The sequence below is a fragment of the Sphingomonas faeni genome, from assembly GCF_040407495.1.
Taxonomy (GTDB): domain Bacteria; phylum Pseudomonadota; class Alphaproteobacteria; order Sphingomonadales; family Sphingomonadaceae; genus Sphingomonas; species Sphingomonas faeni_D.
The window spans coordinates 391,126-448,003 of record NZ_JAPZPP010000002.1; the positions used below are offsets into that span (position 1 = coordinate 391,126).

Below are 56,878 nucleotides of genomic sequence, written 5' to 3' on the forward strand. Positions count from 1 at the left end.
GAGGTACATCGCGCGGTCTGCGCCGGCGATGAGGTCGACAATCGGCGTGTCGGGGTCGCCCTCGACGACGCCGATGCTGACCCCGAGCGTTCCATGGGTGCCCATGCGAGGCGCCATGGTCTGCGCGAATTCTGTCGCAATGCGATTGCCGATGATGCTGGCCTGCTCGGCTGGAACGTTGGGGAACACGCAGACGAACTCGTCGCCGCCCCAACGGACCAAGTGGCCTTGCCGACCGACGGCGTCGTGGGCGATCTCTGCAAAGCTGCGGAGTGCGGCGTCGCCGGCGGCGTGGCCGAGCGTGTCGTTGAGCGCCTTGAAGCGATCGAGATCGAGCATCATCACCGTCAGCGTGCGCGGCGCATGGCGGCCGGCGAAGGTCTGCGCGATGCGGTCCAACCCGGCGCGGTTGAACGCGCCGGTGAGCCAGTCGCGCTCCATTCGATCGAGCAGTTGGCTTTGGCCGCGCTCGGCCTGGAGGATCAGCAGCGAGAAAGCACGGAAGATGATGAAGGCGATCTGGCCGGCCGCAAGCCATGCGCCGAAGTCGTCGTGACGACCGGTCAGTTGCGTGCCGATGCGGTCGCCAAACGCCAACCACGCGCGGCCGAGGAACATCGGTATGGTGACGGCGAACAGCGCGGCGACGATCCAGCCGGTCTGGAGCGAGTCACGCCGCGCGAAACGGACGGCGACAACGACCACGACGAGGTCGAACCCGGCGCGGATGACGCTGAGATAGGCGACGCGGAGGTGGAAATGCGCCGGGTCGTGCGTGAACCACAGGGGCAGGCCCAGCACCGCGGCGATCACCAGCAGCAACTTCAGGCGCGCGTCCGGGCGGTCAAATTTCACCGCCGCGCCCGCGATCAGCGCATAGCCCATCACCACTGCGGGGTTGCCGATGCTGGGGGCCCAGGGAAGGCCGATCCAATCGTTCAAAACCGCCATCAGTGCGCCGCACCCGGCGATTAGGTGGCCGGCGCCCCATAGCCCTGCCCATGATCCGAACCGACCGGTCGCGAGGGGAATGAGGTGGATGAACCCGGCGACCAGCATGCCGAGGCCTGCGACGACGTAGAGAGTAGAGAGATCGAGCGCCACGGAGACCTGCTTGTTCGTTCGTTGCGCGGACTAATAGGCTGGCTTTGCTAAGGATTGGTTCCGGTTGGGGCCGGGGGCGGAACTTTGCGGGTTTTGGGTTTGGGGTGGCGCGATGAGGAGCCGGGCGCTGAAGGTGATAGGCGATGCGGAGGGCGGGTGCGGTGGCCGTGCCAAGGATGTTACCCCGCGAAGGCGGGGACCCAGACTGGGCTACCGCCTTCGCGGGAGAACAAGAAGGCGGGCGGTATCGTTTGGGGCGGAGTGGCTCTGGCTTGACGGGCGTTGTCGGGCGTTTCGTGCATGCCACTCCAGATTGCGCCCGTTTGTTGCGCCCCTCCCCCGTCATCCCGGCGAACGCCGGGACCCATGGTCGCGGACTCCGTAATGATGGCGCGATATCGTTGGGTCCGCCGTAACCGTGGGTCCCGGCGTTCGCCGGGATGACGGATGGGGGTGAGTTGGGCGGAATGCGAGGGGTGCGAAGCTTGGACTGTGGAGTGGGTGATGCCGTCAAAGACCTTGCAGATCGTGAGCGTGCGGCGGTTCACGCTGCCACTTGATTGCGCCCCTGCCCCCTAACCTCCTAACATCGCTACCCGCCAACCCCTACCCATCCGTCATCCCGGCGGACGCCGGGACCCATGGTCGCGGACCGGGTAATGATGGGGATATCACTGGGTCCGCCGTAATCGTGGGTCCCGGCGTTCGCCGGGATGACGGATGGGGGGTGTGGGCGGACGGGGCGTGGGGCGAACTGGCGAACTGGCGAACTGGCGAACTGGCGAACTGGCGAACTGCGGCAACATCCATCCCCCCCATCGAACTCAACCTTTGCCACCCCTGCCTCCGCCCTCAACTCTCGCGCTGAAACGCAGAGAGGGCGCCGGTGGATTGCCACCGACGCCCTCTCGAACTTACTTCATTCGCGGAAGCTGCGCCCTGCTTGGCCGGACAGGGGCAAAGCCCCTGTCGTCGGACGCGGCTTCTGGCCGCGCCGGCCGGTCCGACCGCCAAGTGCTCGGCCGTAGCTTGCGCTACGGCCTTCGCGCGGTCGTACTCAGATGTGTATCGGCTTGCCCTGTACCGCCATCGCCGCCTCTTTAATGGCCTCGGCATGCGTCGGATGCGCATGACAGGTGTAGGCGATGTCTTCGCTGGTCGCGCCGAATTCCATTGCGATGGCGGCTTCGGCGATCAGCGTTCCCGCCAGCGACGAGACGATCCAGACGCCGAGGACGCGGTCGGTCTTGGCGTCGGCGATGATCTTCACGAAGCCGTCGGTGTCGCGGTTGGTCTTGGCGCGGCTGTTGGCGGCGAACGGGAACTTGCCGACCTTGATCTCGGTCTTTTCCTTCGCCGCTTCCTCGGTCAGGCCGACGCCGGCGATCTCGGGCATCGTGTAGACGACGCTCGGGATGACGTCCTCGTTGACGATGCCGGTCTGGCCGGCAATGTTTTCCGCGACCGCGACGCCCTCGTCCTCGGCCTTGTGCGCGAGCATCAGGCCGGGGATGCAGTCGCCGATCGCCCAGACGCCGTCGACCTTGGTGCGGAACGAGTGATCGGTCTCGATCTGGCCACGCTTGTTGAGGTCGAGGCCGATGGCTTCGAGGTTGAGGCCGTCGACGTTCGCTTTCCGCCCGATCGAGACGAGCACCGCGTCGGCGGTCAGCGTCTCGGATGCGCCACCCGCGGCGGGCTCGACGGTGACGGTCGCGACGCCGTTATCGACGGTCACGCCGGTGACCTTGGTCGAGAGCTTTAGCTCCATGCCCTGCTTCTTGAAGAGCTTGGCGGTTTCACGACGCACTTCGCCGTCGAAGCCGGGGAGGATCTGGTCGACGAACTCGACGACCGTGACCTTCGCGCCGAGGCGACGCCAGACGGAGCCGAGTTCGAGGCCGATCACGCCGCCGCCGATGACGACCATGTGCTCGGGGACCTTGGGGATCTCAAGCGCGCCGGTGCTGTCGACGACGGTCTTCTGGTCGACCTCGACGCCGGGGAGCGGCATGACCGACGAACCGGTGGCGATGACGATGTTCTTCGCGGTGACCTTCTGGCCGGCGATCTCCACCGTGTGCGCGTCCTGGAACGCGGCCTTGCCCTTGAGCCAGGTCACCTTGTTCTTCTTGAACAGGAATTCGACGCCGCCGGTCAGTTCCTTGACGGCCTTGGCCTTCTCGGCGTGCATCTGGTCGAGGTTGAGCGTGACGTCCTGGAAATCGATGCCGAACTTGGTGAGGTGGCCGCCCTTGGCCTCCTCGTAGATCTCCGACGCATGGAGCAGCGCCTTGGACGGGATGCAGCCGACGTTGAGGCAAGTGCCGCCGAGCGTCTCGCGGGACTCGGCACAAGCGGTGCGCAGGCCGAGCTGCGCGGCACGGATCGCCGCGACATAACCGCCGGGGCCCGCACCGATCACGAGGACGTCATAGTCGTAGTCAGCCATGTTATGCTCCAGCGGGGAACGGCTTACTGCGTTCGCCGTCCTTGGTTATCGTTGTGATGTGGCCTTCGAAGCCACCACCGGCCAACACTGCGATCAGGCGGTCGGCGATGGCATCCGGATGCACGCGGTTCAGTCGATTATATAGTATCGCGCGGGGCGCAGGGTAACCACGGTTGAAGATCAGGTCGCCGAAGTCGCGGTCGTCCGTGACCAGGATCAGCGTCGCGATGTCGTCGCGCGCCAGTATCTCCGGATCCTTGGCGCCGCGCGATGTTTCCCGGATCCATTCGACGGCGTGACCCGCACTGCGCAATCGCGCGACGACAACCGGATGCTGGTTTTCGTCGGCGAGCAGATGCACCCGTCAGGCCGCTTTGCGCTGCGCCGCGACCGTCGAGTCGACCAGCAGGTCTCGCGCGAACGCGATTGCTGCACGGACGTCTTCCTCGGTGATATGATCGAAGGCGGCGAGAACATCGGTGATGCTCGCACCGTCTTCGAAATATTCGAGGATCAGCTCGACCGATATCCGCGTTCCCTTGACCACGGGCTTGCCGCCCAGGATCTCCGGGTCCGAATGGATATGATCGCGCCAGTTCATCGCTACCTCACAGGTCGATCAGGATACGGGTCGGATCCTCGATAGCATTTTTCAGCGCGACCAGGAACGTCACGGCTTCGCGGCCGTCGATCAGGCGGTGGTCGTAGCTGAGCGCGAGGTACATCATCGGGCGGATGACGATCTGGCCGTTGACGACGACCGGGCGTTCCTCGATGCGGTGAAGGCCGAGCACGGCGGACTGTGGCGGGTTGATGATCGGGGTCGACATCAGCGAGCCGAACACGCCGCCGTTCGAGATCGTGAAGGTGCCGCCCTTCATCTCGTCCATCTTGAGCGCGCCTTCCTTGGCGCGCTTGCCGAAGTCGCCGATCGTCTTTTCGATCGTCGCGACCGACATCTGGTCGGCATCGCGGATCACGGGGACGACGAGGCCGCCCGGCGAAGAGACCGCGACCGAGATGTCGGCGTAATCGTGATAGACGATGTCATCGCCGTCGATCGACGCGTTGACCGACGGAATGTCGCGCAGCGCCATCGTCGCGGCCTTCACGAAGAAGCCCATGAAGCCGAGGCGGACACCGTGCTTCTTCTCGAACAGGTCCTTGTACTTGGCGCGCGCCTCGATCACCGCGGTCATGTCGACGTCGTTGAACGTCGTCAGCATGGCCGCCGTGTTCTGCGCTTCCTTGAGGCGCTTGGCGATCGTCTGGCGGAGGCGCGTCATGCGCACGCGCTCCTCGCCGCGACCCGATGCGGCGGCGGGGGCTGCGGCCGGAGCGGGCGCTGCGGCGGGCGCCGGTGCGGGCTTGCTCGACGCGGCGGCGGTCACGTCTTCCTTGGTGATGCGACCATCGCGGCCGGTGCCCTTGACGGTGCCGGGGTCGACGCCGTGCTCGAGCACCGCGCGGCGGACCGACGGGGAGAGTGCTGCGGGGGAGTCGCTGGTGCCGGCGCCGGGCTGGTCGCCGTAACCCGCGCCGGACTCGTCCTTGGCGGGTGTCGAGGGCGTTGCCGTCGCGGCGGGTGCGGGCGCAGGAGCCGACGCGGCGGCGCCGTCACCGGAATCGATCGTGGCGAGCATCGCGCCGACCTGCACGGTGTCGCCGACGGCGACCGCGTGCTGGCCCATGACGCCGGCGACCGGCGACGGGACCTCGACCGAGACCTTGTCGGTCTCGAGGCTGGCGATCGGCTCGTCGACCGCGACGGGGTCGCCGGGCTGCTTCAGCCACTCGCCGAGGGTGGCTTCGGTGATCGATTCACCCAGGACGGGGACGGTGACTTCGGTTGCCATGGTGTCTGCCTACTTCCTTGTGTCCCCGCGAAGGCGGGGACCCAGACTGGGCCCCCGCCTTCGCGGGGGAACAGAGTTGATTACGATGCGCGGGTGCGGCGGATTTCGTCGCGGACGGAGTGGCCGAGCGCGTCGGCGACGAGCGCGCCCTGTTCGGCCTGGTGACGCTTCATCAAGCCGGTCGCGGGCGATGCCGAGGCGTTGCGCCCGGCGTAGCGCGCGCGCTTCACGCGGGAGTCGACCGTTGCCAGCGCCTCCTCGATCAGCGGCTCGACGAAGAACCAATAGCCGTTGTTCTTCGGCTCTTCCTGCGCCCAGACGATCTCTTCCAGGTTCGGCATCCGGGCGACGCGCTCGGCGATAGGGTTGCCGGGGAAGGGATAGAGCTGTTCGACGCGGACGATCTGCGTGTCCGTGTCGCCCGCCGCGTCGCGTGCCTCGATCAGGTCGTACGCGACCTTGCCGGTGCACAGGACCAAACGCTTCGTGTCGACGTCGGCGGCCGGATTGGTATCCGACAACAGGCGGCGGAAGTGGCTGTCGCCCTGGAAATCCTCCGCGTTCGACACCGCCAGCTTGTGCCGCAGCAACGACTTGGGCGTCATCACGATCAACGGCTTGCGGAAGTTGCGGTGCATCTGGCGGCGAAGCAGGTGGAAATAGTTCGCCGGGCTGGTGCAGTTCGCGACCTGGATGTTGTCGTCGGCGCACGATTGCAGGAAGCGCTCGGGACGTGCCGAGCTGTGCTCAGGCCCCTGCCCTTCATAGCCGTGCGGGAGCAGCATCACGAGACCGTTGGCGCGAAGCCACTTCGACTCGCCGGACGTGATGAACTGATCGATCATGATCTGCGCGCCGTTGACGAAATCGCCGAACTGCGCCTCCCAGAGGACGAGCGTCTTCGGGTCGGCGAGCGCATAGCCATACTCGAACCCGAGCACGCCGTATTCGCTGAGCGGGCTGTCGAGCACTTCGAAGCGGCCGTGCTCGATCTCCTGCAACGGCACGTATTTGTGCTCGTCGGTCTGGTCGACCCAGACCGCATGGCGCTGCGAGAAGGTGCCGCGGCCCGAATCCTGGCCGGACAGACGGACGCCGTAGCCTTCCGACAGCAGGCCGCCGAATGCGAGCGCCTCGCCGGTCGCCCAGTCGAAGCCCTTGCCCGACTTGAACATCTCGCGCTTGGCATCGATCACGCGGTTGAGCGTCTTGTGGATCTTCACGCTGTCGGGGATCGTCGTCAGCGTGCGGCCGAGCGAGTCGAACAGCTTCGTGCTGAGGCCGGTCTCGACGTTGCGACGGGCAGAGCCTCCGTCCGTGGGCGCGCTGAGGCCGGTCCAGCGACCGCCGAACCAGTCGGCCTTGTTCGGCTTGTACGAGGACCCGGCTTCGAACTCACCCTCGAGACGGAGCGTGAACTGCTTCACGTTCTCGTCGATCCAGGGCTGGTCGATCACGCCTTCCTTGATCAGGCGATCGCCGTAGACCGAGCTGACGCCGGGGTGCTTGCGGATGATGTCGTACATCAGCGGCTGCGTGAAGGACGGCTCGTCGCCCTCGTTGTGGCCGAAGCGACGATAGCACCACATGTCGATGACGATGTCGCGGTGGAACTTCTGGCGGAATTCCATCGCCATCTTGGTCGCGAAGGTGACCGCCTCGGGATCGTCGCCATTGACGTGGAAGACGGGCGCCTGGACGCCCTTGGCGACGTCCGACGGGTAAGGCGACGAGCGCGCGAACTGCGGCGAGGTCGTGAAGCCGACCTGGTTGTTGATGATGAAGTGGACGCAGCCGCCGGTGTTGTAGCCGCGGATGCCCGAGAAGCCGAGGCACTCCCAGACGATCCCCTGCCCCGCGAACGCCGCGTCGCCGTGGATCAGCACGGGCAGGCTCGCCACGTGATCCTTGAGATCGTTGTTGAGCGTCTGGATCGCGCGCGTCTTGCCGAGCACGACCGGGTCGGCGGCCTCGAGATGCGACGGGTTGGCGACCAGGCTCATATGAACCTTGTGGCCGTCGAACTCGCGATCGGTGCTGGTGCCGAGGTGATACTTCACGTCGCCCGAACCGCCGATGTCGTCGGGATTGGCCGAACCGCCGGCGAATTCGTGGAAGATCACGCGCAACGGCTTGGCCATCACGTTGGCCAGCACGTTGAGGCGACCGCGATGCGCCATGCCGATGACGAGCTCGCGCACGCCCATCTGGCCGCCGTACTTGATGACGGACTCAAGCGCGGGGATCATCGATTCACCGCCGTCGAGCCCGAAGCGCTTCGTGCCGACATATTTCTTGCCGAGGAACTTCTCCCACTGCTCGGCCTGGATCACCTTGTTGAGGATCGCCTTCTTGCCGTCGGTGGAGAATTCGATCGCCTTGTCCTGGCCCTCCATGCGCTCCTGGAGGAAGCGGCGCTCCTCGACGTCGGAGATGTGCATGTATTCGAGGCCGACATTGCCGCAGTAGTTCTTGCGCAACGTGTCGACGAGCTCGCGGATCGTGGCCCATTCATAGCCCATCGTGCCGCCGAGATAGACCTTCCGATCGATGTCGGCGTCGGAGAAGCCGTGATATTCGGTCTTCAGGTCCTCGGGCATCTCGCGCTTCGAGAGGCCGAGCGGATCGAGGTTCGCGGCGAGGTGACCACGGACGCGGTAGGTGCGGACGAGCAGCTGCGCGCGGATCGCGTCGGCGGCGGCCTTGGCGATCTCTTCCTTCGAGACGGGGGCGGGTGCCGCTGCTGCGGGAGCGGGCTTGCCACCCTTTGCGGGCTTGGGCGCGGGCTCCATCTGGGTCGGATCGAGCGCTGCGGTCAGGTCATCCGTGGTGGTGAGCGGCCAGCGGGCGCTCTCCCAGCTCGGGCCCTGCGCGGAACCTTCGAGACCCTCGAAGAACGCGCGCCAACCGGATTCGACCGAGGCCGGGTCCGCGTTGAACTTGGCGTAGAGCGTCTCCACGAACGCCGGGCTGACGCCGGCTGCGATATCGCTGAAATCCTGGCCTTCGTAGCCCATCGTTCTCGTCCTAGCCGCTATGAATTTCGTCATCCCGGGCTCGACCCGGGACCCAGAGTTACGGGCGGCGCGCTGGCAACCCTGGATCCCGGGTCAAGCCCGGGATGACGACATGTTCAGCCCTTCAACACGCTCAGCAGCGTCTCGCCGAGCAGGCTGGGGCTTTCCGAGACCTTGATCCCGGCAGCTTCCATCGCCGCGATCTTGCTCTCCGCGTCGCCCTTGCCGCCCGACACGATCGCGCCGGCATGGCCCATGCGACGGCCCGGAGGCGCCGTACGACCGGCGATGAAGCCTGCCATCGGCTTCGACCGACCGCGCTTGGCTTCGTCGCGGAGGAACTGTGCCGCCTGCTCTTCTGCGTCGCCGCCGATTTCGCCGATCATGATGATCGACTGGGTCTCGTCGTCGGCGAGGAACAGCTCGAGCACGTCGATGAAGTTCGTGCCGTTGACCGGATCGCCACCGATGCCGACCGCGGTCGTCTGACCAAGGCCTGCGTTCGACGTCTGGAACACCGCCTCATAGGTGAGCGTGCCTGAACGGCTGACAACGCCGACCGAACCCTTCTTGAAGATCGAGCCGGGCATGATGCCGATCTTGCACTCGCCGGGGGTCAGCACGCCGGGGCAGTTCGGACCGATGAGCCGCGACTTGGAGCCCGACAGCGCGCGCTTGACCTTGACCATGTCGAGCACAGGAATGCCCTCGGTGATCGCGACGATCAGCTCGATCTCGGCATCGATCGCCTCGAGGATCGAATCGGCGGCGAAGGGGGGCGGCACGTAGATAACCGACGCGGTCGCACCGGTCATCGCCTTGGCCTCGGCGACGGTGTTGTAAACGGGGAGGTCGAGGTGCGTGGTGCCGCCCTTGCCAGGCGTGACGCCGCCGACCATCTGCGTGCCGTATTCCAGCGCCATCTTGGTGTGGAAGCTGCCGGTTTCGCCGGTCATGCCCTGGGTGATGACCTTGGTGTTCTTGTCGACGAGGATGCTCATCTAGTGCTCCTTGTGTCCCCGTTGGGGAACAGGATTAAAACAGTGACTCGAACAGGTCGTTCCAGTCGGGGTTCATTCGTTCGATCTCGGACAGTTTCCACTGCCGGTTCCACTTCTTCATCTGAAGTTCGCGCAGGCGCGCGTTGTCCAGATCGTCATGCACTTCATACCAAACTAGAAGTTTGCAGTGGTGCTTTTTCGTGAAACCGATGATCAGGCCGTTACGATGCTGGTAGGATCGTGCGGCGAGGTCGCTGGTGACACCGAGATAAATCGTTCCGTTGCGCCGGCTCGCCATCATGTAGACGTAGCCGGCTATGTTCACCGTCCGCTTCCTTGTTTCCCCGCGAAGGCGGGGACCCAGTCTGGGCACCCGCCTTCGCGGGTGAACAAGGAAGCAGGGCGGGAGGTCACCTTAGTTCAGCGAACCATCGATACCTTTGCACGCCACGATCAGCTCCTTCACCGCATCGACCGACACCGTGAGGTTCTGCTTGGCTTCGTCGTCCAGCTTGATCTCGACGATCTTCTCGACGCCGCCAGCCCCGATCACCACCGGCACGCCGACGTACAGATCGGTAAGGCCGTACTCGCCCGACACATACGCCGCGGCCGGAAGCACGCGCTTCTGGTCGTACAGATACGCCTCGGCCATCGCGATGCCGCTGGTCGCCGGCGCGTAATAGGCCGAGCCGGTCTTCAGCAGCGCGACGATCTCGCCGCCGCCGCCGCGCGTGCGCTTGACGATCGCGTCGATCTTTTCCTGGCTCGACATGCCCATCGCGATGAGATCGGGAACCGGGATACCCGACACGGTCGAGTAGCTGATGACCGGGACCATCGTGTCGCCGTGGCCGCCGAGCACGAAGCTGGTGACGTCCTTGACCGAGACCTTGAACTCGTCGGCGAGGAAGTGGCTGAAGCGTGCCGAGTCGAGCACGCCGGCCATGCCGACGACCATGTGGTGCGGGAGGCCCGAGAATTCGCGGAGTGCCCACACCATCGCGTCGAGCGGGTTGGTGATGCAGATCACGAACGCGTCGGGGGCGTTGGCCTTAATGCCCTCGCCGACCGCCTTCATGACCTTGAGGTTGATGCCGAGCAGGTCGTCGCGGCTCATGCCGGGTTTGCGGGCTACACCGGCGGTGACGATGATGACGTCCGCGCCGGCGATGTCGGCGTAGTCGTTCGAGCCGGTGATCTGCGAGTCGAAGCCTTCGACCGGGCCGCACTGCGACAGGTCGAGCGCCTTGCCCTGGGGGATGCCCTCGGCGACGTCGAACAGGACGATATCGCCAAGGCCCTTGAGTGCTGCGAGGTGCGCGAGCGTACCGCCGATGTTACCGGCGCCGATCAGCGCGATCTTCTTGCGAGCCATTCCAATCCGTCTCCGTCTGATGTGCGGGGTGATTGGTGACGCCGGTTACGCGCATTATCCCGCTACGGCAACCGCTAAAAGGACAAAAGCGGGTTGTTATTGCAAGTGGTTCGCATGTGCATTAAGCTTACCTCTGCCGTCATCCTGACGAAAGTCAGGACCCAGAGCCGCGAATGGCGCGGTCGGTATCCTGGGTCCTGACTTTCGTCAGGATGACGGAGTGGGTGTGTCAGAGGTGCCCTTCAGCCAAGTATTCCTCGGACCGCATCTCTTCGAGGCGGCTGATCGTACGGTCGAACTCGAACCTGCCATCGCCGCTTTCGTAGAGGTCGCCGGGTTGCGCATCGGCGGCGGCGAGGAGCTTCACCTTGTGCTCGTACAGCGCGTCGATCAACGCGACGAACCGCGCCGCCTCGTTGCGGTTCTCGGGGCCGAGCTTGGGGATGCCGACCAGGATGACGGTGTGGAACTTCCGCGCGATGGCGAGATAGTCGGCCACGCCGCGTGCCTCTCCGCACAGCTTCTTGAAGCTGAACACCGCGACGCCCTTGAGGGATTTCGGCACACGCAGGGTTCGACCCTGTACGATGAGGTCCTCGGCGGGGACGTGCTCGCTATCGTCGGTCGAGAAGTCGGTGAGGCGGAAGAATGCGGCGGAGAGCTGCGCGGTCGCCTCGGGGCCGTTGGGAACGAGCCAGGTGTCCTGGCTGCCGAGACGGTCGCGGCGATAGTCGACCGGGCCGTTGAGCGGGAGCACGTCGAGGCGCTGCTCGATGGTCGCGATGAAGGGCAGGAAATGCTCGCGGTTGAGGCCGTTCTTGTAGAGATCGGCGGGCGGGCGGTTGGACGTAGTGACGATCGTCACGCCGGAATCGAGCAGCGAGGTCACCAGCCGCGACAGGATCATCGCGTCGGGGCTGTTGGTGACCATCATCTCGTCGAACGCGAGCAGCCTCGTCTCGTCGGCGATCGCGGTGGCGACGGGGACGATCGGGTCGCCGACTTCCTTGCGGCGCTCGGCGGCGATGCGCGCGTGGACCTCGAGCATGAACTCGCCGAAATGCACGCGGCGTTTCTTCTCGACGGGCGCGTTGGCGAAGAACAGGTCCATCAGCATGGACTTGCCGCGGCCGACTCCGCCCCACAGGTAGACGCCGCGGGGGTCTGGTTTCTTGGAGAAGCGGGCGAAGAAGCCGGTGGATTTGGGGGCGGCGAGTTCGGTGGCCAGGGTGTTGAGGCGCGCGGCGGCGGCGGCTTGTTCCGGGTCGGGGCGGAGTTCGCCCGAGGCTACGAGCGCCTCATAGGCCTTGAGTACAGTCATTTCCGTTCCCCCGCGCAGGCGGGGGCCCAGGCCCCCAGGCGTTGTGTTTCTGACTCCTGGACTCCCGCGTGCGCGGGAGAACAGTGAGTGCCGGTGCTATCTGGCAGTCGGCTTGCGGATCGTGGCCGAGAAGGCGGCGATCTTCGTTTCGTCGTCCCCTTGCACCACGAGACCCCGCAGGAACAAGAGGCGGCCGGTTTCCTTGAGCACCTCGACCTGCGCCTCGATCGGCTCGCCGATGCGGCCGCCGCCGATGAATTGCGTGTTGAGATCGAGCGTCACCGCGGTGCCGGCGGTGATCAGGCCGAAGCCTCGCGCGGCTGCGAACAGCGCGACGTCGATGAACGCGAGCAGCGCGCCGCCGTGGACGTTGTTCTGGAGGTTCGAATGGCGGTGCTCGGGGGTTATGCGGACGCGGACGGTGTGGCCGTCGACGCGGTAGAGCATCGGGCCGAGCAGCGTGTTGAAGCGGGTGGGGTCGGAGAGCGACCAACTGCGCCAGCCTGGGTTGGCTGGGTCTTCGGCTTCTACGAAATGGGGGGTGGTCAACAGCCTGTCCTTCGGAGGTTTGGAGAGCGCCACCCCCTCCCCGTTCGTCCTGAGCGAAGTCGAAGGATCTTGGGAAGCGTCATCACCCGCCCCGGGCCAGTGCTTCGACTTCGCTCAGCACGAACGGGAGAAGGCACGGCGACGGCGCAGTACCTCCCCCTCGCCAATCGAAGGGATCAGACGATCCGCTCGGCTTCCATCTTCTTGATCTCGGCGATCGCCTTGGCGGGGTTCAGCCCCTTGGGGCAGGCGTTCGCGCAGTTCATGATGGTGTGGCAGCGATACAGGCGGAACGGATCCTCGAGTTCGTCGAGACGCTCGCCGGTCATTTCGTCGCGGCTGTCGGCGAGCCAGCGATAGGCCTGCAACAGGATCGCCGGCCCCAAGAACTTGTCGGCGTTCCACCAGTAGCTCGGGCACGAGGTCGAGCAGCAGGCGCACAGGATGCACTCGTACAGGCCGTCGAGCTTCGAGCGGTCTTCCGGCGACTGGAGGCGCTCCTTGCCCGAGGGCGGCGGGGTGACGGTCTGCAGCCACGGCTTGATCGACGAATATTGCGCGTAGAAATGCGTGAAGTCGGGGACCAGGTCCTTGATCACGTCCATGTGCGGCAGCGGCGTGATCTGGACCTCTCCCTTGCAATCCTCGATCGCGGTGGTGCAGGCCAGGCCGTTCTTGCCGTTGATGTTCATCGAGCACGAGCCGCAAATGCCCTCGCGGCAAGACCGGCGGAAGGTGAGCGAAGAGTCCTGCTCGCTCTTCATCTTGATCAGCGCGTCGAGCACCATCGGGCCGGTGTCGTCGAGGTCGAGCGCGAACGTGTCGTAGCGCGGGTTCTCGCCCGAGTCCGGATCGTAGCGATACACCTTGAACGATTTCAGACGCTTGCTGTCCCCCGAACCCTGGCTGGTCCCCCGATTGATGTGGGCGTGCTTGACGCCCTTCTTGACGACGCTGTTTTTCGGGAGCGAGAATTCGGCCATTGCGAGCGGTCCGTCCGTGGTGTGATTATAGGTTGTCAGAGCCGATACATGACAGGGGCCCTCCCCGCAAATCCTTAGCTTCGCGGGTGCAACATGGGATATCGGCAGATTGTCTGCCCTAAAGACAATGTTCTTGGCGGCGCCAAGTCCTTGATCCGATTACGCGATCGAACTCGCCGGCTGGGTCATGCCCTATTCCGATGATTGATCCGTCGCCGCGCGCGCCCACTTCGAGATCAGCGCTCAAGACGATGGCCTTCGTGCTTCGCCGGCGCCCGGAACCTCGACCATGAGCAATCTCACAGGCAAGAAGGCCCTCGTCACGGGCGGATCGCGTGGCATCGGCGCAGCGATCGCAAAGCGATTGGCGGCGGATGGCGCGGACGTCGCGATCACCTATGCGGGGAACGTGACGGCCGCAGAGGCGGTCGTTGCGGCGATCGAGGCGGATGGTCGCAAGGCGCATGCGTTCCAGGCGGACGGCTCCGATACCGACGCGCAGGCAGCCGTCGTCCAGCGTGCCGCGGCGGCGCTCGGCGGGCTCGACATCCTGGTCCACAATGCCGGTGTCGCGAACTTCGCACCGATCGCAGACGACAGCATCGCGCAGTATCAGCGGCAGTTCGGGCTGAACGTCGACGGCGTGTTCGCGGGAACGCTCGCGGCCGTTCCGTTGCTGTCCGACGGCGGGCGGATCATCATCATCGGCAGCGTCAACGCGCATTCGATGCCGACCGCAGGCGGTGCGGTGTACGGCGCGACCAAGGCTGCGGTCGCGGGCCTCGCGCGCGGTTGGGCACGCGATCTGGGGTCGCGCGGCATCCTGGTGAACGTGGTGCAGCCCGGGCCGGTCGATACCGACCTGAACCCGGCGGATGGCGACTTCGCGAAAATGCTCGTGCCGTTGATCGCGCTCGGGCGCTACGGGCGGGTCGAGGAAGTCGCCGCGCTGACCGCGTTCCTGGCGGGCGACGAGGCGAGCTTCATCACCGGCGCGACGATCGATATCGATGGCGGGTTTTCGATCTAAGCCATCCTGTTGCGTCATCCCGGACCTGTTCGGCGATTATCCCGTTCCGACCTGTAACGCTTCGTCATTGCCGCGGAGGCGGGGGGCAAGATGCTCCAATGGTCGCGATCGAATCGCGACGTTTGCCAGTATGGGTTCCCGCCTGCGCGGGAATGACGGGTAGATGTCTGGCGGTATGATTGCCGACCTGTTCGATGGATGCCGGAACGGGTCCGGGATGACGCGAGACCTCAGATGATGTCGAGGATCAGGCCGAGGTCGCGGGCCTCTTCGGCTTCGATGTACCAGTTGGACGGGGCTTTCGCCTTCAGGTCCTCGATGTCGACCTTCGAGCCCCTGACCAGATCCCGGAAACCTTCTTCCTGGATGTGAATCGAATCCTCAATCTCGTGGAGCTTGGCTTCGAGCGCGTAGCGGAGCGTGTTGAGCGGGCCGTTGAGCTCGATCGTGCTCTGCATCTGGCGCTCGTGGATCATCAGGCGGGTGTGGCGGGTGAAGAACCGGCTGTCGGCGGGAAAGGCGGACATGAACGTCGCACCCGCGGAGTAGACCGCGACTTTGCCGAGGAACAGCGTCTCGCGGCCGGTATATTCGCGAAGCAGGCGGATGGTGTCGCCCATCGCACGCGCCATTTCGGGGTCGCCGCCCAGCGTGGTGATCGAGACGACCAGCGGGCCTTCGGTCGGCGCGGCGACGAGTTGCGACTTGAAGCTGGCGTACATGTCGCCGTCGACCGGGCCGTGGAGCTGGATATGGGGAATGGCCAGCAACGGGTAGTTGCGGGCGTTCGAGGCGGGGGATGTGTCGGTCATGCGCGGCAAACTTTTGCGGACGCGGTGGGTTCCGAGAGGCCCGGAATATGCGCCTTGGCAGTTTGGCGTGACCTGTTCGGCGTGCTATGAAATGGTCATGATCGAAACCATCCATGCCGGCGCGACGGTGAGCATCAGCGACCTGAAGAAGAACCCGTCCGGCGTGATCGAGGCGGCGGGGGGATTTCCCGTGGCGGTGCTCAATCGCAATACGCCGGCCGCGTATCTGGTGCCGGCGGCGGCATGGGAAGAGTTGATGGACCGGCTCGAGGATGTCGAACTGGCCGAACTGGTGCGCGCGCGCGCCGACGAGGTGCCGGTCGTGGTGTCGCTTGGCGACCTATAGCCTCGCATTCCTGCCGAGCGCATTGCGGGAATGGGAGAAGCTTGGTGCCAATGTTCGCGAGCAGTTCAAGGCGAAGCTGACCGAGCGGTTGGGCGCGCCGCATATCGCGAGTGCGCGGCTGAGCGGGATGACCGGGTGCTACAAGATCAAGCTGCGGGCCGCGGGGTACCGGCTGGTGTACCGATTCGATGATGGGCTGGTGACGGTGATCGTCGTGGCGGTCAAGCGGCGGGATCGTAACCTGGTTTACAAGATCGCGGCAGGGCGGATCGATTAGTCGTCGGCGTTGCGCCTGAAGCTTGTTTCCCCGCGAAGGCGGGATCCAGACTGGGCTCCCGCCTTCGTGGGAGAACAGGGAGGGGCAGACGGTGTTACGCGTCTCGCGTCAGGCGCTTGTACTGGAGGATCCAGCCTACCAAGCCGCCTGGCACCCCGCCGACGAGCGAGAAGAGCGCGTAGAAGGTGATCGCTATCTTCTGGGGTTCTTCGCCGACACCGCGGGGTTCGATGCCGAACACATAGATCGCGGTCAGGATCGCGACGACCACCGGCCAGAGGAAGCCGGCAATCATCGGTTGGAAGCGCGTCAGGAGCCCCACCGCGACGGGCACCAGGAACCCGATCGCGATGATGGCCCAGGTCATCGAAATATCCGCTTCATCAGTATACCCGCTTCTTGGGCTTGATGTAGTCGATGTCGTCGGTGAGCGTGTAGTCGTGGACTGGGCGGAAATCGATCTTGGTCTCGCCGCCCTTGCCACCCCAGCCGTTGAAGGTGGTGATGGTGTGCTTCATCCAGTTCGCGTCGTCGCGCTCGGGGAAATCCTCGTGCATGTGCGCGCCGCGCGACTCGGTGCGGTTAGCTGCCGAGTTCATCGTCACGACCGCCTGACCGATCAGATTGTCGAGCTCCATCGTCTCGACCAGATCGGTGTTCCAGATCATGCTGCGATCCTTCACCGCGACGTCGGTCATCCGGCTGTAGATCCCGGCCATCTTCTCGACGCCCTGGTTCAGCAGTTCGGTGTCGCGGAACACCGCGCAATGCTTCTGCATGGTCTGCTGCATGTCGAGACGGATCTGCGCGGTCGGCGAGCCGCCGCTTGCGTTGCGGAAATGGTCGAGACGCGTCAGCGCGAGATCCTCGGAACCCTTGGGAAGCGGCGCGTGCGCCGTACCGGGCTTCAGCGTGTCCTTGATCCGCAGGCCGGTCGCGCGGCCGAACACCACGAGATCGATCAGGCTGTTCGAGCCGAGGCGGTTGGCGCCGTGGACCGAGACGCACGCTGCCTCGCCGACCGCGAACAGGCCGGGGACGACCGCGTCGGGGTTGCCGTCGACGAGGTTGACGACCTCGCCGTGGAAGTTGGTCGGGATGCCGCCCATGTTGTAGTGCACGGTCGGCGTGACCGGCAGCGGCTGGCGCGTGAGATCGACGCCGGCGAAGACTTTCCCAGTCTCGGTGATGCCCGGCAGGCGCTCGGCCAGCACCTTGGGATCGATGTGATCGAGATGCAGGAAGATGTGGTCGCCGTTCTTGCCGACGCCGCGGCCTTCGCGCATTTCGAGCGCCATCGAGCGGCTGACGACGTCGCGCGAGGCGAGGTCCTTCGCCGACGGGGCATAGCGCTCCATGAAGCGCTCGCCCTCGGAGTTGGTCAGATACCCGCCCTCACCGCGTGCGCCCTCGGTGATGAGAACGCCCGCACCGTAGATGCCGGTCGGGTGGAACTGGACGAACTCCATGTCCTGCAGCGGCAGGCCGGCGCGGAGCACCATCGCATTGCCGTCGCCGGTGCAGGTGTGCGCCGAGGTCGCCGAGAAATAGACGCGGCCGTAGCCGCCGGTGGCGAGCACGGTCTGGTGGCTGCGGAAGCGGTGGATCGAGCCGTCTTCCATGCACAGCGCGATGACGCCGCGGCAGACGCCGTTTTCCATGATCAGGTCGAGCGCGAAATACTCGACGAAGAAGTCCGTGTTGTACTTCAGGCTCTGCTGGTACAGCGCGTGGAGCATGGCGTGGCCGGTGCGATCGGCGGCGGCGGCGGTGCGCTGGACCGGAGGCCCCTCGCCCATGTTCTGCATGTGGCCGCCGAACGGACGCTGATAGATCGTGCCGTTCTCGTTACGGCTGAACGGCATGCCGGCATGTTCCAGCTCGTACACCGCCTGCGGGGCCTCGCGGCAGAGATACTCGATCGCGTCCTGGTCGCCTAGCCAGTCGGAACCCTTGACGGTGTCGAACATGTGCCAGGTCCAGTGATCCGGCGAGTTGTTGCCAAGCGACGCGGCGATGCCGCCCTGCGCGGCAACGGTGTGGCTGCGGGTCGGGAAGACCTTGGTGATGCACGCGGTCTTCAGGCCGCTCTCGGCGATGCCCATCGTCGCACGCAGGCCGGACCCGCCGGCACCGACGACGACCGCATCATAGGTATGATCGATGATCTTGTAGGCTGCAGACATTACGCGGGAGCTCCGGAGAAGGCGACCTTCAGGATCGCGAACAGGGCGATGCCGCCCAGCGTGAAGGTGAACAGGTTGAGGAGGATCATCGTCACGACACGGCTCTCGCCATGCTGGTAATCCTCGATCACGACCTGAAGACCGAGACGGAAGTGATAGAACACCGACAGGATCAGCAGCGCCATCGGCACCGCGACCCAGGCCGATTGCAGCCACAGATGGACCGCGGCGTAATCATAGCCGGGCATCCGCGCGACCGAGATCATCAGCCAGAGCATGAGGAACAGGTTCGAGCCCGCCGTCAGACGCTGCTGCCACCAGTGATGCGCGCCGTGCTTGGCGCTGCCCAGGCCGCGGACGCGACCGATTGCCGTACCCGAACCCATTACTTGATCCCCATGTAGAGCCAGAACACGACCGTCAGCGCGACCGAAGCAACCATCGTCGCGATCGCGCCCATCTTGTTCCGCTTCAGTTCGTAGCCGGCGCCGATATCGAGCACCATGTGGCGAATACCGGTCATCATGTGCTGGAACAGCGACAGCGTCAGCCCGACCGCGATGATATAGCCGAGGATGTTGAGCCGGCCGGTGTCGGTGGTGAACACGTCGACGAAGGTCGCATAGGCCTGATCGCCTGCGGCGATCGCGGCGAGCCACCAGACGAGCAGGATGCTGCCGACGGTCGCCATCCCGCTGCCGGTCACGCGGTGCAGGATCGAGACCAGCATGTGCGGGCCCCATTTATAGACCTGCAGATGGGGAGATAGCGGGCGTGCCGGGTTGCGCGATGCCAAGGGCGGAGTCCTCGAACCAGAAGATGACGAACCAAGAACAGCTTGGTCCAGAATATAGAGATCGGGCGACCTATTAGCCACCGCGTGCTGCGATGCAACCCATTGGGGGCGGTCCGATAACCCATGACACCGCTGGTCGGGCCGACTGAAATGATTGCAGGGTGACGATGACGGATCGCCGATCCCTAACCCGGCCTTAAGACATGCGGTGTAGCGGTGGCCCCCACAATCGATCCGGAGTCCACCGTCTTGACCACCACCGACCTGCCGGCCCCTGGCGCGATCGCGGCTTCCATCGACCTGATGGCCCGGTTGCGGGTGTTCGATTTCGACGGATCACTGAACGGCGCGAGCCGCGAAGTCTGGGCGGCGCTCGCCCCCGAGATCACGCATGTGTCCAAGGCGTATTGGGAACAGTGGCTGCGGTGCTTCTCCGATGAACGGATCTGGGCGCCGCACGAGACCGAGCAGATGATCGAGGTCGGCTGCACCTTCCTGCGCAACCGGTTCCTCGACACGAGCGGCCGCGCCTGGATCGAGTCGGTCGAGCGATCCGTTGCCGCCGCCTATGTCGCGGACGTCTCGCCGATGGCGCTGCTGTCGATGATCAGCGCAAGCGATCGTGCCGCGCTCGAAGTGCTGATGCGGCGCGTCGACCGGTCTGATCCCAAGCTGCCGGTCTACATCGATACGCTGATGCGTCTGTCCGCGCTGGAGGGCGAGATCACGGTCGCGATCTACAATGCCTACCGGACGCACTCGGCGCGGGTCGCGCGCGATACGCTGGCGGCGGAGTTCCGCGACGGCATCGCGGCGATGGTCGAGACGGCGACCGACGAAGGACACATGCTGCGCGAACAGGCGATGCGCAGTTCGGCATCCACCCGCGCGGTGCTGGGCAAGGCGAGCGAAGTCGCCGCCGCCGCCGAGCAATCCGCGGTGGCGATGCGCGAGGCCGCACAGACCGCCGCCGGGTTGATCCGCGCCATCGAGGATGCGCGGACCGAAGTGGAGGCTGCGGCCGAGATCGCCAACCGGGCTTCGGTGCAGGCGGGCCAGGCGGTCGGCATGTCCGAGACGCTCAGCGATCATGCCAAGTCGATCGAATCGATCCTCGGCCTGATCCGCGACATTGCCGGCCAGACCAACCTGCTCGCGCTGAACGCGACGATCGAGGCGGCGCGGGCCGGGGATGCAGGCCGTGGTTTCGCGGTGGTCGCGCAGGAGGTGAAGAGCCTCGCCAATCAGACCGCGCGCGCGACCGACGACATCGCCGCGAAGATCGCCGCGATCCAGTCGGCGACGCGGTCCACGGTCGATACCAATGCCTCGATCAAGTCGACGGTGGCCGAGGTGCAGGAGAGCGCCGACCGGATCCGCTATGCGATGGAGGCACAGGCGCAGACGGTGACCGCGATCACCGCGGCGGTCGACGAGACCGCGCTGGCCGCCGATTCGATGTCCACCACGATCGCCGCAATCCGCGAGGATACCGAAACGGTCGCCACCGAGATCGATGGTGTCGGTCGAGGCTTCGACGTGCTCGATACGCGCCTTGGCAACCTCAAGAGCAGCGCAGGCGATTTCGTTGCCAGGGTCGCGGCATAACCACCATTCAGGAGGGGGCGATGATCGAGCATAAGGATGAAGTTTTCCGCCGCCCCGTCCGAGAGGACGGTCGACAGACCGACTCCGACGGCGCTCGTGGCACGCGTAGCGCCCCCCGCAACTGGGGCGGAGACCAACGGTCGCTGCGTCAACGCATCCACGACTACGACTGGGACGGTTTGATCGAACCGTCCTGTGCCACACTCAATGCGCTACTCGAACCCGATGACCGCCGACAGATCGCCGAGACCTTCTGGCGACACTATCTCTCGCGGGAGTCGGCACAGCATATCCAGCGACATTTCACGCCCGCCCTGCTCGAACAGCGTATCACGTTGAGCGCCGACTATGTCCGGCTGAAATACGGCAGCCCTACCGACGATGCCTGGAAGGCGATGGCGATCAGCCATGCCGAGGATTCGCATCGCTCAGGCATCCCCCTGCCCGCGCTGCTCTCATCGCTGGCGTTTTCGCACAGTGTGACGCTGAACCTGGTCGCCGACCGGCTGGGTGCGGACATGTCGGCGATGCGAACGCTGAGCGATGTCGTGCAGCGGCTGGCGCTGCTCGAAGCGGACATCATGGCGTCGCATCTCGGCGCGAGCGATGCGGAGGCGTCACGGGTCGAACGACAAACGCGCGCAACCGAATTTCGCGGCAGCATCGCGGCGTCGATCGAGCATACCGCCGCGCTGGGCGCACGGATCCGGGTGCAAGCGGCGGGCGCATCGGCCTCGGCTCGCGGGATGCTGGGCAAGGCAAGCGAAGTGGCGGCGGCGGCCGAGCAATCCGCCGTGGCGATGCGTGAGGCGGCGCGGACCACCGCCGGACTGATCCGCGCCATCGAGGATGCCCGGACCGAGGTGGAGGCAGCGACCGAAATCGCCGACCGTGCCTGTGCGCAGACCGGCGAGGCGGTCGGCGTATCCGAAGCGCTGAGCGAGCATGCCCAGTCAATCGAATCCATCCTGGGGTTGATCCGCAGCATTGCCGGGCAGACCAACCTGTTGGCGCTGAACGCGACGATCGAAGCGGCGCGGGCGGGCGATGCCGGGCGCGGATTTGCGGTGGTGGCACAGGAGGTGAAATCACTCGCGAGCCAGACCGCGCGGGCGACCGACGATATCGCCGCGAAGATCGCCGCGATCCAATCGGCGACGGCGGCAACGGTCGCGACCAACGCCGGGATCAAGTCCACCGTGACCGAGGTGCGGCATAGCGCCGAGCGGATCCGGCACGCGATGGAGGCGCAGGCGCACACGGTGACCGCGATCACCGCAGCGGTCGACGAGACGGCATTGGCGGCGGACTCGATGTCCACGACGATCGCGACGATCCGCGCGGATACCGACGCCGTAGCGGTGGAGATCGACCAATTGGGCCACGCGTTCGGCGATGTCGACGATCAGTTGAATGTGTTGCGTGGCGCAGCGGATGGGTTTTCCGCCAGCGTGGCTTGAGCCGGGCTCTTCGGTTTTGCGGGCCGGCCTTGGGTGACGAACGCGGGTCGCCGCGTTAAGGCCGGTCCATGACTATTCTTCTTACCGGCTCCAGCCGCGGTATCGGCGCGGCTATTCATGCGGCCCTGACCGACGCGGGCGCTTCCGTCATCGGGCATGGGACCGCTAGCGGTATTCCGGCCGACTTCAGCGATCCTGCGGGGCCGACTGCGTTGTGGAACGCGGCACTGGAGCAAGCTGGCGGTACGATCGATGTGCTGATCAACAATGCGGGCGTTTTCGAGGCGGCGCCGCTCGCCGACGACGACTGGACCGCGCAGTGGGAGCGGACGATGCGGATCAACCTGACCGCTTCGGCCGAGCTTTGTCGGTTGGCGGTGCTGCATTGGCAGGCGCGCGGGGTTGGCGGTCGGATCGTCAATATCGCGAGCCGGGCCGCCTATCGCGGGGATTCGCCGGCGCATTGGCATTATGCCGCGTCGAAAGCGGGGATGGTGGCGATGACCAAGACGATCGCTCGCGGGTATGCTCGGGAGGGGATCCTCGCGTTTGCAGTGTGTCCGGGGTTCACGATGACCGGGATGGCGGAGGATTATCTGTCGAGCCGTGGCGGCGATGCGTTGCTGGCGGACATTCCGCTCGGGCGGGTCGCGGCGCCTGATGAGATCGCGGCGGCGGCGAAATTTCTGGCGTTGGAGGCGCCGGCTTCGATGACGGGGTCGGTGATCGACGTGAACGGGGCGAGCTATGTCCGATAGTTGGAAGCTCACCCTCCCCTGCACGCGCGCGGAGGCGGAGGCGATCGATGCGAGCGACGACCTGACGATCGACGGTGTGTTGATGACCACCGAGGAGATCGAGGACGACGTCGAGTCCTGGCGGCTCGATGCGTATTTCGAACATGAGCCGGCGGCCGACACGGTCGCGGCGGTGCGCGCGCTGGTGCCTAGCGCGGTGGGGGCCGAGATCGCGGTCGAGCGGTTGGGCGATGCAGACTGGGTTACGATGAGCCAGGCTGGGCTGGAGCCTTTGTCGGTTGGGGGGTTCTTCGTGCATACCGGCGCGCATTCGGGCGCGGTGCCGGCGGACAAGCGGGCGTTCCTGATCGAGGCGAGCCGGGCGTTCGGGACGGGGCATCATGAGACGACCAGCGGGTGTCTGGCTATGCTGGACGGGTTGGCAGGGGCCGACTTTGCGAACGTGATCGATATCGGGACGGGGACTGGGTTGCTGGCGTTTGCGGCGGCGCATCTCTGGCCTGCGGCCAGGGTGATGGGGACGGATATCGATCCGGTCTCGATCGATGTGACGGCGGAGAATGCGGCGCTCAATGGTGTCGAGGGGATCGATCTGGTTGTGGCGGATGGTACGCTGGACGAGACGATCGTGGTGCAGGCGCCGTATGATCTGGTGATCGCGAACATTCTGGCGGGGCCGCTGGTGTCTATGGCGCCGGAGATTGCGTCTATTTCGGATGTTGGGGCGACGATCGTGCTGGCCGGGTTGCTGGAGACGCAGCGGGCCGGGGTTGTCGCGGCGTATGAGGGTTGTGGGTGTTTGCTCGAGGCTGTCGACCGGCGGGGGGATTGGAGCGTGCTTCGGTTGCGCGCTGGGGCGGAGAGGTTCGTGGCGGAGGGGCCGTTCGATCCCAAGGGGCGTGATGGGTGGGCGTTGGATATTTGAGGTAGCCGATATCTAGGGGCTGCCCTTCCCCCAAGAAGGATGTTCCCCCGCGAAGGCGGGGGTCCAGTCTGCGCCCCCGCCTTCGCGGGGGAACATGTTTGGAAGCGTTGCACTCACCCCACTTCCGGCACCACCCCGGCGGAGGCCGGGGTGGTGCTTCTGGTTTAAGCGCCGAGTTTCGCGTTCGCGTAATCCTGCGTGCCCTCGGTAATCACCACATCGCCCGGCTCGATCCGCGCGACGGGGATATCCGGGAGCGCCTTCAGTTCCTCGTACAGCGGCGCGAAGTCGGTCTCTACCGTCAGCCTGAGCAACTCCTCGAAGCTCGGAATGACGAAGTAGTTCTGCTGGAAATCGTCGATCCGGTACTCTGTGCGCATCACGCGCGCGAGATCGAGCGCGATCCGGTTGGGGCTTGGGTCGTCCAAGGCAAACCGCGTTTCTGCGTAGCTGGAGACGATGCCCGAGCCGTAGATGCGCAGGCCTTCGGGTTCCGCGATCAGGCCGAACTCGACCGTGTACCAGTAGAGCCGGCCGAGATACTTTAGCGCGTCCAGCCCCAGCGCGCGCTGGCCACCACGGCCATAGGCGGCGAGATAGTCGGCGAAGACCGGGTCGGCGAGCATCGGCACGTGGCCGAACACGTCGTGGAAGACGTCGGGTTCCTGCAGATAGTCGAGCTGGTCCGGACGGCGGATGAAGTTGCCGGCGACGAACCGCCGGTTTGCCATGTGATCGAAGAACACGTCGTCGGGGACGAGGCCGGGGACCGCGACCACCGACCAGCCGGTAAGCTTGGTCAGGCGTTCGGAGAGTTCCTCGAAATCGGGGATGCCGGGCTTCGACAGCTTCAATACATCGAGTCCGCGCAGCCAGGCGTTCGACGCGCGGCCGGGGAGCAGCTTCGACTGGCGCGCGAACAGCGTGTCCCAGGTCGCGTGATCCTCCGCGGTGTAATCCGCCCAGTTCTGCGGGATCGTCCAGTCGGGCGCGCCTTCGGGCGGGGTGCTCAGCACATGTGTGTCATTGGCCATGCGGCTGGTCTAGCATGACGGAATGAAGACGGAAACGCGCTGGGTTAAGTGGATTTTGTGGGCGATCGCGGCGGTGTTCGGGGTGATTGCGAGCTATGCGGTGGCGGGGCTGGTCGGCGGGTCGATCCCCAGCAATCGCGACTGGCGGGCGCCGGCCGAGGGGGTTCATATCTTCGTCGAGAGCAATGGCGTGCATACCTGGATCATCGTGCCGAAGGTCGCCGCGGGGGTGGACTGGCACCGGGTGGCTCGGGCGGAGGATCTTCGCGACCCCCGCTATGGCGCGTTCGATCATGTGGCGTTCGGGTGGGGGGAGAAGACGTTCTATCTGGAGACGCCGACCTGGGCGGACGTGAAGCTGCGGACCGTGGTTGCTTCGGCGGTCGGGAGTGATCGGACGTTGATGCATGTCGATCATCTGCCGAGGCCGCGTGCTGGGGATGGGGCTCGGGAGATCGTTGTGACGCCCGCGCAGTATCGGCGGTTGGCGGCGTATATCCGGGCGAGCTTTCGGAATGGGGGTGCGCGGTATCGGGGGTATGCGGGGTATGATGCGTTTTATGAGGCTAACGGGCGGTATAGCGCGGTGCGGACTTGTAATGCGTGGACGGGGGATGCGCTGCGGTTTGCGGGGGTGAAGGTGGGGGCTTGGACGCCGTTTCCGGTTACTGTGATGGGGTGGTTTTAGGGGGTGTCCTGTCCGCTAGTTTGTTCTCCCGCGAAGGCGGGAGTCCAGACTGGGCTCCCGCCTTCGCGGGAGAACAAGGAAGCAGAAGGAGCAGTTGTTTAGGCCACCACCCCGGCGGAGGCCGGGGCCCAATTGTCAGGCAGCGGTAACCGCGCGCAGTCCATCTTCAGCGACGTCCCCCAATTGGGCCCCGGCCTTCGCCGGGGTGGTAGTAAGGGGGGACGGGTATCAGGCCGCTCAGTTTCCCGCGCGGTAGTCCTGGTACTGGCCGCATTCCGAGCGCTGTGGGTCCTTCTTGCAGCGCTTCGCGAGTTCCTTGCGCTGCTTGCCCTCTGCGGCCTCCTGCTTGCGCATCTTCTTGCCGTAGTTGCGGTCCGATTCTTCCTGGCTGGTGGTGGTCCAGTCGACCGCCTTGCCGGCGACCTGGAACGGTGCCTTCACAATCGAGGTTGCGGTGCTGATGCAGCCACTTACGAGGAACGGCAGGACCGCGAGTACGGGAAGAACCTTACGCATTTACTTTACTCCTGCACGCGCCCGGTCGCGCGCCTGAGCCCCGTATAGCGGAAAGTCGGTGAAGAAACCGTCGATACCTTGTGCAAGCCCTGCGTCGATCTCTGCGGCGATGTCGCCGTGGGCTGCGGGGTCGGTGCCGCGGCGGAAGCGGGTTGGTTCGAAGTAGTTTTCGGCGCGGTAGGTCCAGGGGTGGACTCGCAGGCCGGCCGCGTGCGCGTCGGCGACCAGCGTGGTGGGGGTCGCGTCGGTCCAGAGCATGCTCTTGTTCGGGCCGATGCCGTAGGCGTAGGCGGCGACCGCCTTGAGACCTTCGGACGTGATCATCGCCTTGTAGCTCGGCTGTGCGCCATCGGCGGGACCGCCCTCCCCGTCCATGAGCTGGATCAGGCGGATTTTGGTCATCTTGTGGAGGCGCTGGAGGTTGGCGACCTCGAACGACTGGATGAACACCGGCGCCTTGGCCGAATCCCAGCCGGCCTCGCGCAGTTCGGCGACCAGCTTCGCGTCGGTCGGATGGCCGATCTTGGCGAAATAGGTCGGATGCTTGGTCTCGGGATAGATGCCGATCGTCCGGCCCGTCTCGGTCGTGCGGCGCTTGGCGAGCGCGATGATCTCGGCGAGCGTCGGGATTGCGAATTGGCCGTCATAAGCGGTGTTCGCGGGGCGCAGCTTGGGCAGACGTTCCTTCGCGCGCAGCGTCTTCAGTTCGGCGAGTGTGAAGTCCTCGACGAACCAGCCGGTCATCGTCTGGCCATCGATCGTCTTGGTGGTCTTTCGCGCGGCGAACTCTGAATGGTCGGCGACGTTGGTCGTTTCCGCGATGTTGTTCTCGTGGCGCGCGACGAGGACGTCGTCCTTGGTCGGCACCAGATCGGGCTCGATGAAGTCCGCGCCCTGGTCGATCGCGAGCGAATAAGCCGCCAGCGTATGCTCGGGTCGAAGCCCGCTCGCACCGCGGTGCGCAATGACGATTGGGGGCGACAATCGGGGAGAAGCTGGCGTCATCGCAACAGTTTGCCCGCTCAGCGCTATGAACGCCAGCGTACCAACACGTGAGAGCTTGTCGCAATAGGAAACGATCGGTCGCATCGGCGTTGAGTCCTCGAAATCCGTACATTCCCGGCACATTCAACCAGGGGCATCCCCATGCATTTCACGATCAATGGTCAATCATATGACGCCGAGCCCGATATTCGCACGTCGGTGCTCGACCTTTGCCGCGAGCATCTCGGGCTGACGGGGTCGAAGAAGGGTTGCGATCATGGCCAGTGCGGCGCGTGCACGGTGCTGATCAACGGGCGCCGCGTCAATTCCTGCCTGACGCTCGCGGTGATGCACCAGGACGACGAGATCACGACGATCGAGGGGATCGGCCAGCCGGGCAATCTCCACGCGTTGCAGGACGCGTTCGTTCGGCATGACGGCTATCAGTGCGGATATTGCACGCCGGGGCAGATCTGTTCGGCGGTCGGCATGCTCGACGAGGTCAAGAAGGGCTGGGCCAGCCATGCGTCGGGCGACCTGACCGATCCGAAGTTCGACGATGCCGAGATTTCCGAGCGGATGAGCGGCAATCTGTGCCGCTGCGCCGCCTACCCGAACATCGTCGATGCGATCCGCGAAGTCGGTGGTGCCGAGCCTGCCGGCCGGACCGCGGACGAGAAGGATGCCGCGATGGAAGCCAACGTACGCGGGGAGCTGGTGGCATGAAGACCTTCACGTACGAGAAGCCCGCGACGCCTGAGGCTGCGGTCAAGGATATCGATACCGTTGGTGCCAAGTTCATCGCGGGCGGTACGAACCTGCTCGACCTGATGAAGTTGCAGGTCGAGACGCCGGACAAGCTGGTCGACATCTCGCGGCTCGATCTCGCGAAGATCGAGGAGCGCGAGGATGGCGGGCTGACGATCGGTGCGCTGGTGCCGAACAGCGATCTCGCCGCCGATCGCCGCGTCGTCGCCAAGTACGAGGTGCTGAGTCGCGCGTTGCTCGCCGGTGCCTCGGGGCAGTTGCGCAACAAGGCGTCGACCGGGGGCAATCTGCTCCAGCGGACGCGGTGCTATTATTTCTACGACACCGCGGCGGCGTGCAACAAGCGTGAGCCGGGTAGCGGCTGTTCGGCGATCGGTGGCTTCAACCGCATCCTCGCTGTGCTGGGGACGAGCGAGCATTGCATCGCGACGCACCCGAGCGACATGGCGGTGGCGATGCGTGCGCTCGACGCGACGATCGTGACGCTGAAGGCAGACGGCGATCGTCGGCGGATCTCGATCCACGACTTCTATCGCCTGCCCGGCGACACGCCGCAGATCGAGAACGCGCTCGAAGCGGGTGAACTGATCACGCACATCGAGCTGCCCGCGCCGGTCAAGGGCAAGCAGGAATACCGCAAGGTGCGCGATCGTGCGTCCTATGCGTTCGCGCTCGTCTCGGTGGCGGCGATCGTCGACGTGCAAGACGGCGTGATCGCGTCGGCTTCGCTTGCGTTCGGTGGCCTTGGGCCGATGCCGTGGCGCAATCCGGCGGTCGAGGCGGCGCTGGTCGGCAAGGCGCCGTCCGATGCCGTGTTCGAGGCTGCGGCGACCGCGTTGCTGGCCGATGCCAAGGGCTATGGCTCGAACGACTTCAAGATCCCCCTCGCCCGTCGCACGCTGATCGCGACGCTGCGCAACGTCACGGGAGCATAAGCATGTTTGGTCTTGGCACTACGAACAGCCTGACGATGGACAAGCCGCATCCGGACAGTCTTCTGGATACGGGCGTTCAGGGCGTTATCGGCAAGCCGCTCGACCGGATCGACGGACCGCTGAAGGTCACCGGCACGGCGACCTACGCCGCGGAATACCAGTTCGCCAACATGGCGTTCGGTGTTCTCGTCGGCACGAAGATCTCGGCTGGCAAGGTCGTTTCGATCGACGTGGATGCGGTGAAGAGCATGCCCGGCGTAATCGACGTCGTGACCGATTTCGATCGGTTCATCCGCGTTGCGGCACAGGGCGGTGCGACCGATGCGCCGACGCAGGGCGTGAAGGACATCGCGTTCTTCGGCCAGATCGTCGCGATCGTGCTCGCCGAGAGCTTCGAAGTCGCGCGTGACGCTGCGGCTCGGTTGCCGATCGAGTATCAGGCGAGCGAGGGGCAGTACGACTTCGCCGCGCATCGTGACGAGACTCGCAAGCCGGCGGACGATGCCACGCAGGCGCATTTTGCGCAGGGCGATGTCGACAAGGCGATGGACGACGCGCCGGTGACGATCGACGTTACCTACGTCACGCCGAGTCAGAATTCCGCGGCGATGGAGCCGCATGCCTCGATCGCGGTGTGGGAAGAGGATGGCTCGCTGGCGCTGTACGGCGCGTATCAGATGCCGACGTCGGATGCGCAGCAACTGGCGAAGTCGCTCGGCGTGTCCGAGAAGAAGGTGCGGATCATCGCGCGTTATATCGGCGGCGGGTTCGGATCAAAGCTCGGCATCGCGCCCGAGAGCGTCGCGGCGGCGATCGCGGCGAAACAGCTTGGCCGTCCGGTCAAGGCGGTGATGGCACGCCAGCAGGTGTTCGAGGCGACCGTCCGCCGCTCGAATACCGAGCAGCGCATCCGGCTTGCGGCCGATGCCACCGGCAAGCTCAGCGCGATCGGTCACGAGACGCTCACCTCCAACCAGTCGACCGAGGATTATTTCGAGCCAGCGGGTATCGGCACGCACATGCTGTACGGTGGCGAGAACCGGATCATCACGCACGACATCGTCGATGTGAATTTCGTCGTGTCGGGCTCGATGCGCGCGCCGGGTGAGGCCGTCGGCATGATGGCGCTGGAAGGCGCGATGGACGAACTGGCCGAGAAGCTCGACATGGATCCGATCGAACTGCGCCGGATCAACGACCCGGCGGTCGATCCGGAGAAGGACGTACCGTATTCGTCGCGCAATCTGACGCGTGCACTGGACGAGGGCGCGGCCAAGTTCGGCTGGGACAAGCGCCAGAAGGCCGGGACGCGGCGCGAGGGCGAGTGGCTGATCGGGACGGGCGTGGCTGCGGCGGTGCGCGGGAACATGATGCAGGAATCGTCCGCCAAGGTGGAGATTCACCCGGACGGCTCGGCGACGGTGTCGTCGGCGATGACCGACATCGGTACGGGCAGCTACACGATCCTGGCGCAGATCGCGTCCGAGATCCTGGGTATTCCGGTCGAGAACATCACCATGTCCTTGGGCGATACCAACGATCCTCCTGCCGCCGGTTCGGGCGGTTCGTGGGGCGCGACGTCGTCGGGAACGGCCGTGTATCTTGCGTGCGAGATGCTGCGTGGGAAGCTCGCCAAGGCGATGGACGTCGACGAGGGCGACCTGACGCTGAAGGACGGCAAGGCGATCGGCGACAACCGCTCGACCCCGATCGGCGAGCTGGTCGGGACGGGTCTCGAGGCGACCGGGCATATCAAGCCGGGCAAGCAGGAGAAGGAAACGACCCAGGCATCGTTTGGCGCGCATTTCGCCGAGGTCGCTGTGAACGCGGTAACGGGCGAAGTACGCGTGCGGCGGATGCTCGGGTCGTTCGCGGCGGGGCGCGTGCTCAACGCGAAGACTGCGCGGTCGCAGTGCCTGGGCGGGATGACGTTCGGCATCGGCGCGGCGCTGACCGAGGACCTGATCCACGATCTGCGTACCGGCAAGCTGGTGAACCACGACCTCGCGGAATATCACGTGCCGGTGAACGCCGACATTCCGCAGATGGACGTCCACTTCGTCGACGAGCGCGACATTCATGCGAACCCGATCCACGCGAAAGGGATCGGCGAGCTGGGGATTTCGGGTGCAGGTGCTGCGGTGGCGAACGCAGTGTATAATGCGACGGGGATCCGAGTGCGCGAGTTCCCGATCACGCTCGACAAGCTGCTGGATCAGTTGCCGGCTGTTTGAGGGCGGGCTGAGTACAGCTCGCCTCTTGTAAAAGTTACCCCCCCCCGGCGGAGGCCGGGGCCCAATTGGGAAGGCTTTGATAACGGAGGACTGTCCGCCGTTACTCTCGTTTCCCAATTGGGCCCCGGCCTTCGCCGGGGTGGTAATTGAGGAATGTGTGGCGACCTCGTCAAACACCCCCGCCCTACCCATATCCTCCCTTCCACCCGAGGACCGACGAATGAACGAACACGTGATGGATGCGGCGTTTCGGCCGGGTGGTCTCGACCGCGCTAAGCAGGGCGTTCTCGGGCTGGGGCTCGACCGGATCGAGGGGCCGGCTAAGGTCACCGGCGTTGCGGACTACGCGTATGAGGGCACGCCCGACGGCATCGCCTATGCCGCGATCGTCGGTACGCCGGTGGGCAGCGGGCGCATTCTCGGCATCGACGTGAGTACGGCCGAAGCGTTGCCCGGTGTCATTGCCGTCATCCATGACGACGCGCGCATGCCGGCTGGCGAGTCCAACTCGCGCGCGATGCCGCTGTTCGATACCGACGTCATCCTCCACCTAGGCCAGCCGGTCGCGATCGTCGTCGCGGAGGATCAGGCGATCGCCCGCGATGCGGCGGCGCTGGTCGTGGTCCGCACCGAGGCGGGCGAGGATCGCTTCGACGTCGAGGCGCAGCCGATCGATACCGCGCCCAAGATCGGCTTCCTGCCGCCGATCGACAATGGCGATCTCGACGCGGTGATGGCGGATGCGCCTGTGACGTTCGACCGGACCTACACGACGCCCGTGCATTTCCCCGCCGCGTTGGAGCCGCATGCGACCACCGCATGGTGGGAGGGCGACAAGCTGACCGTGCGGTCGAGCAACCAGGTGATCGGCGGCGCGCGCAAGACGATCGCCAAGGCGCTGAAGATCGATGCGGACAAGGTGCGTGTCCTCGCGCCGTATGTCGGCGGCGGGTTCGGCGGGAAGACCGGTGTCGGTCCCGAGGCGATCCTCGCGGCGATCGCGGCGGAGGTCGTTGGGCGGCCGGTGAAGGTCGCGCTGCCCCGCCGCCAGACTGCGTACATGGTGCATCATCGCTCGCACACGACACAGCGGATCCGCATCGCTGCCGACGCAAACGGCGTGATCCTCGGCATGGGGCATGAGAGCGTCGTCGCGCAGAACGACGATGGCGAGTTTCTCGAGCCGGTGCCGTTCGGGACGTTGCCGCTGTACCGGGGCGACGCGCGGCGGTTCAAGACCGACCTCGTGCGCGTCGACCTGCCCGCGAGCGGTGCGGTGCGGGCGCCGGGCGAGGCAGTGGGCACGTTCGGGGTCGAGTGCGCGATGGACGAACTGGCCGAGCAACTCGGGATCGACCCGATCGAACTGCGGCGGCGCAACGAGCCGGAGACCGATCCGGTAAGCGGCAAACCGTTCTCCACGCGGCGGATGGTCGATTGCTACACCCAGGGCGCCGAGCGGTTCGGCTGGCCGGACACGGTGCCGGCGCCGGGGTCGGTGCGCGACGGCGAATGGCTGGTCGGGATCGGCATGGCGGCGAGCCTGCGCGGCAACTTCACCGTCGAGGCGCAGGCGCGCGTGCGGCTGGAGGCGGATGGCCGCGCGACGGTGGAGTGCGACATGACCGACATCGGCACGGGGACGTACACGATCCTGGCGCAGACCGCGGGCGAGATGCTCGGGCTGCCGGTCGCCGAGGTGAACGTGCGGCTCGGCGATACCGATTTCCCGCCGAGCGCTGGCTCGGGCGGGTCGTTCGGGGCGGGCAGCGCGTGTTCGGCCGTGGTGCTCGCGTGCGAGGATATCCTTGGCGAACTGTCGCTCAGGATGAACGCCGCGCCCGAGGATCTGAGCCTGCACGACGGGTGCGTGAGCGCTGGCGGGCGGTCGGTAAAGCTGGCCGATCTCGTGCGCGGTGAGCCGATCGTGGCGATGGGCAAGACCGGGCCGGGTGTCGAGAGCAAGCGCACCAGCCAGGCGAGCCACGGCGCGCACTTCGTCGAGGTCGCGGTGAACGCAGTGACGGGCGAAACGCGCGTGCGGCGGATGCTGGGCGTGTTCGATGTCGGGCGGGTGCTCAATCGCAAGACCGCGACGAGCCAGATCACCGGCGGAATGGCGTGGGGGATCGCCTATGCGCTGAGCGAGGAGGGCGTGGTGGACACGCGGACGGGGGCGTTCGTGAACCCCGATTTCGGCGAATATCACGTCGCGGTGAATGCCGACATTCCTCAGCTGGAAGTGCATTTTATCGAGGAGATCGACGATTCCGCGAACCCGGTGGGGGCGAAGGGCGTTGGCGAGCTTGGGATTTCCGGCGCGGGGGCTGCGGTGGCGAATGCTATCTATAACGCGACCGGGGTTCGGGTTCGGGATTTTCCGGTAACGCTCGACAAGCTGCTCGAAGGTTTGCCGGCCATCTGATCCTCCCCGGCACGGGGAGGGGGACCGCGCCCCTTGGCGAGGTGGAGGGGGGTGACCCCGAGCGTAACGTTTGCGGCTGGCCCCCTCCACCAGCTGCGCTGGTCCCCCTCCCCGCGTGCGGGGAGGAATAGAAGAGAGACAATATGGCCGAAAACGATAGCGTGCTCGCTGCTGCGAAGACCTGGAAGGGCGAGAAGATGGCGATCGCCACGGTCGTCTCGACCTGGGGATCCGCGCCGCGGCCCAAGGGGAGCCATATGCTCGTCCATGCCGATGGGCGGTTCGAGGGATCGGTGTCCGGCGGGTGCGTCGAGAGCGATATTCTTGCCACCGCCGCCGAGGTGATCGCGGGGGCGCCGTTCCAGGTGCGCAACTACGGCGTGGCGGATGCGGCGGCGTGGGAAGTCGGGTTGCCGTGCGGCGGCGAGATCGCGGTGATGGTGCAGCCTGTGTCCGCCGAAGGGTTCGATCCCGAGCTGTTCGACCGGATCGCAGATGCGCGCGACCACGGCGATGCGCTGACGGTGACGACCGACCTCGCGACCGGGCATAGCGACGCGCGGCCGCTTGAGACCGGCGAGGTGTTCGTCAACCGCTACGATCCGCCGCGCCGGCTGCTGATCGTCGGCGCGGTGCAGATCGCGCAGGCCTTGGCCGGGCTCGCGCGCGAACTCGGGATCGAGACGGTGGTGATCGATCCGCGCGCGCGCTTCCTGACCGAGGAGCGGTTTCCGGGCGTGACGCTCGACGACCGTTGGCCGGACGAGGCGATCGCCGCGCTCCGCCCCGGTCCCTCGACCGCGGTCGTGACGCTGAGCCACGACATCAAGATCGACGACCCCGCGCTGATCGCCGCGCTCGCATCCGATGCCACCTATGTCGGTGCGCTCGGTAGCCGCAAGAGCCATGCGGCGCGGCGCGAGCGGCTTGCCTCGGAAGGCGTTACAGCGGAGAACATCGATCGGATCGATGCGCCGGTCGGGCTCGACATCGGCGCGATCGGACCCTCAGAGATTGCGCTGTCGGTCGCGGCGGCGATGATAGGAGCGTTCAATGATCGCCGCTGAAAACGTCTTCCTCATCCTCCTCGCGGCTGGGCGCTCGGAGCGATTCGGCATTCCGAACAAGCTCGAGGTGCCGTTCCTCAACAAGCCGCTCGGGATGCACGTCGTCACGGCGTTCGAGAACATTCCGTTCAAGCGGCGGCTGGTGGTCACCGACGGCTGCAAGCTCGACTTCATCAGCCATCATTTCGAGGTGGTGCATAACGACGATCCGTCGTCGGGGATGTCGCAGTCGGTGAAGCTCGGCGTACAGTGCGCGAAGGACGAGGGCGCGGAGGCGGTGCTGATCGCGCTGGCGGACATGCCGCGCGTGACCGCGGCGCATATCTACCGGATGCTCGATGCCGCCGACAGCGCGGACGCGGTGGTCGCATCGAGCGATGGCGAGAAGCCGAGCCCCCCTGCCCTGTTCGGGCGCGATCGGTTCGATTTCCTGCTGACGCTGGACGGCGATGCGGGTGCGCGCGACCTGGTGCAGGCCGGGCGGCATGTCGTGACCGCGCCCGCCGAACTGATCGATATCGACACGCCCGAGGATCTGGACCGGCTGCAGGCGCTGGTCCGCGATCCCAAGGCGGCGATCACTCGTGCCTTAACGCGTCGATAGGGTTCATCGCCGCGGCGCGCCGTGCCGGGAAATAACCGAAGACGACGCCGATCACCGCGGAGATCGCGAAGGCGAAGATGTTGATCTCGGGCACGAACAGCCACTGAACCTTGATCAGCGGCGCGATGATCGCGATCGCGGCCTGCGCGACGATCAGACCAATGACGCCGCCGAGGCACGACAAAGCGATCGCCTCGACGAGGAACTGCAACAGCACCTCGCGCGCGACCGCGCCGATCGCGAGGCGTATGCCGATCTCGCGCGTGCGCTCGGTCACCGACACCAGCATGATGTTCATGATGCCGATCCCGCCGACCACGAGGCTGATCCCGGCGACCGCGGCGACGATGCCGGTGAGCAGCGTCGTGGTCCCGGTCAGCGTGTCCGAAATCTGCTTGGTGTCGAAGATGTTGAAGTTGTTGTCCTGTCCGGCGGCGAGGTGGCGACGCTCGCGGAGCAGGTCGGTCAGCGATGCCTGGACCTGTTGCGTGTCGTAGCCCTGATCGACGCCGACGAGGATCGCCGCGACGTTCTGGTTGCCGGTGAAGCGGCGCTGGACGGTCTTGATCGGCATGACCACGACATCGTCCTGGTCGCCGCCGAAACCCGCCTGCCCGCGCGTGCTGAGCGTGCCAATCACGTCGCACGAGATGTCGTTGAGGCGGATCCGCTGGCCGATCGGATCGGCGCCGCGGAACAGGTTCTGGATGACGGTGTTGCCGAGGATGCAGACCGCCTTGCCCGCGGCTTCCTCCTGCGCGGTGAACACGCGACCGCCCGCGAGAGGCCAGGGCTGGACCTCGAAATAGGCGCCGGTGGTGCCGTTGATCGTGGTGCTCCAGTTGGCGCCGTTGTAGATCGCGGTGGCGCTGCGCTGTTCGGTCGGGGCGACCGCGGTGACGCCGGCGATCTGCCGCGCGATCGGGTCGATGTCGTCCATCTTGAGCGGCGGCGGCGGCGGCCCGCCACCACCGCGGCCGAAGCCCTGACCGGGACGGATCTGGAGGATGTTGGTGCCGAGCGACGAGATCGACTGCTGGACGGCGGCGGTGGTCGCCTTGCCGAGCGTGACCATCGTCACGACCGCGCCGACGCCGATGACGATGCCGAGGATGGTGAGGAACGACCGGAGCATGTGCCGGCGGATCGAGCGGAGCGCGAGGACGAGGGTTGTGCCGAACATTAGCGCGTCGCCCCGGTATTGAGAACACTGGTTTGCTGCTCCCCTCCCGCCTGCGGGAGGGGTCGGGGGAGGGGCTGATCAAACAGACCGGACGCCAGTACGTACGTCGCGCCCTCCCCTGACCCCTCCCGCAAGCGGGAGGGGAATGCGTTCAGAGGGGTGCTCACGAGTCCACGCTTTCGCCTTGGCGGTGCTGGCTTTCGATGCGTTCTACCAGGCCGTCCTTGAAGTGGACCACCGTCCTGGCGAAGGCGGCCATGTCGGGCTCATGCGTCACCATCAGGACCGTGATGTTCTTCTCCGCATTCAACCGCGTGAGGAGCTGCATGATCTCGACCGAGCGTTCGCTGTCGAGGTTGCCGGTCGGCTCGTCAGCGAGCAGCACGTCGGGGCTGGTGACCAGCGCGCGGGCGATCGCGACTCGCTGTTGCTGGCCGCCGGACAGTTCGGCGGGGGTGTGGTCCCACCAGTCCGCGAGGCCGACCGTGTCGAGGCTCGCCATCGCCGCATCCCGGCGCGCGCGCTTTTCGTCGCCGCGGTAGAGCAAGGGGAGTTCGACATTCTCCAGCGCGGAGGTGCGCGAGAGGAGGTTGAAGCCCTGGAACACGAAGCCGAGGTGATTGCGGCGGAGCAGCGCACGCTGGTCGCGGTCGAGCGTCTCGACATGGTGGCCCTGGAACGTGAACGTCCCCGCGCTCGGCACGTCGAGGCAGCCGAGGATGTTCATCGTCGTCGACTTGCCCGACCCCGATGGCCCCATCACCGCGACGAAATCGCCCGCCGCGATATCCAGGTCGACGCCCTTGAGCGCCTGGAACATCGTCGCGCCGGTGCCGTACGTCTTGGTGACGCCCCGCAAGGAAATCAGCGGGGGCGGATTACTGGCCACCGCCCGCACCCTTGCTGGCGCCGCCCGACCGGCGCGGAGTCTTGGTCGTGTCGGTGCCGGTGGCGAGTTGGCCGATGATGACCTGCGCGCCGGGCTGGAGATTGCCCGACAGGACTTCGGTCATCGTCCCGTTGGTGTCGCCGGTGGTGATCTGGACAGGCTGTGGCGTACCGTCGGCGCCCTTGATGTAGATCGTCTGCTGCGAGCCGCGATCGAGCTTCGCGGTCCGTGCTGCCGGACCGCCGGCGCCGCGCCGTGGCCGGAAGGTCAGCGAGCCGGCGATGCCGCCGCCCGAATCCTTCGCGCCGTCCGCGCTCGGCTTGAAACGCAACGCGGCGTTGGGGACGAGCATGACGTTGCGCTTGTCCGAGGTGACGATGTCCGCGGTCGCGGTCATGCCCGGGCGCAGCGTCAGCGACGGGTTCGCGACAGTCAGGTCGGCGGCGTAGGACACCACCTGGCCGGTGGAGGTCGTCGTGGTCGTGGTCGACGAGGTGGCCGAGCTGACCGTCAGGTTCGAGCCGAGATCGACGCGCGTGATCGTCGCGGGGAAAGTCTGGCCGGGGAACGCGTCCACCGTGAAGCTGGCCTTCTGGCCGATCTTGACCTCGCCGACATCGGCTTCGTCGATCGCGACCTCGAGCTTCATCTTGGTGAGGTCTTCGGCGATCACGAACAGCGTCGGCGTGTTGAAGGAAGATGCGACGGTCTGGCCGGGATCGATCTGGCGCGCGAGCACGACACCGGTGACGGGCGAGCGGATGATCGCACGCGCCCGCTGCGTCTGGTTCTGCGCGAGAAGCGCGCGGCTGGCGACGACGTTGGCTTCGGCGACCTTCTGCGCCGCGACCGCACGCGCGTAGTCGGCGCGGCCGGTCTGGAGCTCGGTCTTGGACGGCACGCGGCCACCCGAAAGGCGCGAGACCTCTTCGAGGCGGTTCAGCTGCGCGCGCGATTCGGCGACGGTCGCCTGTGCCTGCGCGACCTGCGCCTGGTTCGCAGCGAGCTGAGCGCTGGTTTGGCGGATCTGGTCGTCGAGCTGTTCGGGATCGATCAGCGCGAGCGGCTGGCCGGCGGTCACGCGGTCGTTGACGTCGACGACGACCTTGGTGACGAGGCCCGACAGCTGCGAGCCGACCGTAACCTGCGTGGTCGGGGCGAGCTTGCCGGTTGCCGAGACGCTGACGGTCAGGTTGCCGCGCTGGGCGGCCTGCGTGGAATATTGCGTCTGCTCCTTCGCGCCGAAGCACTTGGCGAGCAGCAGGCACAGTAGGACCACGCCGACCGCGATCACGACCCACTTTACGTAGCGTTTCCAGGGGGCCTGCGGCTTTACGCCGAGAAAGTCGTCGATCGATGCGTCGGCCATCAGCGTGCCTCTGAAGTGTTCTGCGCACGCGGTGGCGCTTCGGGAATGACGGTATAATCCCAGCCGCCGCCGAGCGCCGCGTACAGCGCGATCAGCGCGGTCGCAGCATCGGCGCGCGCTTGCGTGGCGCCGTTGCGGGCGGACAGGAGTGCGGTTTCCTGCTGGTTGAGCGTGGTGAAATCGGTGAGGCCGGTGCGGTATTGGCTGCGGCTGAGGATCGCGGAATTGTTCGATGCGTCGAGCGCGATCGCGAATTGCCGCTCGCGTTCCTGCGCGGTCTGGAGCGCGACGACGGCGTTCTCGACATCCTCCAGCGCGGTCAGGACGGTGGATTTGTAGAGCGCGAGCGCACCGTCGGCGGCGGCTTCGCTGGTGCGGACTTGGCTTCGCAACCGCCCGCCATTGAAGATCGCCTGGGTCAGGCCGGCGAACAGGCTACCGGTGATCGCGTCGCCGATGTTGCCGATCGAGGTCGCGTTGGTGTTCAGATTGCCGGTGATCGCGAGCGCGGGATAAAGCTGTGCCTTGGCGACGCCGATCCGCGCGGTGGCGGCGGCGAGCGCGCGTTCGGCAGAGCGGATGTCGGGGCGCTGGCGCAGCGTGTCGGCGGGGATGCCGACGCCGACCGCGGCGGGGCCGGTCGGGATCGCCTTGGCCGGCGCCATCATCGCCCGGAGCGCGCCGGGGGCCTGGCCGGTCAGCACGCCGATCCGCGCGACGGCGGCGGCATATTGCTGGTCGAGGCTGGGGATCGTCGCGGCGGTCTGCGCGCGCTGGGCGCGCGCCTGTTCGGCATCGACGCTGGAGACGAGCCCGGCCTGGACGCGGAAGCCGGCGATCTCGAGATTGTCGTCCTGGATCGCGAGCGAGGCGCGGGCGTTGGCGAGTTGCTGCTGGTACGAGCGCGCGAGGACGTAATTGCGCGCGACCTCGCTTTCGACAGAGATCAGCACGGTGGCGTAGTCGTAGCCCGACGCGGCATAGTCGGCACGGCTGGCCTCGACGGTGCGGCGGATCTCGCCGAACACGCCGACTTGGTAGCTGGCGCTGGCGCCGAGCGTGAAGCTGTTCGCGCCGCCGCCGCCGGTGTCGACGACCGTGCCGTCGGGCAGCGTGAACGAGCGCCCGCCGCCGCGGACGTTCTCGTTGCGCTGATAGCCGGCCGAGCCGTTGACCGTCGGGAGCAACGATGCGCGGTTCTGGAGCAGGCTTTCGCGGGCCTGTCTGAGGCGGGCGACGGACTGCGCGAGGTCGAGGTTGGCGGCGGCGGCCTGCTCGACGAGCTGGCCGAGGACGGGGTCGTCGAACTTCTGCCACCAGCGGGTGAGATCTTGGGGCTTAGTTTCGGGGGTGACCGAATAGGCGTCGGGGACGCCCAGCTCTGCCGCGGCCTTGGGGTGGTAGTCCGGGCCGACGGTGCAGCCGGCTAGCAGGACGCCCGCGGATACGGGTGCGAAGAGAAGGACGCGGACGCGGGACATGGGCGGCAGGCATGACCACGCGGCTGGGGCTAGTCCAGCGGTTTTGTGTCGCGAGGTGTCGCAGGTGGGGTGGATTGGCGGGGTCTCTGTTTTGGGATCGGTGTCGATACGCGTTTGCCGCGTGGCCATCTCCAGACACTGAAGTGCCCCCCGCATAAACTTTCGTCATCCTCGCGAAGGCGGGGATCCATATACTCGGGCGTCAGCGAGCTTGCGGTAAGGTCTGCCAATATGGGTTCCCGCCTCCGCGGGAATGACGGGAGAAGATCTGGGTCCGCATCCGCCACACACCACCACCCCGGCGAAGGCCGGGGCCCAATTGGGCGGACCGGGCTGATGAATGACTGTGGGCTATTACAACTGCCTTTCCAATTGGGCCCCGGCCTTCGCCGGGGTGGTGGTGGGGGCGGTGATGTGCGTGGTGAAAATGTGCCACGTCCGAGCGTTCATGCCTGCTTCTCTCTTTCTTGTTCCCCCGCGGAGGCGGGGGGCCAGGGTCGCGGGCGCTGCGCTGCTGGGTCCTGGGCTCCCGCGTTCGCGGGAGAACAGGAAGGGTGGTCGCGCTTGCCGCAGCCACCCCACCCCACCCCAAAAATCGAACCGCACCCGTTCCAATTTTGCAGTGCAGCGGAACGGAGCGGTGGCGCTATGGGTTCAGGGATGATGCTAGCCGAACGCCAGCCCGCGACTGATGTCCTCGCGCCGCCCCTTGCCGTGCCCGACGCCGTCAGCCTGTTCTTCGATTTCGACGGGACGCTCGTCGACCTTGCCGCGACGCCCGATGCGGTCGTCGTCGACCAGATCCTGCTCGATACGCTCGATACGCTCGCCGCGCGTTTCCCCGGTCGGGTCGCGATCATCAGCGGGCGATCGATCGCGCAGCTTGACGCGATGCTCGGGCGGCACGCGCACCTGTTCGCGGTCGCCGGCAGCCACGGGGCCGAGACGCGCACGCCCGACGACGGTCATGTTGCGGCCGAACGCCCTGCCTCGCTTGAAGCCGCCGCCGACGCCTTTCGCCACTTCGCCGACGCCAACGGGCTCGTCTACGAAGCCAAGAGCCTTGGCGCCGGGCTGCATTACCGGATGGCGCCGGACTTCGAGCCCGCCGCGATCCGCCTCGCCGAAGACCTCGCCGTCACCCACGGCCTTACGCTCCAGCGCGGCAAGATGATGGTCGAACTGCGCACCCCCGGCGACAAGGGCGCCGCCCTCCGCAATCTGATCGCCGCGCCGGCGATGGCGGGCAGCGTGCCGTATTTCTTCGGCGACGACGTCACCGACGAGGACGGTTTCGAGGCCGCGCGCGAGCTTGGCGGGGCGGGCGTGCTGATCGGTGAGCAACGGCCTACCGCCGCCACCTACCGCCTGAACGACGTTGCCGCACTTCGCGACTGGATTGCTGCCATATTGGAAACACCCATGTTGGAAACACGATGACCGCACCTACCCAAAAAGCCGACATGAACCTCTGGCCGATCGGCAATTGCCAGGTCTCCGCGCTGATCGACAAGACCGGCACGTTCGTCTGGGGCTGCGTGCCCCGCGTCGATGGCGACCCGGCGTTCTGCGCGCTGCTCGGCGGCGATGCGCCCAAGACCGGGTTCTGGGCGATCGAACTCGAGGGCGGTGCGAAAACCACGCAGGCCTATATCCGCAACACGCCGATCCTGGTGACGCGGCACGAGGACGAGGCCGGCAACGCGGTCGAGGTGATCGATTTCTGCCCGCGCTTCGTGCGCGAAGGGCGGACCTATCGCCCGACCAGCTTCGTCCGGATCGTCAAGCCGGTCGCCGGCTCGCCGCGCATTCGCGTTCGGATGCGGGTCGCAACGAACTGGGGGAAGCCGACCGATCATACGCAGGGCTCGAACCACATCCGCTTCCTGATGGACGACCAGACGCTGCGGCTGACCACCGATGCGCCGGTTGGGCATATCGTCGGCGAGAATTGGTTCCGGCTCGAGCGGCAGATGCATCTGTTCCTCGGCCCCGACGAGAGTTTCGCGGGCGTGCTGCACGAGGCGGCCGAGGCGATGCTGTCGCGGACCAAGGACGAGTGGCGCCACTGGGTGCGCGGGCTGGCGACGCCGGTCGAGTGGCAGGACGTCGTCATCCGCGCGGCGATCACGCTGAAGCTGTGCCAGCACGAGGAGACCGGCGCGATCGTCGCCGCGCTCACCACCTCGATCCCCGAGCATGAGGGGTCGGAGCGCAACTGGGACTATCGCTACTGCTGGATCCGCGATGCCTATTATACCGTGCAGGCGCTGAACCGGCTGGGTGCGCTCGACGTGCTCGAAGGCTATCTCGAATATCTGCGCAACATCGTCGACGCGTCCAAGGGCGGCCATGTCCAGCCGCTCTACGGGGTCGGCGGCGAGGCGACGCTGATCGAGCGGATCGAAAGCGACCTGCCCGGCTATCGCGGCATGGGTCCGGTCCGCGTCGGCAACCAGGCGTACGAGCAGATCCAGCATGATGCGTACGGCCAGATCATCCTGTCCGACGTCCAGGCGTTCTTCGACAAGCGGCTGTTCCGGATGTCGAGCGAGGAGGATTTCAAGAGCCTCGAACTCGTCGGCGACCGTGCTTGGGAGACGTACGACAAGCCCGACGCGGGGCTGTGGGAGCTGCGCACCAAGGCGCACGTCCACACCTATTCGGCGGCGATGTGCTGGGCGGCGTGCGACCGGCTGGCGAACGCGGCGGAGGTGCTCGGGCTCGAGGATCGCCGGACGTTCTGGGAGGAGCGCGCGAACACGATCCGGACGACGATCGAGCAATCGGCGTGGCGCGAGGATACGCAGCGTATCTCGGCGACGTTCGGCGGCGACGATCTCGACGCGAGCCTAATCCAGCTGCTCGACCTGCGCTTCTTCGCGCCCGACGATCCGCGCTTCCAGTCGACGTTGAAGGCGGTCGAGGAGGGTCTGCGGCGTGGCAGCCACATGCTGCGCTATGCGACCGAGGACGATTTCGGCCTGCCGCATACCGCGTTCAACGTCTGCACGTTCTGGCTGATCGAGGCGCTGCACGCGACCGGTCGGACCGCGGACGCGCGCGCGCTGTTCTGCGAGATGGTCGCGCGGCGGACGCCTGCCGGGCTGCTGTCCGAGGATATCGATCCGAATACCGGCGAGCTGTGGGGCAATTATCCGCAAACCTATTCGCTGGTGGGGCTGATCAACTGCGCGGTCCTGCTTAGCAAGCCGTGGAGTGCCGTCCGATGAGCCGCCTCGTCGTCATCTCGAACCGCGTCCAGTCGGTCGATGCGCCTTCGGGTAACCAGGGCGGCCTCGCGGTCGCGTTGCTCGCCGCCTTGCGCGAAAAGGGCGGCGTGTGGTTCGGCTGGTCGGGATCGACCACCGAGACCTTCACCGGGCACATCAATTTCCAGCAGGGCAAGGGCGTCACCACCGCGACGATCGACCTCGAAGAGCAGGATTTCGACGAATATTACAACGGCTATGCGAACCGGACCTTGTGGCCGCTGTTCCATTACCGGATCGACCTGACCGAGTTCGAACGCGATTTCTCCAGCGGCTATGCTCGCGTCAACAAGCGGTTCGCGGAGACGGTGCTGCCGTTGATTGAGCCGGAGGATCTGGTGTGGGTCCACGATTACCACCACGTCCCGCTTGGCCAGGAACTCCGCAAGCTCGGCGTCGAGAACAAGATCGGGTTCTTCCTCCATATCCCGTGGCCGCCGATGGCGATGCTGCTGTCGCTGCCAAGCCACCGCGCGCTGGTCGAATCGATGTTCGCGTACGACGTCATCGGCTTCCAGACGCAGGACTGGCTCGACAGCTTCCTGCACTACGTCACCAGCCAGCTCGACGGCGTGGTCGGCGAGGATGGCTGGGTGACGGTCGGCGACCGCACGATCAAGGCGATCACGACGCCGATCGGGATCGAGACCGCGGACTTCGAGAAGTCGGCGAACAGCGACGCGGCGCGGCATGCCAAGGAGCGGATGTACATGTCGGCGACCGGGCGCAGCCTGATCGTTGGGGTCGACCGGCTCGATTATTCGAAGGGTCTCGCGGAGCGGTTCGCGGGCTACGAGCGGTTCCTCGGATCGCATCCGGATCGGCGTGGGCTGGTCTACATGCTCCAGATCGCGCCGCCCTCGCGCGAGAAGGTCGACACGTACCAGGAGATCCGTGCGAACCTCGATTCGATGTCGGGGCGGATCAACGGCGAGTATTCGGACATCGACTGGACGCCGATCCGCTACGTCAACCAGGGTTTCCCGCGGGATGTTCTGGCCGGGATCTACCGTGCGGCGCGCGTTGGGTTGGTGACGCCGTTGCGCGATGGGATGAACCTCGTCGCGAAGGAATATGTCGCGGCGCAGGATCCCGAGGATCCGGGCGTGCTGGTGCTGTCGCACTTCGCGGGCGCGGCGACGCAGCTGAAGGACGCTGTGCTGGTCAATCCGTACAGTCCCGAGGAAATGTCCGACGCGATCGACCGGGCGCTGAAGATGCCGCTGGCCGAGCGCAAGGTGCGGTGGGAGAAGCTGATCGACAACGTGCGGAAAGAGGACGTGATGTGGTGGTGCGAGCTGTTCATCACTGCACTCGAGGCAGTGCCGGAGCACGTCGAGGCTTAGGACCGTTCCCAGACCCACTCCGTCAGCCTGACGAAAGTCAGGACCCAGGGTCACGAGCGCTATCGTTTTTGGCTCTGGGTCCTGACTTTCGTTAGGATGACGGGACGTGTGTGGAAAGGTCAGGCGCCATCAGCAGGCGGTTGCGTGGAATAGCCTCAGGCATTTCCTCGCGGATATACTTTAGCAACGCTTCCCGCACGTCGCAGCGAAGATCGAATGCGATCGCCGCGTCCTTCGCGGTCATCAGCCCGCGCAATTCAATGCAGTCGGTCTTCACGTCGGTCACCTGGAGGTTGTAGAACCTCTTGTCCCAGCGCGGGTTCGACGTGACGATCTCGCCTAGTTTCTCGCGCAACCTCGGCACGTCCGCCGACGGATCGAGATACCAGAACACCGACCCCATCAACTGGCTGGTCTCGCGCGTCCAGTTTTGGAAGCTCTGTTCGAGGAACTTCGACACCGGCACGACGAGGCGGCGTTCGTCCCAGATCTTGATGACCACGAACGTGAGGTTGATCTGCTCGACGCGCCCCCATTCGCCGTCGACGATCAGCACGTCGTCGATCCGGATCGGCTCGGTGAACGCCATCTGGACGCCGGCGATGAGGTTCTTCAGCGCCGGCTGAGCAGCCGCACCGACGACGAGGCCGGCGATACCCGCCGACGCCATCAGCGTGACGCCAATCGAGCGGATGCCGGGGACGCTCAGCAGCATCAGGCAGACGCTGATGAAGACGATGAAGAACGTCCCGATCCGCCCAAGGATCGCCGCGCGGGTGCGTTTCCGCCTGGCGCGCAGATTGTCCTCGACCGAGATGTCGGCGCGGATCTCGATGACGTCCTGGAACGCGCGCAACGCAGCGACGGCGAGCCAGCCGAGCAACCCGGGGACGAGGAAGCCGAGCAGCTGTTTCCACAGATCCTCGATGTCGTTGTCCATCGGCAGGATACGTGAGACGAACGCCACGGCGACCGAGACGAACACTGCGCGGAGCGGCCGGCGCACGCGGGCGAGGACGAGGCCGTCGGTCTTGGCGGTCGAGCGGCGCTGGGCGTGGCCGCCGATCCGCATCGTCAGCCAATGCGCGATTAGCGCGACGAGGACGGCTGCCGAGACGACGGCGACGCTCTCCAGCCAGACCCATTCGGGGGGTATGTGGAGCGATCTGAACATGCGCATTGAGGCGCAACGGTTGGAGGAAGCGGGATGTTCCGCTGCAGTGCAGCATCTGTCGGCGGGGGAATTTGGGACGGCCACCTTTAAAGAAGGCCACCGCCCCGGCGGAGGCCGGGGCCCAGTTGGAAAGGTGACAGTAACGACGGGCCGTCCGCAGTTAATCCCGTCCCCCAACTGGGCCCCGGCCTTCGCCGGGGTGGTGCGCGCTTTCGAATTCCGGTTGCGCATGACTACCACTGTTAGCCGATGACGCCCCGCCCCGATCATGCCAGAACAACCCAACCATGATCGCCCAGAGAATCAGACACTTCCTGAGCGAAGAGGACTGGCAGTTCGCCGAACACGAACGCCCCGTCCTCCCTGGCTCCCCCGGTTCGCCACTCCACCCGAGGCACCGCCAGATCGCCTACGCGCTGATCGGCATACTCCTCGGCCTGACGGTAGGCTTCGGCAACGCGCTGATCAGCGCCAACACCTACACGCTGCAAGGCGCGCTCGGGCTCGATCCGGCGGAGATCGCGTGGCTGCCGACGGTCTACGTCATGACCAACGTCAGCATAAACCTGTTGATGATCAAGTTCCGCGCGCAGTTCGGCCTGCGCCCGTTCGCGATGATCTTCCTGATCCTCTACGTGCTGATCACGCTCGCGCATCTGTTCGTACACGGCTTCTGGACTGCCATCGCCGTCCGCGCGATCAGCGGGATGGTGGGCGCGGCGTTGAGCAGCCTGTGCCTCTATTACGTGATGCAGTCGCTCCCCGCGAAATGGCGGTTGAAGGCGGTCGTGCTCGGCATCGGCATCCCGCAATGCGCGACGCCGCTCGCGCGCCTCTTCTCGCCGGACCTGCTGGCGATGTCTCAGTGGCGGACCTTGTACCTGTTCGAACTCGGGCTTGCTCTGCTGTCGCTCGCCGCGGTCGCTGCCCTCCGCCTACCGCCGACGACGCGAAGCAAGGCGTTCGAGCCGCTCGACTTCCTGACGTTCGTGTTGTTTGCCGGCTCGACCGCGCTGTTCGCCGCCGTACTGGGGCTCGGCCGGATCGTGTGGTGGACCAACGCGCCGTGGATCGGCTGGGCGCTGATCGTCGCGATCCCGATGTTCGCCGCCGCGATCGTCGTCGAGCATCACCGCGCCAACCCGCTGCTCAACACCCGCTGGCTCGGCAGCGCCGACATCGTCCGCTTCACGATCGTCATCGTCATGGCGCGGATCGTGCTGTCGGAGCAGACCTATGCGTCGGTCGGGCTGCTCACCGTGCTCGGCCAGAACAACGACCAGCTCGTACCGTTCTTCCTGATCATCTTCGTCGCATCGGTCGCGGGCGTGATCGCGAGCGCGGTGACCTTGGATGTCGAGCGCCTCGGCCACCCGATCATGCTGGCGATCGGCCTGGTCGCGGTGGCGGCGTGGTTCGATTCCTACGCGACCAGCCTGACGCGCGCGCCGCAGATGTACGTGACGCAGGCGATCATCGGCTTCTCCGCGACGTTCTTCCTCGGGCCCGCTTTGCTGTTCGGCATGACCCGCGCGCTGAAGGAAGGCGCAGGCCACATCATCAGCTTCATCGCGCTGTTCGGGATCATCAATTCGCTCGGCGGGCTCGGCGGCACCGCGTTGCTCGGCAGCTATCAGGTGATCCGCGAGAAGGCGAACAGCGTCGCGCTGGTCCAGCAGATCTCGCCGACCGACCCGATCGTGACGCAGCGCATCGCCGCGGGTGGCGCCGCGGTCAGCCGGGTGATCGTCGATCCGACCCTGCGCAATGCCGAGGGCGCCGCGATCCTCTCGCAAACCACGACGCGCGAGGCGAACGTGCTTGCGTATGACGACGTCTTCCGGTTGATCGCGGTGCTTGCTGGCGGCACGTTCGGATATCTGCTGTTCCTGCTGGCGAGACGCGCGCGACGCGAACGACGGGCGCGGCTTGAGGGCCCGGTTGAGAGGACGACATGAGCGACGCACGCAGCCCGGTGGCCGAGGGGCCGGCGACCGAAGAGAAGCAGGCGGAGGTGGCCGCTGCACCGGCCGCCCCGGTCACGCCGGTCGGCTCCGGCTGGCGACCGCAACCGCCCAGCCGGAACGTCATCGTCATCATTGCTTTGCTCGCGATCGCCGGCGTGTGCGCAGTGCTGGCGGCATGGCGCCTGCCCCCGTTCGCGACGAGCTATCAGTCGACCGACAACGCGTATGTGCGCGGGCGGACGACGGTGATCAGCCCGCAGGTCAACGGCTATGTGACGCAGGTGCTGGTGCGCGACTTCGCCGATGTGAAGCAGGGCGATCCGCTGGTGAAGATCGACGACCGCATCTATCGCCAGCGCGTTGACCAGGCTCAGGCGCAGGTCGATGCGCAGGCCGCGACGCTCGCCAACAGCCGACAGACGGCCGCCAGCCGCGAGGCGACGTTCGCGGCGCAGGACGCCGCGGTCGCCAATGCCGAGGCGCAACTGATGCGCGCGCAGGCCGATATGGCGCGCGTCAACGACCTCGTGACCGACGGCTCAGTGTCCCTGCGCGAGCGCGACCAGACGCTGGCGGCGTTGCGCCAGGCGCAGGCGCAGGTCCGGCAAGCCAAGGCCGCGCGGGAGATTGCCCGGCAGGATATCCGTACGGTCGAGGTCGGGCGTGGCGGGCAGCAGGCGGGCGTCTCGGGCGCGGAGGCGGCACGACAGCTTGCCCGGATCGACCTCGCCAACACCGTGATCCGCGCGCCGGAAAAGGGGCGGTTGAGCGAGGTCGGCGTACGGCTCGGGCAGTATGTGACGGCCGGGTCGCAGCTGATGTTCCTGGTGCCGCCGGAAACCTGGGTGATCGCGAACTTCAAGGAAGCGCAGACCGCGCGGATGGCGGTTGGGCAGCCGGCGTCGTTCACGGTCGACGGGTTGGCGAACGAACGGCTGACCGGGCGGGTCGAGCGGATCTCGCCGGCGGCGGGGTCGGAGTTCGCGGTGCTGAAGGCGGATAATGCGACGGGGAACTTCACCAAGGTTCCGCAGCGGATCGCGGTGCGGATTCGGGTGGCTGGGGGGCAGCCGCTGAGCGTACGGTTGCGACCGGGGATGTCGGTGCAGGCGCGTGTGGATACCGCCGGTGGGCCGGGGGTTCGGTGATGCGACCGAAATTGCACGTCCCCCCCACCCTTTGTTCTCCCGCGAAGGCGGGAGCCCAGACTGGGTCCCCGCCTTCGCGGGGAAACATTGCTTGCTCAGGGTTTGGATCGGGTGACGCGACAGAGGGGGAAACTCAAAAAGCCGTCACCCAGACGCACGCCACCACCCCGGCGAAGGCCGGGGCCCAGTTGGGGGACGGCTGTAACAGAGCGCAGTCCGCCGTTACTTCGACCTTTCCGACTGGGCCCCGGCCTTCGCCGGGGTGGCGTAGCGTTGCGGGGTGGCATCGCGCATCAAGATGGCGCCGCAATAAGAGCATAGGCGCCCTGACCCTGGCCCTCCTCGCCACCGCCTGCATCGGCCCCCGCCCCGAGGCCCCAGCGACCACCGCGGTAACCCCGCCCCCCGCATGGCGCACCGCGCTCGGCCCCGGGGCACCGATCCGTGCGGACTGGTGGAGCGCGTTCGGCGACCCCGTCCTCACCGATCTCGTCGCCCGCGCGCTCGCCAACAGCCCCGACCTCGGCTCGGCCGCCGCGCGCATCGACGAAGCCCGCGCCGCCGCACGTCTTGCCCGCGCGCAGCAGACGCCGCTCGTCAGCGGCTCGGCACCCGGCACCACCGGCCAGACCGTCAGCCCGCTCGGCACGCCCTCCGACGCGATCGGCGCGCAGCCGGGGGTGGCGATCAGCTACGACCTCGACCTGTTCGGCCGCCTCCGCCTCGCGAGCCAAGCCGCCCGTGCGCAGTTACTCGCCAGCGAAGCCGCGCGCGACACGGTGAGGCTCGGCATCGCGAGCAGCGTCGCGACCGGCTACATCACGCTACGTGCACTCGACCTCCGCCTCGCCGTCGCGCGCCAGACGCTCGCGGCGCGCGCGGAGGGCTTGCGCATCGCCCGTCGCCGCGCCGAGACCGGTTACACCTCGAACCTCGAACTGCGCCAGGCGGAGGCGGAATACCACGCCACCGAACAGCTCGTCCCCGCCGCGCAGCTCGCGATCAGCCGGCAGGAGAACGCGCTCAGCCTGCTGCTTGGCGACACCCCCGGCCCTATCGCGCGCGGCCGCACGCTGGACCAGCTCGCCGCTCCGGCGATCCCAGACGGCCTCCCCGCCGACCTGCTCCGCCGCCGCCCCGATCTGTACCAGGCCGAGCAGACGCTGGTCGCCACCGATCGCTCGCTCGATAGCGCGCGCGCGGCGATGCTGCCCAACCTCGCGCTGACCGGTTCTGCGGGCGTGGTATTGTCGTCCGCGCTAGCCAACCCGATCGCAGTGTTCTCGATCGGCGCGAGCGTGCTCAGCCCGATCTTCGACGGCGGGCGTCTGGGCGCCCAAGCCGACGCCGCCACCGCGCGTCGCGACCAAGCCGCGTTCACCTATCGCCGCACCGCGCTCCAGGCATTCCGCGAAGTCGACGACAGCCTCGCCGGGGTTCAGCGGTCCGGCCAGCAGGCCGTCGCGCTTGCCGGCCAGCGCGATGCGCTCGCGGGCGCGCTCCGCAATGCGTCGAACCGATATCGCGCGGGTTATTCGGCGTATATCGACCAGCTCGATGCGCAACGCGGGCTGCTGACCGCGGAACTGTCGTTGGTGCAGGCGCGCGCGGATCGGCTGACCGCGTATGTCACGCTGTACCAGGCAATGGGCGGCGGCTGGTCGCGGGAGGATGCGGCAGCGGTGCAGCGATAGTATTCCCCACGAAGGCGGGAGAAGACGAAGCAGAAGGCCGCTCGATCGATGCATTTTCCTGCCACACTTCGCCCGTACAGCCGGACCCCATGAAGGCCATCATCCTTGCCGCGGGTCACGGATCGCGGCTGCTGCCGTTGACGCTCACCACGCCGAAATGCCTGGTCGAAGTCGGCGGTCGTGCGATCCTCGACCATCAGCTCGACGCGGTCGCTGCGGCGGGATTTGCCGGCGCGGTGATCGTCGGTGGCTACCGGATCGACCAGATTGACGCGCATCTGAACGCACGCGATGGCGGCCTGCCGACCGAACTCGTCTTCAACCCGTTCTGGGCGACCGCCAACAGCATCGGCAGCGTCTGGGCGGCGCGCGGCTATCTCGAAGCGCCGTTCGCTTTGATGAACGGCGACACGGTGTTCGAACCGACGATCCTCCGCACCGCGCTCGCCGGCGACGCGGGCGGCGTATCGCTGCTGGTCGAGCCGCTGACCGATGCCGGGCTCGACGACATGCTCGTGGAGGCTGACGGCGACCGCGTGATCGCCGTCGGCAAGCACCTCGTCGGTCATGAGGCGACGGATCGATCGCTGGGGCTGATCGTGTCGCACGGCGGCGCTGCCTATGCCGAGGCTTTGCGCAAGGTGATCGGCGAGGAAAACGGCATTCACGCCTATCACCACGCGGTCGTCGCGCGCGTCGCACAGGGGCCGGGCGTGCGCGCGGTCCGCATCCCGCCGAACGTGCACTGGCAGGAGATCGACCGGCCCGAGGACATCGCGCTCTGGGAACGCGATCACCGGCCATGACCGCCCCGCGCCCGAAGGGAAAGGTTGCGTTCCTGTTCCTCGGCGAGACGCTGCTGATCCCGCATCTCTATCCAATAGTCGAGGCGCTCGCTGCGACGTCGGACGTGCCGATCGAGCTTTGGGTGAGCACGTCGGTGCACGAGACGTTGCTGACGCGGTGGACGGCGCCCTTCCCGACCGTTCGCATTCGCCGCGCGCCGGGGTTTCGCGTCGTTGCGGACGATGGCAGTGGCCGAAATCCGGTGCTGCCGGCGAAGATGCCGATGCTGCTGCGACTCCTGCCGTATCTTCGCAGCGCGAGCATCGTGGTGTGTGCCGAGCAGACGAGCCTGTGGCTGCCGCGGCTGTTTCCGATGCGCGCGAAGTTCGTGAAGACCTCGCACGGGGTTGGCTCGATGAGTGCGCGCGACGATCCGCGGCGGCGGGCGGCGGCGTTGACTCTGGTGCCGAGTGAGCTTGAACGGCAGACCTATCTCGACCGCGGGTTCGCGCCCGAGCGGTTCGTCGCGACGGGCTATGTGAAGGCCGACTTCACGCACCGGACGCACGCCGCGCCGCCGTTCGCGGATACGCGGCCGGTCGTCCTGTATACGCCGCATTGGCAGCAGCATCGCTCGTCGTGGTGGCGCTGGGGGGCGGAGGTGGTGCGGCGGATCGTCGCGGACGGGCGCTACAATCTGATCTTCGCGCCGCACCAGCGACTGGTCGAGCGCGCGCCCGAGGTGGCGGACTTGATGCGCGAGATCGGGGACTTGCCACATGTGCATTGCGACATCGACGGGTTCGCGATGGTCGACGGGAGCTACACCGGCGTCGCAGACGTGTATTTGGGCGATACGTCGAGCCAGGTGATCGAGTTCCTGATGCGCCCACGGCCTTGCGTGTTCCTCAATGCGGGGGGTGCCGTCTGGGAGGGCGATCTGAATTACGCGATGTGGGTTTGCGGCGAGGTGGTTGGCGACGTTGCGGATGTCGTGGCGGCAGTGGATCGCTCGGCGCTGCGGCATGCGGAGTATGCAGCGGTTCAGGCGGAGTTTGCTGAGCGGTCGCTCGGGGCTGTCGAAGGTGGCGCGGCGAGAGCTGCGGGGGAGATCGTTCGGGTATTGGAGGGCACGCCGGTCCGCTAAAACTCCACCACCCCGGCGAAGGCCGGGGCCCAATTGGGGGACGTTGCCAACGAAGGACCGCGCGAGGTTACGCCGGTCATTCCAATTGGGCCCCGGCCTTCGCCGGGGTGGCGGCTCTGGGGGAGTGTCCTTCACTTACCACCCCCTCTCGCTTTCACGACCAGATCGGGTAACGGGTGCGGCATGGTAGATTCGACAGCCCCCACGCCAGCGCTCCGGACCGTCCGGGCGAACGACACGCTGCTCTGGGGCATGACCAATGCCGAGCGGATCCGGCGGATAGGCGTCGCGCAAGGGTTGCCGGCCGATGGCGACGGCGACACCGGCCCGGTGATCCTCGCCAACCTCGCCTACGCGTTCGACCCGATGTGGATCGCGTATCTGAAGACGCGGCCCGGCACCGTCGTGACCCGCACCGGCGTCCCCGTACTCGCGCATGTCCGGGGTGCCGACGAGCGCGCGCGGATGACCGCGGCGATGCTCGGCGAGGCACCGCTGGTGCCCGGGCTGACCGTGATCGCCGCCGAGGCCGAGGAAGGCATCTTCAACGAGGCGTTGCGCAAGCGCGAACGCCCGTTCGCCGAACTGCTGACCCCCGCGGCTGTGCCGGCGATCGAGCGCGCGAGCTATGTCGGCGCGTACAAGGGCGTCACCGACCTGCTGACCAAGTATCTGTGGCCGGAATGGGCGCTGGCGATCACGCGGGTCTGCGCGCGCGCCGGGATCACGCCGAACCAGGTGACCGCGCTCGGCTCGGTGCTGTGTATCGTCGCGACCGTGGCGTTCTGGTATGGCTGGTTCTGGACCGGGCTGGCTACAGGTCTGTTCTTCATGGTGCTCGATACCGTCGACGGGAAGCTGGCGCGGTGCACGATCACTTCGTCGAAGCTCGGCAATGCGTGGGACCACGGGGTGGACCTAGTGCACCCGCCCTTCTGGTGGTGGGCCTGGGCGGCGGGGTGCGCGCCGTACGGGCGGCCGCTCGAGGACGGCGTGTTCTGGGCGGTGATCGGGACGATGCTGTTCGGCTATGTCGCGCAGCGCTTGATCGAGGGGGCGTTCATCGTCCGGTTCGGAATGCACATCCACGTGTGGGAGCGGTTTGACAGCTGGTTCCGGCTGATCACCGCGAGACGCAATCCGAACATGGTGATCCTGTTCGCGGGGCTGCTGGTGACGCGGCCGGACTGGGGGATCATCGGGGTCGCCGCGTGGACCGCGATCTCGCTGGTGGTGCATCTGGTGCGGCTGGTGCAGGCGATGGTGCGCAAGGCCAAGGGTGAGACGCTGACGAGTTGGCTGGCTTGAGCGCATTGTCGTCATCCTGACGAAAGTCAGGACCCAGGGTGACAAAGGTGGACGTTCGTGGCTCTGGGTCCAGACTTTCGTCAGGATGACGGTGAGTGACTGGTGCGCCGTTCTCCTGCGAACGCAGGAGAACGGGGTCAAAAAGTCGTGACGGCCAACGCCTTGGGCCGACCGATCCACCAGAGGCAGTAGATCGCCAGCGCATACAGGAAGCGGCTGTAGTCCCGTTTCCCCGCACGGTGATCGGCGAACACCTTGTCGACCGCGGCGGCGCGCCAGATGCCTTGCTCGCGGACGCCGCTGTCGCGCCAGAGTTGCTCGGCATACGCGCCGAAATCGCCGGCGAACCACGCCGCCAGCGGCATCTGGAAGCCTTGTTTGCGGCGGTTGAGTATCCCCTCCGGTAGCCACGGCGCGATGGCCTGGCGAATGACGTATTTCCCGATCTTGCCGTGCAGCTTCATGTCGGCGGGCATCGACTGGGCGAGGTCGACCATCCCCTGCCCCAGCATCGGCACGCGCACCTCGAGCGAATGCGCCATGCTCGCGCGGTCGACCTTGGTCAGCATGGCGCCTGGCAGATTGAGCGCGAGGTCCGCCAACCCGAACTGCTCCAGCGTGTCGGTCGAGATCGCGTCGGGATCGGGGAAATATTCCGCGACCAGTGCGGCGATCCCGCCTTCCTCCTCGGCGATGAACTCAGCGGAGAATATCTCGCGGCGGAAGGCTTCGTTGGTGATCTGCGTCTTGGCGAAGAACCGCGCGATGCCGTTCGGGAGTGCAGCGCTGCCGGTAGTTTTCCGCCAGCGCTGCAACACGGCGTTCGCATGGCGTGAGGGCAAAGTCGGGACCGCATCCAGCGCGCGTGCCAGGCGACGCAGCGGGGCCGGCAGCGCACCGATCCGCCGCTCGGTCGCGTGGCGCTTATACCCGAAGAACAGTTCGTCGCCGCCATCGCCCGACAGCGCGACCTTCACCTCCTGCGCGGCGATCTGGCTGACGTACCAGGTCGGCACCGCGGACGGATCGGCGAACGGCTCGTCGTAGTAATGCTGGACCTCGGGAAGCATCGCCTGCGCATCCGCGAGCTCCAGCGTGCGCGTGACATGGTTGCAACCGAGATGCCGCGCGATCGCCTCGGCATGCGGCGACTCGTCGAAGCGGGGGTCGGGGAAGCCGATCGTGAAGGTGCGGACGGGGCGATCGGAGACCTGCGCCATCGCCGCGACTACCGCGGAGGAGTCTACGCCGCCGGACAGGAATGCGCCGACATCGACATCCGCGACCATCTGCTTGCCGATCGTGTCGAGCCATTCGTCGCGGAAACGCTCGATCCACGCCGCCTCGGATCGGGGCTCGGCGGGATGATAGGCGGGCGTCCAATAGGCGCGCATCGTCGGCGTGCCGCTCGCGTCGACGGTCATCACATGCCCCGGCGGCAGGGTGCGGACCTGCGCATAGATCGAGCGCGGGGTGCGGACATGGCCGAAGCTGAAATAATCGTGGAGCGCGCGACGATCGACGTCGAACGCCATGCCGGGCAGCAGCGTCAGCGTCTTCAGCTCGGAGCCGAACGCGAACCCTGCGGCCTGGTCGGTGTAGTAAAGCGGCTTGATCCCGATCGGATCGCGCGCCAGCGTCAGGCGACGGGCGTGCGTATCCCACACCGCGACCGCGAACATCCCGTCGAGCCTCGCCCAGACGTCGTCGCCCCAGCGTTCATAGCCCGCGAGGATCACCTCGGTATCGCCCGCGCTCTCGAACACGCGGCCCAGCGCTTGCAACTCGCGCCGCAACTCGCGGAAATTATAGATCTCGCCGTTGAAGACGAGCGCATAGCGGTGGTCGGGCGAATGGAACGGCTGGTGCCCGCCCTCGATGTCGATGATGCTGAGCCGGCGCATCCCGAAGCCGAAATCGCCATCGGTCATCACGCCCTGGTCGTCGGGCCCGCGGTGCAGGATCGTATCGCACTGCGCAGTGATGAGGCGGGGCGAGACGACACCGCCACCCCGTGCGTAAAGGCCGGCAATTCCGCAGATGACGAACGATCCCTCGCATGACGGCAGCACCGCCGCCCGATCGCGCGTGGTCTAGGAGCCACCCGCCGCTTTGTCACCTGCGCGGATCCCTCTGCCGCTGCGCGCCTTGCCGCACCCGCCGTCGCACTCTAGGGGCCGGTCGCAGATGGTTCAGGATCGCGCTCCTTCTCCTGCTCCGGCCGATGCGCCGGCACGCTCGGGCACTACCGGGATATTCCGGGCGGCAGCGCGCAATCTCGGCTGGTTGCTCGCCAGTCGCAGCGTGCTGGCGATCCTGTCGCTTTTTTATCTGGGATTCGCGACCCGCACGCTCGGCGTGGTCGACTTCGGCCGGTTCGCACTGATCTCGGGCGCGGCACAGGCGCTCGCGACGTTCGTCGGCTTCCAGACATGGCAGATCATCGTCCAATACGGCGTCGAGCCGATCCAGCACGGCGACACGCCCCGGCTTGCGCGACTGCTCAGATTGTCCGCGATCCTCGATATCTGCAGCGCGCTGGTCGGTGCCGTGCTGACCGTCGCGATCCTGTTCGCGTGGAGCGACGGGTTCGGCATCCCGCCCGACCTGATGCGCGACACGCTGATGTTCGCGGTGGTGCAGCTGATCACGATCCGCTCGACCCCGCTCGGCATCCTGCGGCTGCGCGACAAATTCTCGCTGTCCGCACTTGCCGACAGCATGACGCCGATCATGCGCTTCGTCGGTGCCGGTGCGGCGATGCTGTTCGAACCGACGATCCGCGGCTTCATGCTCGCCTGGGCGATCGCCGAGATCGTCACCGCCGCGACCTACTGGATCATGGTCGCGAAAAGCGGCGACCTGCGCCTGCTCGCGAGTGGCCGTGGCAGCTGGCAGCAGGTGCGCGGTGAAAATCCCGGCATCGTCCGTTTCTCGCTCAGCACCAACGCCAGTGCGACACTGGGTCTGTCGAGCAAGCAGATCCCTCTCTTGCTGGTC

Annotated in this window: 50 protein-coding genes (2 of these 50 running past the window's edge); 24 read left to right on the forward strand and 26 right to left on the reverse strand. The window is 66.3% G+C overall.

The window, feature by feature from the left end:
* The 12 genes from O6W96_RS06765 to O6W96_RS06820 all read right to left on the reverse strand — a co-directional run.
* A protein-coding gene (locus O6W96_RS06765; RefSeq protein ID WP_353468843.1) for a GGDEF domain-containing protein crosses the window boundary here: on the reverse strand, positions 1–1,104 show its 5' portion. It extends 48 nt beyond the left edge of the window; only the first 1,104 of its 1,152 coding nucleotides appear in the window; its start codon is at positions 1,102–1,104; the stop codon falls past the left edge of the window.
* A gap of 1,057 nt (positions 1,105–2,161) precedes the next feature.
* Positions 2,162–3,556 (reverse strand): dihydrolipoyl dehydrogenase, encoded by a 1,395-nt coding sequence (gene lpdA / locus O6W96_RS06770; protein WP_353468844.1) that lies wholly within the window; start codon positions 3,554–3,556, stop codon positions 2,162–2,164.
* Position 3,557: 1 nt separating this feature from the next.
* A complete protein-coding gene (locus O6W96_RS06775; RefSeq protein WP_353468845.1) occupies positions 3,558–3,917 on the reverse strand; it encodes a DUF5615 family PIN-like protein in 360 nt (119 codons plus the stop codon).
* Between the two features lie 3 nt (positions 3,918–3,920).
* Positions 3,921–4,157, reverse strand: a complete 237-nt coding sequence (locus tag O6W96_RS06780) for a DUF433 domain-containing protein (protein WP_056060652.1) — start codon at positions 4,155–4,157, stop codon at positions 3,921–3,923.
* Positions 4,158–4,164: 7 nt separating this feature from the next.
* Complete coding sequence (gene odhB, locus O6W96_RS06785) at positions 4,165–5,412, reverse strand: 2-oxoglutarate dehydrogenase complex dihydrolipoyllysine-residue succinyltransferase (RefSeq protein WP_353468846.1); 1,248 nt, start codon at positions 5,410–5,412, stop codon at positions 4,165–4,167.
* Positions 5,413–5,492: 80 nt separating this feature from the next.
* Entirely contained in the window at positions 5,493–8,429 is a 2,937-nt protein-coding gene (locus O6W96_RS06790; protein ID WP_353468847.1) for a 2-oxoglutarate dehydrogenase E1 component, read from the reverse strand.
* 116 nt (positions 8,430–8,545) lie between these two features.
* Positions 8,546–9,430, reverse strand: coding sequence for a succinate--CoA ligase subunit alpha (gene sucD / locus O6W96_RS06795; protein ID WP_056047458.1), 885 nt, complete (start codon positions 9,428–9,430; stop codon positions 8,546–8,548).
* 34 nt (positions 9,431–9,464) lie between these two features.
* Positions 9,465–9,755: a GIY-YIG nuclease family protein gene (locus O6W96_RS06800; RefSeq protein ID WP_353468848.1), complete on the reverse strand. Its 291-nt coding sequence runs from the start codon at positions 9,753–9,755 to the stop codon at positions 9,465–9,467.
* Positions 9,756–9,845: 90 nt separating this feature from the next.
* A complete protein-coding gene (gene mdh, locus O6W96_RS06805) occupies positions 9,846–10,808 on the reverse strand; it encodes a malate dehydrogenase (protein ID WP_056060667.1) in 963 nt (320 codons plus the stop codon).
* 229 nt (positions 10,809–11,037) lie between these two features.
* Positions 11,038–12,129: a cell division protein ZapE gene (gene zapE, locus O6W96_RS06810; RefSeq protein WP_353468849.1), complete on the reverse strand. Its 1,092-nt coding sequence runs from the start codon at positions 12,127–12,129 to the stop codon at positions 11,038–11,040.
* A 96-nt stretch (positions 12,130–12,225) separates the two neighbouring features.
* Positions 12,226–12,678 carry a PaaI family thioesterase gene (locus O6W96_RS06815; RefSeq protein ID WP_353468850.1) on the reverse strand — a complete coding sequence of 151 codons (453 nt, stop codon included), beginning with the start codon at positions 12,676–12,678 and terminating at the stop codon, positions 12,226–12,228.
* A 176-nt stretch (positions 12,679–12,854) separates the two neighbouring features.
* The gene (locus tag O6W96_RS06820) at positions 12,855–13,661 is read right to left on the reverse strand and encodes a succinate dehydrogenase iron-sulfur subunit (protein WP_353468851.1); all 807 of its coding nucleotides are present in this window, start codon (positions 13,659–13,661) and stop codon (positions 12,855–12,857) included.
* A 289-nt stretch (positions 13,662–13,950) separates the two neighbouring features.
* Between O6W96_RS06820 and O6W96_RS06825 the strand changes: the two genes are divergently transcribed.
* Positions 13,951–14,691: an SDR family NAD(P)-dependent oxidoreductase gene (locus O6W96_RS06825; RefSeq protein WP_353468852.1), complete on the forward strand. Its 741-nt coding sequence runs from the start codon at positions 13,951–13,953 to the stop codon at positions 14,689–14,691.
* Between the two features lie 230 nt (positions 14,692–14,921).
* Here the strand turns inward: O6W96_RS06825 and O6W96_RS06830 are convergent, their stop codons facing one another.
* Positions 14,922–15,503 carry a ClpP family protease gene (locus O6W96_RS06830; RefSeq protein ID WP_353468853.1) on the reverse strand — a complete coding sequence of 194 codons (582 nt, stop codon included), beginning with the start codon at positions 15,501–15,503 and terminating at the stop codon, positions 14,922–14,924.
* Between the two features lie 97 nt (positions 15,504–15,600).
* Here O6W96_RS06830 and O6W96_RS06835 point away from each other — a divergent pair, with 97 nt between their 5' ends.
* Together O6W96_RS06835 and O6W96_RS06840 are read left to right on the forward strand one after the other, a co-directional pair.
* A complete protein-coding gene (locus O6W96_RS06835) occupies positions 15,601–15,849 on the forward strand; it encodes a type II toxin-antitoxin system Phd/YefM family antitoxin (RefSeq protein ID WP_353468854.1) in 249 nt (82 codons plus the stop codon).
* Complete coding sequence (locus tag O6W96_RS06840) at positions 15,836–16,126, forward strand: type II toxin-antitoxin system RelE family toxin (RefSeq protein ID WP_353468855.1); 291 nt, start codon at positions 15,836–15,838, stop codon at positions 16,124–16,126. Before O6W96_RS06835 ends, O6W96_RS06840 begins: the two co-directional genes overlap by 14 nt.
* A gap of 94 nt (positions 16,127–16,220) precedes the next feature.
* Here the strand turns inward: O6W96_RS06840 and O6W96_RS06845 are convergent, their stop codons facing one another.
* From O6W96_RS06845 to sdhC, 4 genes are read right to left on the reverse strand one after another with little or no spacing between them, the layout of a single operon-like run.
* Entirely contained in the window at positions 16,221–16,493 is a 273-nt protein-coding gene (locus O6W96_RS06845; protein ID WP_353468856.1) for a hypothetical protein, read from the reverse strand.
* 16 nt (positions 16,494–16,509) lie between these two features.
* Complete coding sequence (gene sdhA / locus O6W96_RS06850) at positions 16,510–18,312, reverse strand: succinate dehydrogenase flavoprotein subunit (protein WP_056047438.1); 1,803 nt, start codon at positions 18,310–18,312, stop codon at positions 16,510–16,512.
* Positions 18,312–18,698 (reverse strand): succinate dehydrogenase, hydrophobic membrane anchor protein, encoded by a 387-nt coding sequence (gene sdhD / locus O6W96_RS06855; RefSeq protein ID WP_120299369.1) that lies wholly within the window; start codon positions 18,696–18,698, stop codon positions 18,312–18,314. Before sdhD ends, sdhA begins: the two co-directional genes overlap by 1 nt.
* Positions 18,698–19,108, reverse strand: a complete 411-nt coding sequence (sdhC, locus tag O6W96_RS06860) for a succinate dehydrogenase, cytochrome b556 subunit (protein ID WP_353468857.1) — start codon at positions 19,106–19,108, stop codon at positions 18,698–18,700. Before sdhC ends, sdhD begins: the two co-directional genes overlap by 1 nt.
* A gap of 264 nt (positions 19,109–19,372) precedes the next feature.
* Between sdhC and O6W96_RS06865 the strand changes: the two genes are divergently transcribed.
* The 4 genes from O6W96_RS06865 to O6W96_RS06880 all read left to right on the forward strand — a co-directional run bounded on the left by O6W96_RS06865 (position 19,373) and on the right by O6W96_RS06880 (position 23,859).
* A complete protein-coding gene (locus O6W96_RS06865) occupies positions 19,373–20,716 on the forward strand; it encodes a methyl-accepting chemotaxis protein (protein ID WP_353469375.1) in 1,344 nt (447 codons plus the stop codon).
* Positions 20,717–20,736: 20 nt separating this feature from the next.
* Positions 20,737–22,176: a methyl-accepting chemotaxis protein gene (locus tag O6W96_RS06870; protein WP_353468858.1), complete on the forward strand. Its 1,440-nt coding sequence runs from the start codon at positions 20,737–20,739 to the stop codon at positions 22,174–22,176.
* Positions 22,177–22,244: 68 nt separating this feature from the next.
* The gene (locus tag O6W96_RS06875) at positions 22,245–22,934 is read left to right on the forward strand and encodes an SDR family NAD(P)-dependent oxidoreductase (protein ID WP_353468859.1); all 690 of its coding nucleotides are present in this window, start codon (positions 22,245–22,247) and stop codon (positions 22,932–22,934) included.
* Positions 22,924–23,859, forward strand: a complete 936-nt coding sequence (locus tag O6W96_RS06880; RefSeq protein ID WP_353468860.1) for a 50S ribosomal protein L11 methyltransferase — start codon at positions 22,924–22,926, stop codon at positions 23,857–23,859. The genes O6W96_RS06875 and O6W96_RS06880 overlap by 11 nt, the downstream gene beginning before the upstream one ends.
* A gap of 164 nt (positions 23,860–24,023) precedes the next feature.
* Here O6W96_RS06880 and phhA read toward each other — a convergent pair whose 3' ends face one another.
* The gene (gene phhA, locus O6W96_RS06885) at positions 24,024–24,893 is read right to left on the reverse strand and encodes a phenylalanine 4-monooxygenase (protein ID WP_353468861.1); all 870 of its coding nucleotides are present in this window, start codon (positions 24,891–24,893) and stop codon (positions 24,024–24,026) included.
* Between the two features lie 22 nt (positions 24,894–24,915).
* Here phhA and O6W96_RS06890 point away from each other — a divergent pair, with 22 nt between their 5' ends.
* Complete coding sequence (locus O6W96_RS06890; protein ID WP_353468862.1) at positions 24,916–25,581, forward strand: TIGR02117 family protein; 666 nt, start codon at positions 24,916–24,918, stop codon at positions 25,579–25,581.
* 237 nt (positions 25,582–25,818) lie between these two features.
* Here O6W96_RS06890 and O6W96_RS06895 read toward each other — a convergent pair whose 3' ends face one another.
* Both O6W96_RS06895 and O6W96_RS06900 read right to left on the reverse strand, forming a co-directional pair.
* On the reverse strand, positions 25,819–26,097 hold the full coding sequence (locus tag O6W96_RS06895; RefSeq protein ID WP_353468863.1) for a hypothetical protein: 279 nt from the start codon (positions 26,095–26,097) through the stop codon (positions 25,819–25,821).
* A complete protein-coding gene (locus tag O6W96_RS06900; RefSeq protein WP_353469376.1) occupies positions 26,098–27,102 on the reverse strand; it encodes a glycerophosphodiester phosphodiesterase in 1,005 nt (334 codons plus the stop codon).
* A 141-nt stretch (positions 27,103–27,243) separates the two neighbouring features.
* On the opposite strand from O6W96_RS06900, the gene O6W96_RS06905 reads away from it, so the two are divergent.
* From O6W96_RS06905 to O6W96_RS06930, 6 genes are all read left to right on the forward strand, one after another.
* Positions 27,244–27,807: a 2Fe-2S iron-sulfur cluster-binding protein gene (locus O6W96_RS06905; RefSeq protein ID WP_353468864.1), complete on the forward strand. Its 564-nt coding sequence runs from the start codon at positions 27,244–27,246 to the stop codon at positions 27,805–27,807.
* A complete protein-coding gene (locus O6W96_RS06910; protein WP_107964072.1) occupies positions 27,804–28,784 on the forward strand; it encodes an FAD binding domain-containing protein in 981 nt (326 codons plus the stop codon). Before O6W96_RS06905 ends, O6W96_RS06910 begins: the two co-directional genes overlap by 4 nt.
* A gap of 2 nt (positions 28,785–28,786) precedes the next feature.
* On the forward strand, positions 28,787–31,018 hold the full coding sequence (locus O6W96_RS06915; protein ID WP_353468865.1) for a xanthine dehydrogenase family protein molybdopterin-binding subunit: 2,232 nt from the start codon (positions 28,787–28,789) through the stop codon (positions 31,016–31,018).
* Positions 31,019–31,238: 220 nt separating this feature from the next.
* Complete coding sequence (locus tag O6W96_RS06920; RefSeq protein ID WP_353468866.1) at positions 31,239–33,443, forward strand: xanthine dehydrogenase family protein molybdopterin-binding subunit; 2,205 nt, start codon at positions 31,239–31,241, stop codon at positions 33,441–33,443.
* A 143-nt stretch (positions 33,444–33,586) separates the two neighbouring features.
* Entirely contained in the window at positions 33,587–34,510 is a 924-nt protein-coding gene (locus O6W96_RS06925; protein ID WP_353468867.1) for an XdhC family protein, read from the forward strand.
* A complete protein-coding gene (locus O6W96_RS06930) occupies positions 34,497–35,114 on the forward strand; it encodes a nucleotidyltransferase family protein (protein WP_121886051.1) in 618 nt (205 codons plus the stop codon). Before O6W96_RS06925 ends, O6W96_RS06930 begins: the two co-directional genes overlap by 14 nt.
* Here O6W96_RS06930 and O6W96_RS06935 read toward each other — a convergent pair.
* From O6W96_RS06935 to O6W96_RS06950, 4 genes are all read right to left on the reverse strand, one after another.
* Positions 35,089–36,297: an ABC transporter permease gene (locus O6W96_RS06935; RefSeq protein WP_353468868.1), complete on the reverse strand. Its 1,209-nt coding sequence runs from the start codon at positions 36,295–36,297 to the stop codon at positions 35,089–35,091. The genes O6W96_RS06930 and O6W96_RS06935 overlap by 26 nt on opposite strands.
* Positions 36,298–36,460: 163 nt before the next feature.
* Positions 36,461–37,117 carry an ABC transporter ATP-binding protein gene (locus tag O6W96_RS06940; protein WP_353469377.1) on the reverse strand — a complete coding sequence of 219 codons (657 nt, stop codon included), beginning with the start codon at positions 37,115–37,117 and terminating at the stop codon, positions 36,461–36,463.
* Positions 37,118–37,175: 58 nt separating this feature from the next.
* Complete coding sequence (locus tag O6W96_RS06945; protein WP_353468869.1) at positions 37,176–38,555, reverse strand: efflux RND transporter periplasmic adaptor subunit; 1,380 nt, start codon at positions 38,553–38,555, stop codon at positions 37,176–37,178.
* Positions 38,555–40,036 carry an efflux transporter outer membrane subunit gene (locus O6W96_RS06950; protein ID WP_353468870.1) on the reverse strand — a complete coding sequence of 494 codons (1,482 nt, stop codon included), beginning with the start codon at positions 40,034–40,036 and terminating at the stop codon, positions 38,555–38,557. The genes O6W96_RS06945 and O6W96_RS06950 overlap by 1 nt, the downstream gene beginning before the upstream one ends.
* A 660-nt stretch (positions 40,037–40,696) precedes the next feature.
* Here O6W96_RS06950 and otsB point away from each other — a divergent pair.
* Genes otsB through O6W96_RS06965 form a run of 3 tightly spaced genes read left to right on the forward strand, consistent with a single transcriptional unit; the run spans position 40,697 to position 44,654 of the window.
* Positions 40,697–41,476: a trehalose-phosphatase gene (gene otsB, locus O6W96_RS06955; RefSeq protein WP_353468871.1), complete on the forward strand. Its 780-nt coding sequence runs from the start codon at positions 40,697–40,699 to the stop codon at positions 41,474–41,476.
* Complete coding sequence (locus tag O6W96_RS06960; RefSeq protein ID WP_353468872.1) at positions 41,473–43,269, forward strand: glycoside hydrolase family 15 protein; 1,797 nt, start codon at positions 41,473–41,475, stop codon at positions 43,267–43,269. Before otsB ends, O6W96_RS06960 begins: the two co-directional genes overlap by 4 nt.
* On the forward strand, positions 43,266–44,654 hold the full coding sequence (locus O6W96_RS06965) for an alpha,alpha-trehalose-phosphate synthase (UDP-forming) (protein WP_353468873.1): 1,389 nt from the start codon (positions 43,266–43,268) through the stop codon (positions 44,652–44,654). Before O6W96_RS06960 ends, O6W96_RS06965 begins: the two co-directional genes overlap by 4 nt.
* A 91-nt stretch (positions 44,655–44,745) precedes the next feature.
* Here O6W96_RS06965 and O6W96_RS06970 read toward each other — a convergent pair whose 3' ends face one another.
* Positions 44,746–45,834, reverse strand: a complete 1,089-nt coding sequence (locus O6W96_RS06970; protein ID WP_353468874.1) for a mechanosensitive ion channel family protein — start codon at positions 45,832–45,834, stop codon at positions 44,746–44,748.
* A 281-nt stretch (positions 45,835–46,115) separates the two neighbouring features.
* Here O6W96_RS06970 and O6W96_RS06975 point away from each other — a divergent pair, with 281 nt between their 5' ends.
* From O6W96_RS06975 to O6W96_RS07000, 6 genes are all read left to right on the forward strand, one after another.
* The gene (locus O6W96_RS06975; protein WP_353468875.1) at positions 46,116–47,786 is read left to right on the forward strand and encodes an MFS transporter; all 1,671 of its coding nucleotides are present in this window, start codon (positions 46,116–46,118) and stop codon (positions 47,784–47,786) included.
* The gene (locus O6W96_RS06980; protein ID WP_353468876.1) at positions 47,783–48,943 is read left to right on the forward strand and encodes an HlyD family secretion protein; all 1,161 of its coding nucleotides are present in this window, start codon (positions 47,783–47,785) and stop codon (positions 48,941–48,943) included. The genes O6W96_RS06975 and O6W96_RS06980 overlap by 4 nt, the downstream gene beginning before the upstream one ends.
* Before the next feature lie 326 nt (positions 48,944–49,269).
* Positions 49,270–50,637, forward strand: coding sequence for an efflux transporter outer membrane subunit (locus O6W96_RS06985; protein WP_435372206.1), 1,368 nt, complete (start codon positions 49,270–49,272; stop codon positions 50,635–50,637).
* A gap of 89 nt (positions 50,638–50,726) precedes the next feature.
* A complete protein-coding gene (locus O6W96_RS06990) occupies positions 50,727–51,443 on the forward strand; it encodes an NTP transferase domain-containing protein (protein WP_353468877.1) in 717 nt (238 codons plus the stop codon).
* Positions 51,440–52,570, forward strand: coding sequence for a hypothetical protein (locus tag O6W96_RS06995; protein ID WP_353468878.1), 1,131 nt, complete (start codon positions 51,440–51,442; stop codon positions 52,568–52,570). The genes O6W96_RS06990 and O6W96_RS06995 overlap by 4 nt, the downstream gene beginning before the upstream one ends.
* A gap of 183 nt (positions 52,571–52,753) precedes the next feature.
* On the forward strand, positions 52,754–53,878 hold the full coding sequence (locus O6W96_RS07000; RefSeq protein WP_353468879.1) for a CDP-alcohol phosphatidyltransferase family protein: 1,125 nt from the start codon (positions 52,754–52,756) through the stop codon (positions 53,876–53,878).
* Between the two features lie 137 nt (positions 53,879–54,015).
* On the opposite strand, the gene asnB is transcribed toward O6W96_RS07000, so the two are convergent.
* On the reverse strand, positions 54,016–55,950 hold the full coding sequence (asnB, locus tag O6W96_RS07005; protein WP_353468880.1) for an asparagine synthase (glutamine-hydrolyzing): 1,935 nt from the start codon (positions 55,948–55,950) through the stop codon (positions 54,016–54,018).
* A 115-nt stretch (positions 55,951–56,065) separates the two neighbouring features.
* Here asnB and O6W96_RS07010 point away from each other — a divergent pair, with 115 nt between their 5' ends.
* On the forward strand, positions 56,066–56,878 hold the 5' portion of the coding sequence (locus O6W96_RS07010; RefSeq protein ID WP_353468881.1) for a lipopolysaccharide biosynthesis protein. 540 nt of this gene lie beyond the right edge of the window; the window shows 813 of its 1,353 coding nt (coding positions 1–813); its start codon is at positions 56,066–56,068; the stop codon falls past the right edge of the window.

Bases quoted from the DNA above. Each gene is read 5' to 3' on its own strand.
- O6W96_RS06920 (WP_353468866.1), top strand. From the start codon at position 31,239: ATGAACGAACACGTGATGGATGCGGCGTTTCGGCCGGGTGGTCTCGAC.
- O6W96_RS06890 (WP_353468862.1), top strand. From the start codon at position 24,916: ATGAAGACGGAAACGCGCTGGGTTAAGTGGATTTTGTGGGCGATCGCG.
- O6W96_RS06940 (WP_353469377.1), bottom strand. From the start codon at position 37,117: ATGTTCCAGGCGCTCAAGGGCGTCGACCTGGATATCGCGGCGGGCGAT.
- sdhD (WP_120299369.1), bottom strand. From the start codon at position 18,698: ATGGGTTCGGGTACGGCAATCGGTCGCGTCCGCGGCCTGGGCAGCGCC.
- O6W96_RS06835 (WP_353468854.1), top strand. From the start codon at position 15,601: ATGATCGAAACCATCCATGCCGGCGCGACGGTGAGCATCAGCGACCTG.
- phhA (WP_353468861.1), bottom strand. From the start codon at position 24,893: ATGGCCAATGACACACATGTGCTGAGCACCCCGCCCGAAGGCGCGCCC.
- O6W96_RS06960 (WP_353468872.1), top strand. From the start codon at position 41,473: ATGACCGCACCTACCCAAAAAGCCGACATGAACCTCTGGCCGATCGGC.
- O6W96_RS06825 (WP_353468852.1), top strand. From the start codon at position 13,951: ATGAGCAATCTCACAGGCAAGAAGGCCCTCGTCACGGGCGGATCGCGT.
- O6W96_RS06830 (WP_353468853.1), bottom strand. From the start codon at position 15,503: ATGACCGACACATCCCCCGCCTCGAACGCCCGCAACTACCCGTTGCTG.
- O6W96_RS06935 (WP_353468868.1), bottom strand. From the start codon at position 36,297: ATGTTCGGCACAACCCTCGTCCTCGCGCTCCGCTCGATCCGCCGGCAC.
- O6W96_RS06880 (WP_353468860.1), top strand. From the start codon at position 22,924: ATGTCCGATAGTTGGAAGCTCACCCTCCCCTGCACGCGCGCGGAGGCG.
- sdhA (WP_056047438.1), bottom strand. From the start codon at position 18,312: ATGTCTGCAGCCTACAAGATCATCGATCATACCTATGATGCGGTCGTC.
- odhB (WP_353468846.1), bottom strand. From the start codon at position 5,412: ATGGCAACCGAAGTCACCGTCCCCGTCCTGGGTGAATCGATCACCGAA.
- O6W96_RS06875 (WP_353468859.1), top strand. From the start codon at position 22,245: ATGACTATTCTTCTTACCGGCTCCAGCCGCGGTATCGGCGCGGCTATT.
- O6W96_RS06900 (WP_353469376.1), bottom strand. From the start codon at position 27,102: ATGACGCCAGCTTCTCCCCGATTGTCGCCCCCAATCGTCATTGCGCAC.
- sucD (WP_056047458.1), bottom strand. From the start codon at position 9,430: ATGAGCATCCTCGTCGACAAGAACACCAAGGTCATCACCCAGGGCATG.
- O6W96_RS06790 (WP_353468847.1), bottom strand. From the start codon at position 8,429: ATGGGCTACGAAGGCCAGGATTTCAGCGATATCGCAGCCGGCGTCAGC.
- O6W96_RS06870 (WP_353468858.1), top strand. From the start codon at position 20,737: ATGATCGAGCATAAGGATGAAGTTTTCCGCCGCCCCGTCCGAGAGGAC.
- O6W96_RS06820 (WP_353468851.1), bottom strand. From the start codon at position 13,661: ATGGCCGAATTCTCGCTCCCGAAAAACAGCGTCGTCAAGAAGGGCGTC.
- O6W96_RS06995 (WP_353468878.1), top strand. From the start codon at position 51,440: ATGACCGCCCCGCGCCCGAAGGGAAAGGTTGCGTTCCTGTTCCTCGGC.
- O6W96_RS06780 (WP_056060652.1), bottom strand. From the start codon at position 4,157: ATGAACTGGCGCGATCATATCCATTCGGACCCGGAGATCCTGGGCGGC.
- O6W96_RS06910 (WP_107964072.1), top strand. From the start codon at position 27,804: ATGAAGACCTTCACGTACGAGAAGCCCGCGACGCCTGAGGCTGCGGTC.
- O6W96_RS07000 (WP_353468879.1), top strand. From the start codon at position 52,754: ATGGTAGATTCGACAGCCCCCACGCCAGCGCTCCGGACCGTCCGGGCG.
- zapE (WP_353468849.1), bottom strand. From the start codon at position 12,129: ATGACTGTACTCAAGGCCTATGAGGCGCTCGTAGCCTCGGGCGAACTC.
- O6W96_RS06970 (WP_353468874.1), bottom strand. From the start codon at position 45,834: ATGCGCATGTTCAGATCGCTCCACATACCCCCCGAATGGGTCTGGCTG.
- O6W96_RS06845 (WP_353468856.1), bottom strand. From the start codon at position 16,493: ATGACCTGGGCCATCATCGCGATCGGGTTCCTGGTGCCCGTCGCGGTG.
- mdh (WP_056060667.1), bottom strand. From the start codon at position 10,808: ATGGCTCGCAAGAAGATCGCGCTGATCGGCGCCGGTAACATCGGCGGT.
- lpdA (WP_353468844.1), bottom strand. From the start codon at position 3,556: ATGGCTGACTACGACTATGACGTCCTCGTGATCGGTGCGGGCCCCGGC.
- otsB (WP_353468871.1), top strand. From the start codon at position 40,697: ATGATGCTAGCCGAACGCCAGCCCGCGACTGATGTCCTCGCGCCGCCC.
- O6W96_RS06980 (WP_353468876.1), top strand. From the start codon at position 47,783: ATGAGCGACGCACGCAGCCCGGTGGCCGAGGGGCCGGCGACCGAAGAG.
- O6W96_RS06950 (WP_353468870.1), bottom strand. From the start codon at position 40,036: ATGTCCCGCGTCCGCGTCCTTCTCTTCGCACCCGTATCCGCGGGCGTC.
- O6W96_RS06945 (WP_353468869.1), bottom strand. From the start codon at position 38,555: ATGGCCGACGCATCGATCGACGACTTTCTCGGCGTAAAGCCGCAGGCC.
- O6W96_RS06990 (WP_353468877.1), top strand. From the start codon at position 50,727: ATGAAGGCCATCATCCTTGCCGCGGGTCACGGATCGCGGCTGCTGCCG.
- O6W96_RS06895 (WP_353468863.1), bottom strand. From the start codon at position 26,097: ATGCGTAAGGTTCTTCCCGTACTCGCGGTCCTGCCGTTCCTCGTAAGT.
- O6W96_RS06975 (WP_353468875.1), top strand. From the start codon at position 46,116: ATGATCGCCCAGAGAATCAGACACTTCCTGAGCGAAGAGGACTGGCAG.
- O6W96_RS06925 (WP_353468867.1), top strand. From the start codon at position 33,587: ATGGCCGAAAACGATAGCGTGCTCGCTGCTGCGAAGACCTGGAAGGGC.
- O6W96_RS06965 (WP_353468873.1), top strand. From the start codon at position 43,266: ATGAGCCGCCTCGTCGTCATCTCGAACCGCGTCCAGTCGGTCGATGCG.
- O6W96_RS06930 (WP_121886051.1), top strand. From the start codon at position 34,497: ATGATCGCCGCTGAAAACGTCTTCCTCATCCTCCTCGCGGCTGGGCGC.
- O6W96_RS06905 (WP_353468864.1), top strand. From the start codon at position 27,244: ATGCATTTCACGATCAATGGTCAATCATATGACGCCGAGCCCGATATT.
- O6W96_RS06915 (WP_353468865.1), top strand. From the start codon at position 28,787: ATGTTTGGTCTTGGCACTACGAACAGCCTGACGATGGACAAGCCGCAT.